67 protein-coding genes and 1 pseudogene (1 of these 68 cut by a window edge) are annotated in these 54,999 nt (G+C 42.0%); 28 read left to right on the top strand and 40 right to left on the bottom strand.

Annotated elements, in window-relative coordinates:
- Positions 1-244, bottom strand: the 5' portion of a protein-coding gene (locus C9991_RS06895; RefSeq protein ID WP_106810622.1) for an IS982 family transposase. The gene continues 662 nt to the left of window position 1, outside the view; 244 of the gene's 906 nt are visible here — the first part of the coding sequence; its start codon is at positions 242-244; its stop codon lies beyond the left edge, outside the window.
- Between the two features lie 113 nt (positions 245-357).
- Positions 358-1,347 carry a hypothetical protein gene (locus C9991_RS06890; protein ID WP_106811865.1) on the bottom strand — a complete coding sequence of 330 codons (990 nt, stop codon included), beginning with the start codon at positions 1,345-1,347 and terminating at the stop codon, positions 358-360.
- A 170-nt stretch (positions 1,348-1,517) separates the two neighbouring features.
- Between C9991_RS06890 and C9991_RS06885 the strand changes: the two genes are divergently transcribed.
- Entirely contained in the window at positions 1,518-3,731 is a 2,214-nt protein-coding gene (locus C9991_RS06885; RefSeq protein ID WP_106811864.1) for a GH92 family glycosyl hydrolase, read from the top strand.
- Positions 3,732-4,028: 297 nt separating this feature from the next.
- On the opposite strand, the gene C9991_RS06880 is transcribed toward C9991_RS06885, so the two are convergent.
- From C9991_RS06880 to C9991_RS06860, 5 genes are all read right to left on the bottom strand, one after another.
- Positions 4,029-5,534, bottom strand: coding sequence for a glycoside hydrolase family 10-like protein (locus C9991_RS06880; protein WP_106811863.1), 1,506 nt, complete (start codon positions 5,532-5,534; stop codon positions 4,029-4,031).
- Positions 5,535-5,564: 30 nt separating this feature from the next.
- Positions 5,565-7,616, bottom strand: a complete 2,052-nt coding sequence (locus tag C9991_RS06875) for a tetratricopeptide repeat protein (protein ID WP_106811862.1) — start codon at positions 7,614-7,616, stop codon at positions 5,565-5,567.
- 66 nt (positions 7,617-7,682) lie between these two features.
- Positions 7,683-8,246 carry a peptide deformylase gene (gene def / locus C9991_RS06870; protein ID WP_106811861.1) on the bottom strand — a complete coding sequence of 188 codons (564 nt, stop codon included), beginning with the start codon at positions 8,244-8,246 and terminating at the stop codon, positions 7,683-7,685.
- Positions 8,247-8,262: 16 nt separating this feature from the next.
- Complete coding sequence (gene ruvX / locus C9991_RS06865) at positions 8,263-8,679, bottom strand: Holliday junction resolvase RuvX (protein ID WP_106811860.1); 417 nt, start codon at positions 8,677-8,679, stop codon at positions 8,263-8,265.
- Positions 8,680-8,709: 30 nt separating this feature from the next.
- Positions 8,710-9,198 carry an SPOR domain-containing protein gene (locus C9991_RS06860; RefSeq protein ID WP_106811859.1) on the bottom strand — a complete coding sequence of 163 codons (489 nt, stop codon included), beginning with the start codon at positions 9,196-9,198 and terminating at the stop codon, positions 8,710-8,712.
- Positions 9,199-9,504: 306 nt separating this feature from the next.
- Between C9991_RS06860 and C9991_RS06855 the strand changes: the two genes are divergently transcribed.
- Genes C9991_RS06855 through C9991_RS06845 form a run of 3 tightly spaced genes read left to right on the top strand, consistent with a single transcriptional unit; the run spans position 9,505 to position 10,440 of the window.
- Positions 9,505-9,723, top strand: a complete 219-nt coding sequence (locus C9991_RS06855; RefSeq protein WP_106811858.1) for a YtxH domain-containing protein — start codon at positions 9,505-9,507, stop codon at positions 9,721-9,723.
- A 20-nt stretch (positions 9,724-9,743) separates the two neighbouring features.
- Positions 9,744-10,094, top strand: coding sequence for a phage holin family protein (locus C9991_RS06850; protein ID WP_106811857.1), 351 nt, complete (start codon positions 9,744-9,746; stop codon positions 10,092-10,094).
- A gap of 55 nt (positions 10,095-10,149) precedes the next feature.
- Positions 10,150-10,440: a hypothetical protein gene (locus C9991_RS06845; protein ID WP_106811856.1), complete on the top strand. Its 291-nt coding sequence runs from the start codon at positions 10,150-10,152 to the stop codon at positions 10,438-10,440.
- A gap of 40 nt (positions 10,441-10,480) precedes the next feature.
- On the opposite strand, the gene C9991_RS06840 is transcribed toward C9991_RS06845, so the two are convergent.
- The 3 genes from C9991_RS06840 to C9991_RS06830 form a co-directional block, all read right to left on the bottom strand.
- A complete protein-coding gene (locus C9991_RS06840; RefSeq protein ID WP_106811855.1) occupies positions 10,481-11,293 on the bottom strand; it encodes an MBL fold metallo-hydrolase in 813 nt (270 codons plus the stop codon).
- 144 nt (positions 11,294-11,437) lie between these two features.
- The gene (murB, locus tag C9991_RS06835; RefSeq protein WP_106811854.1) at positions 11,438-12,466 is read right to left on the bottom strand and encodes a UDP-N-acetylmuramate dehydrogenase; all 1,029 of its coding nucleotides are present in this window, start codon (positions 12,464-12,466) and stop codon (positions 11,438-11,440) included.
- 17 nt (positions 12,467-12,483) lie between these two features.
- A complete protein-coding gene (locus tag C9991_RS06830) occupies positions 12,484-13,332 on the bottom strand; it encodes a DUF4348 domain-containing protein (RefSeq protein WP_106811853.1) in 849 nt (282 codons plus the stop codon).
- Positions 13,333-13,474: 142 nt separating this feature from the next.
- On the opposite strand from C9991_RS06830, the gene pheS reads away from it, so the two are divergent.
- The 4 genes from pheS (at position 13,475) to cls (ending at position 17,840) form a co-directional block, all read left to right on the top strand.
- Positions 13,475-14,512, top strand: coding sequence for a phenylalanine--tRNA ligase subunit alpha (gene pheS / locus C9991_RS06825; RefSeq protein ID WP_106811852.1), 1,038 nt, complete (start codon positions 13,475-13,477; stop codon positions 14,510-14,512).
- 301 nt (positions 14,513-14,813) lie between these two features.
- The gene (kdsA, locus tag C9991_RS06820; RefSeq protein ID WP_106812767.1) at positions 14,814-15,566 is read left to right on the top strand and encodes a 3-deoxy-8-phosphooctulonate synthase; all 753 of its coding nucleotides are present in this window, start codon (positions 14,814-14,816) and stop codon (positions 15,564-15,566) included.
- Positions 15,563-16,558 carry a KpsF/GutQ family sugar-phosphate isomerase gene (locus tag C9991_RS06815; RefSeq protein ID WP_106811851.1) on the top strand — a complete coding sequence of 332 codons (996 nt, stop codon included), beginning with the start codon at positions 15,563-15,565 and terminating at the stop codon, positions 16,556-16,558. Before kdsA ends, C9991_RS06815 begins: the two co-directional genes overlap by 4 nt.
- Positions 16,559-16,568: 10 nt before the next feature.
- Positions 16,569-17,840 carry a cardiolipin synthase gene (cls, locus tag C9991_RS06810; protein ID WP_106811850.1) on the top strand — a complete coding sequence of 424 codons (1,272 nt, stop codon included), beginning with the start codon at positions 16,569-16,571 and terminating at the stop codon, positions 17,838-17,840.
- A 112-nt stretch (positions 17,841-17,952) separates the two neighbouring features.
- Here cls and C9991_RS06805 read toward each other — a convergent pair whose 3' ends face one another.
- From C9991_RS06805 to C9991_RS06790, 4 genes and pseudogenes are all read right to left on the bottom strand, one after another.
- Positions 17,953-19,527, bottom strand: a complete 1,575-nt coding sequence (locus tag C9991_RS06805) for an NAD(P)/FAD-dependent oxidoreductase (protein WP_106811849.1) — start codon at positions 19,525-19,527, stop codon at positions 17,953-17,955.
- A 150-nt stretch (positions 19,528-19,677) separates the two neighbouring features.
- Positions 19,678-19,845 (bottom strand): annotated as a pseudogene (locus C9991_RS06800) (GGGtGRT protein); the annotation flags it as partial.
- A 231-nt stretch (positions 19,846-20,076) separates the two neighbouring features.
- The gene (locus tag C9991_RS06795) at positions 20,077-21,096 is read right to left on the bottom strand and encodes a virulence RhuM family protein (RefSeq protein WP_106811848.1); all 1,020 of its coding nucleotides are present in this window, start codon (positions 21,094-21,096) and stop codon (positions 20,077-20,079) included.
- A 42-nt stretch (positions 21,097-21,138) separates the two neighbouring features.
- Positions 21,139-21,336, bottom strand: coding sequence for a helix-turn-helix transcriptional regulator (locus C9991_RS06790; protein WP_106811847.1), 198 nt, complete (start codon positions 21,334-21,336; stop codon positions 21,139-21,141).
- A 491-nt stretch (positions 21,337-21,827) separates the two neighbouring features.
- On the opposite strand from C9991_RS06790, the gene C9991_RS06785 reads away from it, so the two are divergent.
- From C9991_RS06785 to C9991_RS06755, 7 genes are read left to right on the top strand one after another with little or no spacing between them, the layout of a single operon-like run.
- Entirely contained in the window at positions 21,828-22,046 is a 219-nt protein-coding gene (locus C9991_RS06785) for a DUF6140 family protein (protein WP_106811846.1), read from the top strand.
- Positions 22,047-22,057: 11 nt separating this feature from the next.
- Positions 22,058-22,453 carry a hypothetical protein gene (locus C9991_RS06780; RefSeq protein WP_106811845.1) on the top strand — a complete coding sequence of 132 codons (396 nt, stop codon included), beginning with the start codon at positions 22,058-22,060 and terminating at the stop codon, positions 22,451-22,453.
- 6 nt (positions 22,454-22,459) lie between these two features.
- A complete protein-coding gene (locus C9991_RS06775) occupies positions 22,460-22,801 on the top strand; it encodes a hypothetical protein (RefSeq protein ID WP_106811844.1) in 342 nt (113 codons plus the stop codon).
- Between the two features lie 18 nt (positions 22,802-22,819).
- On the top strand, positions 22,820-23,218 hold the full coding sequence (locus C9991_RS06770; protein WP_106811843.1) for a hypothetical protein: 399 nt from the start codon (positions 22,820-22,822) through the stop codon (positions 23,216-23,218).
- Between the two features lie 31 nt (positions 23,219-23,249).
- Positions 23,250-23,678, top strand: a complete 429-nt coding sequence (locus C9991_RS06765; protein ID WP_106811842.1) for a hypothetical protein — start codon at positions 23,250-23,252, stop codon at positions 23,676-23,678.
- Between the two features lie 18 nt (positions 23,679-23,696).
- Positions 23,697-24,995, top strand: a complete 1,299-nt coding sequence (locus C9991_RS06760; RefSeq protein WP_106811841.1) for an ATP-binding protein — start codon at positions 23,697-23,699, stop codon at positions 24,993-24,995.
- Positions 24,996-25,000: 5 nt separating this feature from the next.
- Positions 25,001-26,299, top strand: a complete 1,299-nt coding sequence (locus tag C9991_RS06755) for a hypothetical protein (protein WP_106811840.1) — start codon at positions 25,001-25,003, stop codon at positions 26,297-26,299.
- A gap of 169 nt (positions 26,300-26,468) precedes the next feature.
- Here the strand turns inward: C9991_RS06755 and C9991_RS06750 are convergent, their stop codons facing one another.
- The 18 genes from C9991_RS06750 to C9991_RS16670 all read right to left on the bottom strand — a co-directional run bounded on the left by C9991_RS06750 (position 26,469) and on the right by C9991_RS16670 (position 34,727).
- Positions 26,469-26,972, bottom strand: a complete 504-nt coding sequence (locus C9991_RS06750; protein WP_232823271.1) for a hypothetical protein — start codon at positions 26,970-26,972, stop codon at positions 26,469-26,471.
- 64 nt (positions 26,973-27,036) lie between these two features.
- Positions 27,037-27,273 carry a hypothetical protein gene (locus C9991_RS06745; protein WP_106811838.1) on the bottom strand — a complete coding sequence of 79 codons (237 nt, stop codon included), beginning with the start codon at positions 27,271-27,273 and terminating at the stop codon, positions 27,037-27,039.
- Positions 27,274-27,433: 160 nt separating this feature from the next.
- The gene (locus C9991_RS06740) at positions 27,434-27,622 is read right to left on the bottom strand and encodes a hypothetical protein (protein ID WP_106811837.1); all 189 of its coding nucleotides are present in this window, start codon (positions 27,620-27,622) and stop codon (positions 27,434-27,436) included.
- Between the two features lie 12 nt (positions 27,623-27,634).
- A complete protein-coding gene (locus C9991_RS06735; RefSeq protein WP_106811836.1) occupies positions 27,635-27,901 on the bottom strand; it encodes a hypothetical protein in 267 nt (88 codons plus the stop codon).
- Positions 27,898-28,092: a hypothetical protein gene (locus C9991_RS06730; protein ID WP_157949390.1), complete on the bottom strand. Its 195-nt coding sequence runs from the start codon at positions 28,090-28,092 to the stop codon at positions 27,898-27,900. Before C9991_RS06730 ends, C9991_RS06735 begins: the two co-directional genes overlap by 4 nt.
- A 92-nt stretch (positions 28,093-28,184) precedes the next feature.
- Positions 28,185-28,862, bottom strand: coding sequence for a recombinase family protein (locus C9991_RS06725; RefSeq protein WP_106811834.1), 678 nt, complete (start codon positions 28,860-28,862; stop codon positions 28,185-28,187).
- A gap of 143 nt (positions 28,863-29,005) precedes the next feature.
- Positions 29,006-29,347, bottom strand: a complete 342-nt coding sequence (locus tag C9991_RS06720; protein ID WP_106811833.1) for a hypothetical protein — start codon at positions 29,345-29,347, stop codon at positions 29,006-29,008.
- A gap of 1 nt (position 29,348) precedes the next feature.
- Positions 29,349-29,750 carry a hypothetical protein gene (locus C9991_RS06715; RefSeq protein WP_232823270.1) on the bottom strand — a complete coding sequence of 134 codons (402 nt, stop codon included), beginning with the start codon at positions 29,748-29,750 and terminating at the stop codon, positions 29,349-29,351.
- A 97-nt stretch (positions 29,751-29,847) separates the two neighbouring features.
- Positions 29,848-30,048, bottom strand: coding sequence for a hypothetical protein (locus C9991_RS06710; RefSeq protein WP_106811831.1), 201 nt, complete (start codon positions 30,046-30,048; stop codon positions 29,848-29,850).
- A complete protein-coding gene (locus C9991_RS06705) occupies positions 30,041-30,238 on the bottom strand; it encodes a hypothetical protein (protein WP_106811830.1) in 198 nt (65 codons plus the stop codon). The genes C9991_RS06710 and C9991_RS06705 overlap by 8 nt, the downstream gene beginning before the upstream one ends.
- Complete coding sequence (locus tag C9991_RS06700) at positions 30,216-30,725, bottom strand: hypothetical protein (RefSeq protein WP_106811829.1); 510 nt, start codon at positions 30,723-30,725, stop codon at positions 30,216-30,218. The genes C9991_RS06705 and C9991_RS06700 overlap by 23 nt, the downstream gene beginning before the upstream one ends.
- A 6-nt stretch (positions 30,726-30,731) precedes the next feature.
- Positions 30,732-30,965 carry a hypothetical protein gene (locus C9991_RS06695; protein ID WP_106811828.1) on the bottom strand — a complete coding sequence of 78 codons (234 nt, stop codon included), beginning with the start codon at positions 30,963-30,965 and terminating at the stop codon, positions 30,732-30,734.
- A 3-nt stretch (positions 30,966-30,968) separates the two neighbouring features.
- A complete protein-coding gene (locus C9991_RS06690) occupies positions 30,969-31,199 on the bottom strand; it encodes a hypothetical protein (protein ID WP_232823269.1) in 231 nt (76 codons plus the stop codon).
- Between the two features lie 150 nt (positions 31,200-31,349).
- Positions 31,350-32,279 (bottom strand): hypothetical protein, encoded by a 930-nt coding sequence (locus tag C9991_RS06685; protein ID WP_106811826.1) that lies wholly within the window; start codon positions 32,277-32,279, stop codon positions 31,350-31,352.
- Positions 32,280-32,281: 2 nt separating this feature from the next.
- Positions 32,282-33,064: a Sak single strand annealing protein gene (locus C9991_RS06680; protein WP_106811825.1), complete on the bottom strand. Its 783-nt coding sequence runs from the start codon at positions 33,062-33,064 to the stop codon at positions 32,282-32,284.
- Between the two features lie 136 nt (positions 33,065-33,200).
- Positions 33,201-34,256: a DUF3871 family protein gene (locus tag C9991_RS06675; RefSeq protein ID WP_106811824.1), complete on the bottom strand. Its 1,056-nt coding sequence runs from the start codon at positions 34,254-34,256 to the stop codon at positions 33,201-33,203.
- A 22-nt stretch (positions 34,257-34,278) separates the two neighbouring features.
- Positions 34,279-34,413: a hypothetical protein gene (locus C9991_RS17155; RefSeq protein WP_255414787.1), complete on the bottom strand. Its 135-nt coding sequence runs from the start codon at positions 34,411-34,413 to the stop codon at positions 34,279-34,281.
- Between the two features lie 140 nt (positions 34,414-34,553).
- Positions 34,554-34,727 (bottom strand): hypothetical protein, encoded by a 174-nt coding sequence (locus tag C9991_RS16670; RefSeq protein ID WP_157949389.1) that lies wholly within the window; start codon positions 34,725-34,727, stop codon positions 34,554-34,556.
- A 533-nt stretch (positions 34,728-35,260) separates the two neighbouring features.
- Between C9991_RS16670 and C9991_RS06670 the strand changes: the two genes are divergently transcribed.
- The 5 genes from C9991_RS06670 (at position 35,261) to C9991_RS06650 (ending at position 40,280) form a co-directional block, all read left to right on the top strand.
- Positions 35,261-35,473: a hypothetical protein gene (locus tag C9991_RS06670; RefSeq protein ID WP_198643764.1), complete on the top strand. Its 213-nt coding sequence runs from the start codon at positions 35,261-35,263 to the stop codon at positions 35,471-35,473.
- Positions 35,470-35,913 (top strand): hypothetical protein, encoded by a 444-nt coding sequence (locus C9991_RS06665; RefSeq protein WP_106811822.1) that lies wholly within the window; start codon positions 35,470-35,472, stop codon positions 35,911-35,913. Before C9991_RS06670 ends, C9991_RS06665 begins: the two co-directional genes overlap by 4 nt.
- Before the next feature lie 332 nt (positions 35,914-36,245).
- On the top strand, positions 36,246-37,142 hold the full coding sequence (locus C9991_RS06660; protein ID WP_106811821.1) for a hypothetical protein: 897 nt from the start codon (positions 36,246-36,248) through the stop codon (positions 37,140-37,142).
- 223 nt (positions 37,143-37,365) lie between these two features.
- Positions 37,366-39,273, top strand: a complete 1,908-nt coding sequence (locus tag C9991_RS06655; RefSeq protein ID WP_106811820.1) for a DEAD/DEAH box helicase family protein — start codon at positions 37,366-37,368, stop codon at positions 39,271-39,273.
- The gene (locus tag C9991_RS06650; protein ID WP_106811819.1) at positions 39,270-40,280 is read left to right on the top strand and encodes a BT4734/BF3469 family protein; all 1,011 of its coding nucleotides are present in this window, start codon (positions 39,270-39,272) and stop codon (positions 40,278-40,280) included. Before C9991_RS06655 ends, C9991_RS06650 begins: the two co-directional genes overlap by 4 nt.
- Before the next feature lie 157 nt (positions 40,281-40,437).
- On the opposite strand, the gene C9991_RS06645 is transcribed toward C9991_RS06650, so the two are convergent.
- The 3 genes from C9991_RS06645 to C9991_RS06635 all read right to left on the bottom strand — a co-directional run bounded on the left by C9991_RS06645 (position 40,438) and on the right by C9991_RS06635 (position 44,433).
- Positions 40,438-41,886 carry an IS1182 family transposase gene (locus tag C9991_RS06645; protein WP_106810833.1) on the bottom strand — a complete coding sequence of 483 codons (1,449 nt, stop codon included), beginning with the start codon at positions 41,884-41,886 and terminating at the stop codon, positions 40,438-40,440.
- 184 nt (positions 41,887-42,070) lie between these two features.
- The gene (gene ltrA / locus C9991_RS06640; protein ID WP_106810824.1) at positions 42,071-43,477 is read right to left on the bottom strand and encodes a group II intron reverse transcriptase/maturase; all 1,407 of its coding nucleotides are present in this window, start codon (positions 43,475-43,477) and stop codon (positions 42,071-42,073) included.
- Between the two features lie 473 nt (positions 43,478-43,950).
- Positions 43,951-44,433 (bottom strand): hypothetical protein, encoded by a 483-nt coding sequence (locus C9991_RS06635; RefSeq protein WP_106811818.1) that lies wholly within the window; start codon positions 44,431-44,433, stop codon positions 43,951-43,953.
- Between the two features lie 786 nt (positions 44,434-45,219).
- Here C9991_RS06635 and C9991_RS06625 point away from each other — a divergent pair.
- From C9991_RS06625 to C9991_RS06615, 3 genes are read left to right on the top strand one after another with little or no spacing between them, the layout of a single operon-like run.
- Entirely contained in the window at positions 45,220-46,449 is a 1,230-nt protein-coding gene (locus tag C9991_RS06625; RefSeq protein WP_106811817.1) for a site-specific integrase, read from the top strand.
- 31 nt (positions 46,450-46,480) lie between these two features.
- On the top strand, positions 46,481-47,704 hold the full coding sequence (locus C9991_RS06620) for a site-specific integrase (protein ID WP_106811816.1): 1,224 nt from the start codon (positions 46,481-46,483) through the stop codon (positions 47,702-47,704).
- Entirely contained in the window at positions 47,701-48,063 is a 363-nt protein-coding gene (locus C9991_RS06615) for a virulence RhuM family protein (RefSeq protein ID WP_106811815.1), read from the top strand. The genes C9991_RS06620 and C9991_RS06615 overlap by 4 nt, the downstream gene beginning before the upstream one ends.
- A gap of 237 nt (positions 48,064-48,300) precedes the next feature.
- On the opposite strand, the gene C9991_RS06610 is transcribed toward C9991_RS06615, so the two are convergent.
- Positions 48,301-48,609, bottom strand: coding sequence for a helix-turn-helix domain-containing protein (locus C9991_RS06610; protein ID WP_008145366.1), 309 nt, complete (start codon positions 48,607-48,609; stop codon positions 48,301-48,303).
- Between the two features lie 82 nt (positions 48,610-48,691).
- Positions 48,692-49,003 carry a helix-turn-helix domain-containing protein gene (locus C9991_RS06605; protein ID WP_008656559.1) on the bottom strand — a complete coding sequence of 104 codons (312 nt, stop codon included), beginning with the start codon at positions 49,001-49,003 and terminating at the stop codon, positions 48,692-48,694.
- Between the two features lie 397 nt (positions 49,004-49,400).
- Here C9991_RS06605 and C9991_RS06595 point away from each other — a divergent pair, with 397 nt between their 5' ends.
- The 4 genes from C9991_RS06595 (at position 49,401) to C9991_RS06575 (ending at position 52,348) form a co-directional block, all read left to right on the top strand.
- Positions 49,401-49,883, top strand: coding sequence for a DUF3408 domain-containing protein (locus C9991_RS06595; RefSeq protein WP_106811813.1), 483 nt, complete (start codon positions 49,401-49,403; stop codon positions 49,881-49,883).
- A 322-nt stretch (positions 49,884-50,205) separates the two neighbouring features.
- Entirely contained in the window at positions 50,206-50,619 is a 414-nt protein-coding gene (locus C9991_RS06585) for a plasmid mobilization protein (RefSeq protein ID WP_106811812.1), read from the top strand.
- Complete coding sequence (locus C9991_RS06580) at positions 50,616-51,566, top strand: relaxase/mobilization nuclease domain-containing protein (RefSeq protein WP_106811811.1); 951 nt, start codon at positions 50,616-50,618, stop codon at positions 51,564-51,566. The genes C9991_RS06585 and C9991_RS06580 overlap by 4 nt, the downstream gene beginning before the upstream one ends.
- Before the next feature lie 32 nt (positions 51,567-51,598).
- The gene (locus C9991_RS06575) at positions 51,599-52,348 is read left to right on the top strand and encodes a hypothetical protein (RefSeq protein WP_106812766.1); all 750 of its coding nucleotides are present in this window, start codon (positions 51,599-51,601) and stop codon (positions 52,346-52,348) included.
- 297 nt (positions 52,349-52,645) lie between these two features.
- On the opposite strand, the gene C9991_RS06570 is transcribed toward C9991_RS06575, so the two are convergent.
- Both C9991_RS06570 and C9991_RS06565 read right to left on the bottom strand, forming a co-directional pair.
- Positions 52,646-53,089 carry a hypothetical protein gene (locus C9991_RS06570; RefSeq protein WP_106811810.1) on the bottom strand — a complete coding sequence of 148 codons (444 nt, stop codon included), beginning with the start codon at positions 53,087-53,089 and terminating at the stop codon, positions 52,646-52,648.
- A 34-nt stretch (positions 53,090-53,123) separates the two neighbouring features.
- Positions 53,124-53,261, bottom strand: coding sequence for a hypothetical protein (locus tag C9991_RS06565; RefSeq protein WP_106811809.1), 138 nt, complete (start codon positions 53,259-53,261; stop codon positions 53,124-53,126).
- A 327-nt stretch (positions 53,262-53,588) separates the two neighbouring features.
- On the opposite strand from C9991_RS06565, the gene C9991_RS06560 reads away from it, so the two are divergent.
- Positions 53,589-53,894, top strand: a complete 306-nt coding sequence (locus tag C9991_RS06560; RefSeq protein WP_106811808.1) for a copper resistance protein NlpE N-terminal domain-containing protein — start codon at positions 53,589-53,591, stop codon at positions 53,892-53,894.
- Between the two features lie 87 nt (positions 53,895-53,981).
- On the opposite strand, the gene C9991_RS16980 is transcribed toward C9991_RS06560, so the two are convergent.
- Complete coding sequence (locus tag C9991_RS16980) at positions 53,982-54,191, bottom strand: hypothetical protein (protein WP_106811807.1); 210 nt, start codon at positions 54,189-54,191, stop codon at positions 53,982-53,984.
- Positions 54,192-54,999: the final 808 nt, after the last annotated feature.

Below are 54,999 nucleotides of genomic sequence, written 5' to 3'. Positions count from 1 at the left end.
TTGGAAATAAATGTCGAAGATGAACACATACATATTCCTTATAGAAATGTTTCAGGCAACGAAAGCCTGAACTGTGGAAAAGTATAACGATAACCATAATTTCAGCCTTTGACATGGTCGATTCACGATGATATTTGCGTTTTAAATTGCTTTTTATGGTGTATTTTTCCATTTGGGCATCAAAAACTTTGCAGAAGTCATCCGCAATACAGAAAATTTCAGTAACTTTGTCCTCGGTGATCATAGCGATTATTGTTTGTAAAATTTTGATTTTTAGCACATTAAAGTTACAACAATTTTCGCTAATCACCAAATTTTTAGACACTTATATTTCGTCGAACTCACGTTAACTTATTATTATCCTATAAATTTTGCAATGATATCAATGTCTATTCCTGTCATATTAGAGATTTGCTCAACAGAAAGACCATTTACAAATAAGGCCTTAGCCATATTACGTAACTGTTCACTTTGCTGAGACAACTGTTCACTTTGCTGAGACAACTGTTCACTTTGCTGAGATAAACGTTCGTCCATTTGAGCCATCTTGCAATCTCTCTCTTTCAGCATTTTATCCCTCTGCATAATAGCTGTATCACGGTCTTCAATAGCTTTATAGTATTCGTCCTCCACATTCATATCTTGTCTCATTTCCGAGTTTGCTGCAGCAGCCGTCAATTTATGTAGCACATATAGCATATCGTTATCGTCTGCAAACTTGTCCTCGTCAATCTTAAGTACCTGCTGAGTGTCACCATCAACCAAAGTCTGATCGAACACACTAAGCACCTTCTCAAGTCTATTGTTCACATTACCATGTAGTAGTGGTATCTGTACAATGATACTATTGTGTGTAAGACTCTCCACAAAAGGCTCCATATTGCCATCCTCAACAACGTTTCCGTTATAGTCGAACACGTCGTGGTTGACATATACAATAGGCTCCTTTATGTTGCCAACCCTATGCCCGAGCAAATAAACAGCCACCATTGGGTAGGCAAAACCTTTATCTTCGGCTTCGCGTATATTGTTTTTATTGCTGTACTGAGCTCCCAAATACTGGCGAAAACGCAGCGTCTCGGTATTAAGCCACGTTTTCTGCAATTCTATCAGCACAATACGGTCCTTTATCTCATTGCCTTCGCGCTCACGTACTGTAGCAGCAAAGTCAATGCGAAACATAGACAGCGTGTCTCGTGTTGTATTGCTGTATTCATGCGGACGTACCGTCACATGAACCACTTCTTTCTTCAACAATGCCGACAGCATAGTCTTGGCTATGCGCTCATCCTCCATAATATACTTAAACACGGAGTCGTAAATAGGATTGGCAACATGTATTATCATAATATTCTGTGTTTTAACGTTAAACCCAATGTCAGCAATTTAGACATATACAAAGGTAAATAAAATATATTATTTGATGAAGCTTTAGCAGTAAAATAAATTTTGTTGACTTGTTCAACCTGATAAATTTAGCTAAATTTGCAAACAGTAATAATATAAACTAAAGTAATATGAACAAACCTAAATCCTTAATCTACAGATATGCCTTTACGGCTATATTTCTATTAGGTATTGTTGCACAACAAGCCTTTGCTAGACAAACAGAATACACTAAATATGTAGACCCTTTTGTTGGCAATGCCGACAATGGTCACACTTTTCCTGGAGCTTGCCGACCGTTTGGCATGATACAGACGAGTCCTGTAACTGGCGGTATCGGGTGGCGCTATTGTTCAGAATATGTTTATAGCGACTCTATAATATGGGGATTCACACAAGACCATCTCAACGGTACTGGCTGCATGGATCTTGGCGATATTCTCGTAATGCCATCTACCGGCAAACGCACACGCTCTTGGGATGGATACCGATCACATTTCTACAAGACACAAGAGTTTGCTACACCAGGCTATTACTCTGTCTACCTTACCGATACCAAAGTCAAGGCAGAACTAACAGCCTCGGCACATGTGGCTTTTCACCGTTATACATACGACAGCACCGACTCTACTTCTGTACTTATTGACCTTCAGCACGGTCCTGCATGGAACGACAAACAATATCACTCACAAGTAAATCGTTGCGAGACCCACTGGGAGGATGCATACACACTTGTAGGACATGTACAGAACACCGTATGGGTAAAACAAGACTACTTCTTCATTATTAAGTTCAACCGCCCCGTAGCAAGCCACATAACACTTAACAAAGCTGCTGATACAGAAAAAGGCGACCGTATAGTTGCCACATTCGATGGTATAGAGCAAGGCGAACAGTTGCTTATGAAGATTGCTATGTCTACTACAAGTGTTGATGGAGCTAAAAAGAATCTATATACAGAAGTTCCTTACTGGGACTTTGCTGCCGTAAAGCAATCTGCCAATAACGAGTGGAACAAGTATCTAAAACGTATCGACATCGAAGGTACCGACGACCAGAAGAAGAACTTTTACACATCATTCTACCATGCGCTTATACAGCCTAACCAAATAGCCGATGTTGACGGAATGTACCGCAATGCAGCCGACAAGATAGTAAAGGCGGAAAACGGACAGTTCTACTCCACTTTCTCTTGCTGGGACACATACCGTGCAGCTCATCCGTTCTACACAATTGTTATGCCCGACCGTGTAGACGCTATGGTTAGCTCACTTGTAGAGCAAGCCGAGGTACAAGGTTTTCTGCCTATATGGGGATTGTGGGGCAAGGAAAACTATTGTATGGTAGGCAATCATGCTGTATCAATAGTGGCAGAAGCCTATCATAAGGGATTCCGTGGATTCGATGCCGAGCGTGCTTTCAAGGCTATAAAAAACACACAGACAATATCACATAAGCTAAAAAGCAACTGGGAAACATATACAAAGTATGGCTATCTGCCTACCGACATCATCAAATCAGAATCGGTATCATCATCGCTCGAGTCAATGTACGACGACTATTGTGCAGCCGACATGGCACGTCTTATGGGCAAGAAAGAAGACCAACAATACTTTGAGCGCCGCTCGCAATTCTACAAGAATCTGTTTGACAAGTCTACTGGTTTTATGCGCCCACGCCTATCTAACGGCACATGGAAGACTCCATTCAACCCGAGCGACCTTGCACATGCCGAGAGTATAGGAGGTGACTATACCGAAGGTAATGCATGGCAGTATACATGGCAAGTACAACACGACATACCAGGACTGATAAAACTCTTTGGCGGCAACAAGCCGTTCTTGAAGAAGCTTGACCAGTTCTTCTCGCTGCAACTTAAGAGCAAACTGGCCGATGTAACTGGTCTGATAGGACAATATGCCCATGGCAACGAACCGTCTCACCACGTAGCTTATCTATATACATTGGCAGGTCGTCCATGGCGCACACAAGAGCTGATACGCCAGATATTCAACACTCAGTATCGTCCTACAGTAGACGGTCTATGCGGCAACGACGACTGTGGACAGATGTCGGCATGGTATATGCTGTCGGCTATGGGCTTCTATCCAGTAAATCCTGTGAGCGGTCAGTATGTGTTTGGCGCTCCACAAATGAAGAAGATAACCATACACCTTCTGAATGGAAAGACATTTACAATTATTGCCGACGGACTATCAGAGACAAATAAATATGTTGAAAGCATAACTCTAAACGGCAAGAAACTAAAGACCAACCATATCGACCACACAGCTATAATGAATGGAGGCACATTGATCTTTAAGATGACGAATAGATATAATTAAATATCGGCAAGCAAGCATACGTACATTTGTTAGCAAGCATACGTACATTTGATAGCAAGCATACGTACATTTGATAGCAAGCATAGATCGAACGCATAGGTTATCTAAAGCTTATAAAGGTAATTAAAACGCTGCAATAATATAGGCTTGAGAATGCGAGTGTGTATCTTGAGAGACGATGCACATTAGTAAAATATCGGATGAGCCGATTTAAGGAATACAATAATGGCTGAATTCCCCAAGAGGAAATCCAGCCATTATTGTTATATGCTAATCTTTAGAGCAGCTTAAACGCGCTTACAACTTTACCTTCAGCTTTGCCCCCTTACTTTCATTGCTAAGGCGGTCGAGCGAAGTTACAACGTATGTATACTTCTTAAGTCCACCCTCATAAGGCAAGCGATACATTGTCTCGTGTGTTATTTTCACAATCTTTGACGGGTCGTTAAGGTTTATCTTCTCACCCTTCTCAAAGCGATAGACCACAAATTTGGTAGCCTCGTCGCCCCACTTCTTAGCCTTAGGCTTGGTCCAGAAGAGCACTGGTCCATCGGCAGTCCATATATCAGCCAATTTACGAGGCTTCTTCGGAGCCTTCGAGTCGATGAAAGGCATGCGTGGTTGAAGAGCCGGGTAGCGCCAATAACGCTGACGCAGCATAGTACCATAATTGCCCACATTGTCAACTGCAGCCTTGGCATACCACAGCACGGTACCCTTTACGTATGGCAGTTGCTGGTGCAGGGCAAACTTGGCAGGCATTTGGTTGCTGTTAGGATTATCTGGGTCGGCAAACTTAACTGTGCGCTCCACATCCTCGCCAATGAAAAGCGGACGCTTGGAAGCGTATCTGTTCCACCATTCAATAAGCGTTTTATAGTCGGCTGACTTATGCCCTATCTGCCAATAAAGCTGCGGCACACAATAGTCTATCCATCCATTGTTCACCCATAACAGTACGTCGGCATAAAGGTCATCATAGTTTTGCGTGCCATTGGTTGCACTTCCAAACTCCACTCCTACACGTTTGTTGCGATAGATGCCAAAGGGTGAAATACCAAACTTAACCCAAGGCTTTATACGGTGTATGCTCTCGCCACATTCTTTAATAAAGATGTTGACGTTGTCACGACGCCAGTCGCCACGGTCGCGTATGCCGTTGCTGTTGTATTGAAACTCGCGGTCATCAGGAATAGGAACTCCTGCCACCGGATATGGATAGAAATAGTCGTCCATATGTATGCCGTCGACATCATAACGCGACACAATATCGTTAACCACATTTATTATATACTTGCGGTTTTCGGGCTGTCCTGGATTAAGAATAAACAGTCCGTCGTAAGGAAATACCGAGCCCGGACGCTTCATAGCAATATGGTTAGGATCGAGAGTAGATGTGAACTTGGTCTTTGCACGATAAGGATTAAGCCATGCATGCAACTCCATTCCACGTTTATGACACTCGTCAATCATCCACTGTAAGGGGTCCCAATAAGGTGATGGAGCCTTGCCTTGCTGACCAGTAAGGAAACGACTCCATGGTTCAATGTCACTCTTGTAAAGAGCGTCACACTCGGCACGCACCTGAAAGAATATAGCATTGACACCATCCTTCTGCAGTTCGTCAAGCTGATAGACTAAGGTTTGCTGCATCTTATGTGTCGACATACCTATGAATTGTCCATTGACACACTGAATCCAAGCACCACGAAACTCTCGTTTCTGTGGCACATAGGGTTTGGTAGCAGCAAATACGCTGGTGCACAACATAAAGAGCACCAAGGCAAAGAGTTTTCTTATCATTTTGTTTTATTGTTATTAGTTTCGTTTTTACTATTTATCCGCAGACACTCGTTTTATCACACTATAAGCATTGTATAGTCCAAGTTCTCCGGCTTTGCTGAGGTCGGCTATGCCCTCGGCTTTCAGTCCATTTTGCACACGGGCAAGTCCTCTATTGTAATACGCCTCTGCAAGATTTGCGTCAATATTAATGGCACGCGTAAAGTCGTCAATTGCATGCATATAGTCTTTGCGCGTAAGATTGGCACAACCTCTATTGTAATAGAGATATTGATTATCCTCATCAAGCTGTATAGCGCGGTCGAGATCGGCTATCACACGCATTGCATTAAGTGCCGGGTCTTGCTTGGCAGTAGCCGATGAAACCGAATGGTCAAACTCGTTCATCATTGACTGGCAGTAAGCACGTTGCCACAAGGCAAGCACAGAGGTTGAGTCGATGCCAATACATGCTGTAAGGTCAGTTATAGCAGCATCATAGTTTTGTGCGCCACTCTCTGCCACAGCACGCTGTTTAAGTATAATGGCCAATTGACGCTCGTCGCGTGTGTGGCTTATAACAGCCGTAAGCGAATCTACGCGAGAGAGCATAACTCTTGATTCGTGCTCGTCTAGCTGGCGCATAGCACAGCTTACATACATTCGCAAATTGCGTGTATGAGCATTGTTGAATGTCTCTACCTTTGGGGCAAATGCATGATAGGTGTGCACATCGCTTGCATACTGCATATAAGACAGATGATACATAGGCATAGCATCCATTCCGGTAGCTCTGTTCTGTACACGTCCACGATAGTCGCTCTTGTACTCGTGTTCTGCTGTCTGCTCATCGGCCACAACAATCTGGTTGTACTTGTCGGGGTCTATCTCACTACGTTTACGCATCTGCTTGCGCTTGGCAGCCGACCATCTTGGCTGTATGCCTAGATGCTTGTTGTTCTGAGCCTTAAATATACGAAACTCGTCGAGCTCGGCCTTTGCTGTCATGCCCAATCTACGATAGCATGATGCACGTCGCGCCAAACCATTCCAAAAGTTTGGAAATTGATTTATCATTCGGGTATAGTCGCGTATGGCCGCACGCAGATCGCCTGTCTTGTCAAGCAATATGGCACGGTTGTATATGGCAAGCACGTTTTCGGGCTCCATCTTTATAACGTAGTTGAAGTCTTCAATAGCACGGTTATCGTCGCCAAGCTGCATACGCAGCAATCCTCGGTTATAGTGGGCAAGAAAATTGTCGGGGTCAAGGTCAAGTGCCGTGTCATAGTCGGACATCGTACCTCGCAGGTTGTTGAGGTTTAATCGGGCAAGTGCACGATTGACATAACACCCCACATTCTTTGGCTTAAGGTGTATAACCTTGCTTAGATAAGTGTCGGCATCCTTCCAATGCGAGCGCGACAGCGATATCATTGCCCTTGTGTTCCACGCATCCGCATCATAAGGATCAACCTCAAGTCCACGGTTAAGCCATTGGTCGGCTTTAGTAGTATCCTTCTGGGCAAGATATATCTGAGCCTTAAGCGTGTATGCGCCAGCAAATTTCTTCCAACGAGTTACAACAGTATCGAGTTCGAGTTGTGCCTTTGCATAATCCTTCAGCTCCACACGGCAAAGTGCACGGTTGTACCATGCTGCCTGGTTCTGCGGATTAAGACGTATGGAGTTATCGTAATCGGCAATGGCAAGAGCATACTTGTTCTGGCGTATATTGCACAAGCCTCTTAGCTCGTACATATTATATATATATGGATTAAGCTCGACAGCCTTTGTCACATCGGCTTCAGCTCCTGAGAAATCGTCGAGATAAAACTTGGCAAGGCCACGGAAAAACCAAGGCTCATACAGATAAGGCTTTGCTGTGAGCACCTGATTAAAATATTGTATAGAAAGCACATAATCCTCATAATACAACGCACTACGCCCCGAAATCATCAATCGGTCGGTATTGAATTGCGCCTTAACGCGTTGAAATGGGCATAAAAGGAGTATGAAAACTAAAAGAACAAGAGCGCCTTCTCTCTTGCCCTTATAAAACGAAAGATTGAATATGTGACGATTGACCAAATTATTTTTCATATATATAGACTATTTGCAGGAGGCTGTGGCCGTATATATAGCCATAACCTCCTGCCTAAACCGTCCTTATTTCTTCAAAACCTTCGTGCGATAAGAGCAGCGGAAGCGTCCAAGCAGAAGGTTCTTAAGTTTGCCACGGATGAGCTGTCGACGCATAGGCGATATGCGGTCGATAAACATCTTGCCACCAAGATGGTCGAACTCATGCTGCATTACACGTGCAAGATAGCCCTCAACCCACTCGTCGTGCTCGTTGAAGTCCTCGTCCATATATTTTACGTGTATGCGTGTTGGGCGTGTAACGCTCTCGTGAATGCCTGGCAACGACAAACATCCCTCCTCCATTGTCTCCTTCTTCGAGTCTTCATCATACTCAAGGATATAAGGATTGATAAAGGCATGGCGGAAGTCCTTGTACTCGGGCAAGTCCTCGCTCAATACATCAAGATCGATAACCACGAGGCGAATGTCAAGACCTATCTGCGGAGCAGCAAGTCCAATGCCGTCGCTCTCGGTGAGCGTCTCGTACATATTGGCTATGAGCGTCTTAAGCTCAGGATAGTCAGGCGTGATGTCTTGCGCCTCTTTGCGAAGCACCGGCTGACCGTATGTATAAATAGGTAAAATCATTTTGATGTTTTTGTTTCTATATTCCCTTCATCCGAAGGTAATCCTGAAGAATAATAGTGGCACTTATCTCGTCGACAAGCGCCTTGTTTTGGCGCGCCTTCTTGCCTATACCACTATCAAGAATAGCTTTATGGGCAAGCACAGATGTGAAGCGTTCGTCGTAAAACTCGAGCGGAATACCTGGCATTTGCTTACGCCACTGTGCCGCAAACTGACGCACACGTTGCAGGTTCTCGCTTGGCTCACCATTTAGTTGGCGAGGCTCACCAATTACTATGCGTTCCACAGACTCGCGTGACACATAGTCTTTAAGAAATTTCATAAGGTCGCACGTTGCTACTGTCGCCAATCCGCCAGGTACAATCTGCAGCGGATCGGTGACAGCTATGCCCGTGCGCTTCTTTCCATAGTCGATCGAAAGTATACGGGCCACAATAATATATTAGTTGTTCTACGTTTCAGATTACTTCTTGTAGAGCAACCAAGCACCTGGATACTGACCCATAAGTTGGTCGCGTGACTGTGCAGCCTCAGCCTTAGTTGCAAATGTTGCAGCAACTACACGGTAGAGATTGCGCTCCGAATTGTATACAATCTGTGCGTTCTTTCCTGCAGCCTTGAGCTGACCCTGCAACCCCTGAGCATTGGCCTTAACTGAGAAAGAGCCAACAACAACGCTAAAGTTGTTCAAACCAGAACCGTCAACCAAGGTAAAATCCTCTGAACGTACAGCTACGTTGTCTGAGTTGTCAACAACAGTTGTTTCTGTGGCAGGCTTCTCAACGATAGGCGCTACAACTGGAGTTTCCTCCTGTACAGGCTGCTCAGCAGGCTGTTCGTGTTTAGCCTGAGCCTTATCATACATCTTCTTGTATGCGCTTTCCTGTGACTTGCAGCTTGTAAAAGCCAATGCTACGCAGACACCTGCGCACAAAACCATACTTTTCTTCATATCAATATTGTGTTATTAGAGATTTATATTACGTACATTTTGGTGCGAAATTACAAAATATATTATAATAAAGAGGTTCTTTGGCGCATAAAGTTTGTTAAATATGATTTCTCTGTATATTTTAAGAAAAAATTGCAAGAAAAAGGCTGAAAGATGGAATATTTTTATTATATTTGCTCTCACCAAAGACAAACACCAACGGTATTTAAGCACAACAAATGGAATGTAATATCCTACATATGCGAAAATCCAAGGTTAAGGTCGGCGGCTAAATCTATATTCTATAACTTATAAATTTTAAACGACATGAAAACATTAGGTTACATTGGAGCATTTTTGGGCGGAGCTATCGCCGGCACAGCATTAGGTATCTTGTTGGCTCCAGAAAAGGGAAGCGAAACACGTACAAAGATTGGCGATGCTGTTGATGATTTCTGCAAGAAGCACAACATTCGCGTAAGCCGTAAGGAAGTAGACGACCTCGTTGACGACATCAAGGAGGCTACCGACAACGCTAACGACTAATAACACACAGACATTTGCTAATGTTCTCAACAGATAAAAACATAGAGACAATAGCACAACTCGTAGAAGTTGTAAGGCATTACATCGGGCTTCAGTCCAAATACATGAAGCTCGATGTAATCGATAAAATTGTGCGTCTGCTCACTGCACTTATAATGGTTGCGGTGTTGTCGTTGCTACTTGTGCTTGCACTCATCTACCTGTCGTTCGCAGCTGCTTACGCCATACAACCACTTGTAGGAACCGCTGCTGCTTTTGCATGCATTGCTGGAGCCTATCTTCTGGTGTTCTTTATGTGCATTATGTTCAGAAAAAAGTGGATTGAGCGTCCACTTGTGCGATTCCTGGCAAGCTTGCTTATGCACGATTAAAGACAGTCGGTATTCATCATGTTATCAGTAATTATCTTATAAAGATTTAGGCGAAATGGCACAGAATATTACAGAAAACAACAAGCGAGAGTTTAGATCGCTTGAAGACATACTCGACTACAAAGAGGAACTACGCACACGCATACACCAAGACGAGGAGAAAATTGCTTCTGCTTGGAACGAGCTGTTCCACAAAGAGGAACCTGCTCCACAAAACAAAGCACAGAAGATTGCACGTATGTTAAGTCTCGGCACTGGAGTGTTCGACGGTGTGTTGTTGGGCTGGAAGCTTTACCGCAAATATCAGGAGGGTGCATTCCTCTTCGGTAACAAGAAACGTAGATAAGAAAACCTATTGGAGTTCTGTTCCAATAGGTTTTCTTTTTTTATACAGTAGGAGGTTGGGGGCAACATATAACCTCGCCATCGTAAGCCAATGTAACGCCTTCTGGCATACGCCGTTGGGCTTCATCATACAATCCAATGTGATGACATACATGAGTTATGTATGTACGCTTGGCACCAATGCGACGGGCAAACTCTATGGCTTCGTAGACCAATTGGTGCGAGTGATGCTCCTTCTCAAATCGTAGGGCATTTACTACAAGTGTCTCCACTCCTTCGAGATAAGGCAGCTCGCCATCGCCAATTGTCTTCATATCTGTGATATAGGCAAACGAACCTATACGGAAACCGAGTATCGGCATCTTGCCGTGCATAACCTGTATTGGCACAATTGTAAGGTTGCCTATATGCAAGGGAACATGCGGCTCTGCATCGTGCAGCTCAAGCTTTGGTACACCGGGATAGAGATGTTCTCCAAAGCAATATGGCATTATCTGGCGCACATGCTCGCACGTCTTCTTGTCGCCATATAGACGTATAGGACCGAAGACAGAAAATGGGCGCAAGTCGTCTATGCCTCCAACATGGTCGTAATGTATATGGGTCAACAGTATGGCGTCTAACGGTTTGAAGGACAACGGCATTAGCTGTTGGCGTATATCAGGACCGCAATCTATCAGCACTCGGGTTGTGTCCGATTCGATTAATGCCACACAACGCATGCGCTTGTCGCGAGGATCGTTGCTGCTACATACCTTGCAATGACATCCAAGCGAAGGTACTCCACCGGATGTTCCGGTTCCTAAAAGAGTGACTTTAAGGGAAGAACGAAGAGTGAAGAGTGAAGAATCCATTTGTGGAATTACGAGTTAAGAGTTAAGAGTTAAGAATTACGAGTTAAGAATTACGAGTTACGAATTATTAATTCCAAATTCTTCAATTCTCAATCGCAAGCGAAGCCGAGAACAATTCCTAATTCGTAACTCTTAATTCCTTATTCAAATAACATTTACTTCCGGATGTATCTCAATTCCGAATTTCTTCTTAACGTCCTTTATTATCTGCTCGTACAAGGCAACAACCTCATTGCCCGTTGCTCCGCCACGATTTACAAGAACCAAGGCTTGGCGATCGTGCACACCAGCACGTCCAAGCGACTTGCCTTTCCATCCACACTGCTCTATCATCCATCCTGCAGGAATCTTGATATGGTCAGCATCAACAACATAATGCGGCATCGCCTCGTATTGTGCAGCAAGACGTTCATATACGTCACGACCCACGATAGGATTCATAAAGAAACTACCTGCATTGCCCATTACCTTAGGGTCGGGCAACTTTGCCTGGCGAATCTCTATTATTGTCTGACGCAGAAGCTCAGGCGAAGGCATTCCCTCAACACCCTTTGCAGCAAGAGCCTGACGTATATTGCCATAGTCGAGGTCGGGCGAATAATGACGTGAGAAACGATAGGTGACATGGGTGATAAGATACTTATTCTTCCACTCATGCTTGAAACGACTCTGCCTGTATGAGTAAGCACACTCGTCAACACCAAACTCCACTACCTTTCCGGTAGCTATCTCCACAGCCTCAACCTTATATATCAAGTCCTTTGCCTCGGCACCATAAGCACCAATATTCTGTATGGCGCTTGCACCAACCTCGCCAGGTATAAGCGACAGATTCTCTGCTCCATGCCATCCATTGCTTACACTCTCGGCCACAACATCGTCCCAGGTAACACCCGAGCCATAACTCACATACACTTCATCTGCATTAGCCCCATCCACACTTACTTCCTTGCAGCCAAGGATGGCAGAATGAGCCACAATACCATCATAATCCTTTGTGAGCAAAAGATTGCTGCCCTCGCCCACTATTATATAAGGCAAGCCCTCGTCTCTTAATAAAAGAGCCACTTGCTGCGCCTCCTCTACAGAAGCGTACTCCAAAAAACGACTGCATCGTGCGTCTATGCCAAACGTGTTGTGGGCAAGAAGACTACAGTTGAGAATGTCCTTCATATTCGTGTTAGTAATGTCTACATTATTATTTTCATCAGTTTCCAATGTCCGCCCTTGCGACGGAAGGTGAGCTCGGTCTCAAGTCCGTTTGCAATACCACGTATCACAAATATCTTCTGACTGCTCTCCGAATACTTCTGTCCATACAATATGTTGTATATTACCGAGTTAGGCAACTCAGGCGCAAACGACGGCCATTGCTCTGGAGCAAGTATGCCACTCATTGTAGAGAAGTCGTCGTCGGGATTTGGACCAGTAAACTCAAGCGGATCGTTGATGCTTTTAATCTGGAAAGTAGAATCGGCAACAAACTTGCTATAGAACTGCAAGAAAGAGGCATTCTTGCTCTTAGCCAACGATTTGTTCACAATACGAGTCATCATCCACTGTCCCATTATGCGGTTGAACACATACTGACGCACATGATGACGCTTAAGATTGATGCGCTCCACAACCACATGACCAATTGCCGTATCCTTAACAACATTCATTTGCTTCATGTTGTCGAATATCAGCGTGTAGAAATCCTGGCGCATGAAGAAGTTGTCCATTCTCCAACGCTTCTTCTGTATCAACACCGAGTCGCCACCAGTATAAACAGGCAACGGAAAGTGGATACGCTTCATCTGAAGCTTACGGTTGGCGGCAAAGTTAAAAAAGAAATCGTCGAACAACTCGTCGGCTGCCTTAGGCATAGGTGTCTCGGCGATTATCTGTTCCATCGTGTCTACCACCTCTTGCCCAACGGCGGACACCACGCTGTCCGAATCGGTTGGTGTAGGCTTCTTGTCAGTACAGCCTACTGAAGAAAAACTTACCGCGCATACCACAATGGCAAGCACAATAAAAAAAATTCCTTTTCTCATACTACGTTGTAGGACTTTATTACATCCCTCAAATTTTAAAACGCAAAAGTACAACTTTATTTCGATAAACTTCTTTATTATGCCAAAAAATATTACCTTTGCATTGTTTTTTAAAAATACAGAAATAAATATTATACATTATATGATTTTAGAAAAGATAGACCAGCTTCTTAATGAAGTGAACAATCTCAAGGCCAACAATGCCGAAGAGATTGAGCAGCTCAGACTGAAGTATCTCAGCAAAAAGGGCGAAATAACAGCTCTTATGGCTGACTTCCGTAATGTGGCAGCCGATCAGAAAAAGGCTGTCGGAATGAAAATCAACGAGTTGAAGCAACTCGCACTACAGAAAATCAACGAACTAAAGGAACAGAACGAGGTTGCTGAGGAGTCGGCAGACGACTTCGACCTCACACGTTCTGCTTATCCAATACAGCTCGGCACACGTCATCCGCTTAATATCGTTAAGAACCAGATTATCGACATCTTCCAGCGTATGGGCTTCACCCTTGCTGAAGGACCAGAGATTGACGACGACCTTCACGTGTTCACTAAGCTAAACTTTGCTGCCGATCACCCAGCACGCGACATGCAGGACACCTTCTTCATAAGCCAGCACCCAAATGATGTAACCAAGAACATACTTCTGCGTTCGCATACATCTAACGACCAAAGCCGCATTATGGAGCATCAGAAACCGCCTATCCGCGTGATATGTCCGGGTAGAGTGTTCCGCAACGAGGCTATCTCGGCACGTGCCCACTGTTTCTTCCACCAACTTGAGGGATTGTATGTAGACAAGAATGTTTCATTTACCGACCTTAAGCAGGTGCTCCTGACATTCGCTCGCGAGTTGTTTGGTCCTGACACAAAGATTCGTCTACGCCCAAGCTACTTCCCATTTACCGAACCAAGCGCCGAGATGGACATCTCTTGCCACATCTGCGGTGGCAAGGGTTGCGGTTTCTGCAAGCACACAGGATGGGTTGAGATTCTTGGCTGTGGTATGGTAGACCCCAACGTGCTTGAGGCATGCGGCATCAACAGCAAGGTTTACACAGGCTACGCCTTTGGTCTTGGTATCGAGCGTATCACCAACCTTAAGTATCGTGTTGCCGACCTACGTATGTTCTCAGAGAACGACACACGCTTCCTGGACGAGTTTGTGGCTGCCGAGTAAAGCACACACATAGACAGGCATCATTTGCACGAATATAATTAAGGTTCATCCGAAAAATGGGTGATTGATGTGTAAATTGCAGTTTATCGCCGTATACTCATATAATCCTCATCGATAAATTCCAGCTTGTATCACTCAAAATATCGGATGATCCATAATTAACGCCAATTATACGGAGAGATTCGTTTAATTGGCGTTATTTTTTTTTGTTAGTAGATTTGACACCAATAAAGTGTTGATGTACAAAAAAATTGTATTACCTTTGTAATTGTCTATATATAACAATGTAAACAACAATCGTATGCAACCAATATTCATAGCTGGCCCCTGTGTCATCGAGTCGCAGGAACTGCTCAATACAGTTGCCGAAGAACTTGTACGCATCAACAGCAAACTCGGCACAGATATTATCTTTAAAGCCTCATTCGATAAGGCCAACCGTACATCTATACACTCGTTCCGTGGTCCGGGACTTGAGAAAGGCTTGCAGATGCTTGCCGACATCAAGTCTAAATATGGTCTGCGTGTACTTACAGACATACACGAGAGCTATCAGGCAGCTCTCGCAGGCGAGGTATGCGACGTACTTCAAATACCAGCCTTCCTTTGCCGACAGACCGACCTACTTGTGGCTGCTGCAAAGACTGGAAAAATCATCAACATCAAGAAGGCACAGTTCCTTAGTGGCTTGGACATGAAGTATCCTGTGGAGAAGGCTCTCGAAGCTGGTGCCAAGGAAGTGTGGCTTACTGAACGCGGCAATATGTTTGGCTACAACAACCTTGTGGTCGACTTCCGCAATATTCCCGACATGCTCACCATAACACCGCGTGTGGTTATGGACTGTACACATAGTGTTCAGCGTCCGGGAGCAGGTGGAGGCAAGACATCAGGCGACCGCCGTTTTGTGCCTAACATGGCTCTTGCCGCCAAAGCTTTTGGTGCAAATGGCTACTTCTTCGAGGTGCATCCCGACCCCGACCACGCCTTGAGCGACGGACCTAACATGCTGTATCTTGACAAACTTGAAGAACTTATAACAAAACTATTATGAACGAAACATCAACCGATAAGAACGAGATTGCAACCGAACGTCTTAAGCACGTCAACGAATATGCAATTCAATGCATCAACGACGAGGCTAAAGCCTTGACCGACCTCATACCTCAACTCGACCACAACTTCGAGAAGTCGGTTGAACTGATTTACCATTGCCACGGCAAGGTTATTGTAACAGGTGTGGGCAAGAGCGGACACATAGGCGCAAAGATAGCAGCCACGCTGTCGTCTACAGGCACACCGTCGTTCTTCATCAATCCACTCGACGTGTTTCATGGCGACCTTGGCGTAATGACCAAGGACGATGTGGTGCTTGCCATAAGCAACTCTGGTCAGACCGACGAGCTTCTGCGCTTCATACCAATGGTGCTGCATATGGAGATTCCTATCATTGGCATGAGTGGCAATCCCGACTCGCTGCTTGCCAAATACTCTACAGCCCACATCAACATTCGTGTTGAGAAGGAGGCTTGCCCGCTAAACCTTGCACCTACAAGCAGCACAACTGCAACACTTGCTATGGGCGACGCATTGGCTATTGCCCTTATGAAGGTACGCGACTTCAAGCCTCGCGACTTTGCACAATTCCATCCTGGCGGATCTCTTGGCAAGCGTCTGCTTACCACCGCAGCCGACGTGATGAAGAGCGACGACATGCCTGTAATATCTAAGAACATGCCTTTGGGCGACGCTATTCTTGAGGTTAGCAAAGGCAAGATGGGTATGGGTGTGGCTATTGAGAACGACAAGGTTATTGGCCTGATTACTGACGGCGACCTGCGTCGTGCTATGGAGAAGTGGCGCGAAAACTTCTTCGACCGCCCAGTAAGCGACATCATGACATGCTCGCCTAAGATGGTTGCACCTACAGCCAAGATTAGCGAGATACAAAAGATTATGAGCAAATACAAGATTCACTCTGTACTTGTGGTAGACGAGCAGCTGCACCTGCTTGGCATTGTAGACCACTACCGCTGTATGGTGTAGAAAAACAGATATGAGATTAAAAACTTTATTAATCTGCCTTATAGCCTGTCTCGGCATCGTGGGCGAAGCGTCTGCCCAAACAAGCGATTCGCTTATCGTCAGTCGACTTCGTAAGGAGGGCATAAGCTTCTCGCACGACAACAGCGTAACGCTGCTGATGAGCGGACAAGAGAAGTTTGACGATATGTTCAGCGCCATACGACAGGCACGCAGCAGCATACACTTGGAGTACTTCAACTTCAGAAACGACTCTATTGCATCACTACTCTTCGACATCCTGGCCGAAAAGGCTAAAGAGGGTGTCGAGGTTAGGGCGCTGTTCGACGGTTTCGGAAACGACTCCAACAACCGTCCCTTGCGCAAGCGCCATCTTAATGACATACGCTCACGGGGAATAGAAATATACGAGTTCGACCCAGTGCGATTTCCTTGGGTCAACCATGTGTGGCACCGCGACCACCGCAAAATCGTCATCATTGACGGACAGATTGCCTATACAGGCGGAATGAACGTGGCCGACTACTACATCAAGGGTACAAAGCAGGTGGGCGAATGGCGCGACATGCATTGCCGTATAGAAGGCTCCGAGGTAAACACTCTTCAGGATATCTTTTTGCGAATATGGAACAAGACGGCCAAACAGAACATTCATGGAGACAAGTATTATCGCAACAAACATGGCTTGCACCATTTCGAAGGCCTGAAGCCGGACACATGCAATACTGCCGGACACAAGATGGTGGGCATAATAAACCGCGAGCCACACACCACAAACAAGATTATACGCACGTTCTACAACAACGCCATCAACAACGCTAAAGACAGCATTAAGATTGTTAATCCCTACTTCACGCTAAACCATAAACTGAAGAAGGCCCTTAAACAGGCTATTAAGCGTGGCGTTAAGGTAGAGATTATGGTGTCGGCACATAGCGACATTCCACTAACGCCCGACTGTGTCTTCTACAATGTGCACAAGCTAATGAAGCGAGGCGCGCACATTTATATTTACGAGCCTGGCTTTCATCACACCAAGATTATAATGGTTGACGGGCGCTTCTGCACTGTGGGCAGTGCCAACCTCAATTCGCGCAGTCTTAGCTTCGACTACGAGGAGAACGCCATCATCATAGACCCGTGCACCACAGCCCAATTGTCCAAGATGTTTGAGCGCGACAAGAACCGCAGCTTCAAACTTACGCAGCAAAGGTGGCTAAAGTTCCGCACACCATGGCAGCGCTTTGTAGGATGGTTTGCTCATCTGCTTGCTCCGGTAATATAAAAGTCGCAATTCATCGCTCATGCCAATGCATGGTTATTATACCACTCCCGAAAAAAACACGTCCATTACACGTATTAGGATTCAATCACGTGTAATGGACGTTTTCTATATATTATAGCGCGCCTACATATTCTGCACACATCTCAGCACATCGCTCGCCATCAACGCCAGCCGATACAATGCCACCAGCATATCCAGCTCCCTCGCCACACGGAAAGAGTCCGTGTATGCGCACATGCTGCAACGTCTCACGGTCGCGCACAATACGTACCGGAGCTGATGTACGAGTCTCCGTGGCTATCATCAAAGCCTCGTTTGTCAGAAATCCGTGGCTCATCTTGCCAAACTTCTTAAATCCCTCCTGCAAGCGTCGGCTTATCTGTTTAGGCATCCAGAAGTGTAATGGCGACGAAATTAGTCCTGGAGCATAGCTGCTCTTAGGCAAGTCGTACGAAAGACGACCGTTCACAAAGTCAGCCATACGTTGTGCTGGGGCTGTCTGCTTCATATTGGCCTGCTGCCAGCAATCACGCTCAAGCTTCTCTTGAAAGTGCATCACGCGCAGCGGATCGTTCTCGTCGCCTCCCACATCCTCCGGACGTGTTTCTACAACCATACCCGAGTTTGACCATTGTGTGCCTCTATTGCTTGGACTCATACCGTTTACCACAAGTTGCTCCTTATCCGTTGCTGCCGGAATGACAAAACCTCCTGGACACATGCAGAACGAGTAGACACCACGCCCGTCAACCTGTGTTACAAAGCTATATTCGGCAGCTGGCAGATACTTGCCCCTGCCTTGCTTCGAGTGATACTGTATCTGGTCTATAAGCTGCGAGGGATGCTCAAGGCGCACACCTACGGCTATTCCCTTTGCCTCAATTTCCACCTTTGCCTCGGCAAGGTATCTGTACACGTCGCGAGCCGAATGGCCAGTAGCAAGAATAACCGGGCCATGATAAGTCTCCTCTGCTCCTGTCTTCAGGTTCACAGCCTCGGCTCCCACAACCGTGTCGGCATTTATCAGCAGACGTGTCATCTTAGTTTGGAAGTGAACCTCGCCGCCACATCTTATTATTGTCTCACGCATGTTCTCGATTACCTTAGGCAGCTTATCGGTACCAATATGCGGATGGGCATCGGCAAGTATTGAGGTTGAAGCGCCATGCTGGCAGAACACATTAAGTATCTTCTCTATGTTGCCGCGTTTCTTCGAGCGTGTGTACAATTTGCCGTCCGAGTAGGCACCTGCTCCACCCTCTCCAAAGCAATAATTGCTCTCGGGGTCCACGCGTTGTGTCTTGCCAATATTGGCAAGGTCGATCTTACGTTCGCGCACATTCTTGCCACGCTCAAGCACAATAGGGCGCAGCCCCAACTCGATAAGTCGCAACGAGGCAAACAATCCACCTGGTCCCTCGCCCACAACAATAACGGCCGGCTTCGAGCTTACGTCGCTATACTCAGTCTTTACATACTCGTCGTCCTGTGGCATTTCGTTGATGTACACCCTTACCGTAAGGTTTACGAATATTGTGCGTTGGCGGGCATCTATGCTGCGCTTCAACACGCGCACAGCATTTATTGTACGCGCGTCAATACCCTTCTCATCGGCCACATACTGACGTATATTCTGTTCGTGCGAGGCCACAACGGGCAGCACACGAATTTGGTATTCTTGTATCATCTAATGAATTGTATTTGATTGTAAAGCGCAAAATTAAGCAAATTAAGGCAAACAACACTTATATTTGGTAGAAAAAATCCAACAAAAAAATCCTCCATAACCACGAATGATTATGGAGGAAATGTATTTAATAACTGATTATATTATCAATTACTTCTTGTTGAGGGCAAGGTCGATAGCAACGGCGATAGCTACAGAAGCACCTACCATTGGGTTGTTACCCATACCGAGGAAGCCCATCATCTCTACGTGAGCAGGAACTGAAGAAGAACCTGCGAACTGAGCGTCAGAGTGCATACGGCCGAGAGTATCAGTCATACGGTCGGCAAAACGTTTCTATCTCGCTTTATCCTTTGTCCATAATCCATTGTAAACCAATAGCATATTTCAGCATTTCAGTCTTTGGAGTTAATATTTAAAAGAACTATTTTCGGACTGTTGGCATCATCTTGTACCAATAACACCTAAATCCAAGTGCAAAATTACAATATTTATCTGAACTACGAGTAGTAAGTTCCCTATATATAATAAGGTGAAATATTATTGTTCTTACTTTCCCTCTTTCTTGTCTCCTCCCATCAACCTTTTCTGTTCACGCTCAAAGTTCTCCAAGAAGTGAATCTCTACAGGTGAGAGGTTGTTCTTGGTACGCTCCTTGAATTTGTCGTATTCATGGTCGGCTTTCTCTTTGGCGAGCTTGGCGGAGATTTTACCTGCATGAGTGAGGATGTCTTTACGGGAAATACGGAGGAAGTCGTCAAGAATATTTATCCAGTCCTTCATATACATAGGGCGGTGTTCCTCGGCTTGCATTTCGGCGAAGTCAAGATACAGGCTCACGATGCGGTTCAAGGACTTTATTTCTTCGTGGGTGAGGTAGTTCTTGGCTATTTCCGCTTCCGGTTTTGACGGCATAGCTCCAGCCCACGTTGTAAGTCCCATAAAGTCTTTCTCGGCATCGGCTCTCTCGTATATTATTTCCGCCGCCGTATGACCGTGAACAGAATAGTGCATCTTGTTCTGTACTGTTTTGAAGAACTTTTGTGTCATTTCCACTCGTGGGTCGTAGTCGATACTAAGGGCATAAATCTCCAACACCTTACGATAGAACACCTTCTCACTGGAGCGGATGTCACGTATTCTTGCAAGCAGCTCGTCAAAGTAATTGCCACCTCCAGCTCTCTTCAAAAGGTCATCGTTCATGGCGAAGCCTTTTACTATATACTCCTTCAGTACCTTAGTTGCCCATATACGGAACTGAACACCACGGTATGAATGTACACGGTAACCTACACTGATAATCATGTCGAGGTTGTAGTATGCTATTACTCTTTCAACCTTGCGAGTCCCTTCATTTTGAACTGTTGCAAAATTTGCAATAGTTGCCTCTTCTTGTAATTCTCCATCCTCCAACACATTCTTTATATGTCGTGAGATTGTGGATTTATTACGCTGAAACAACTCTGCCATCTGGTCAAGCGAGAGCCAGACAGTATCGTTTTGCAACTTCACCTCTATCTGTGAATCACCGTCAGGAGTTTGATATAATAAAAATTGCCCTTTGTCCATATATACATTACTTTAATGTCTTGGTTTGGAGAAGAACTTGGTTTAACTTCTTAACAGATCTTTCATTTCGACACCAAGTAGTTTTGCTATGACATTAAGTGAACTAAGGTTAGGCTGAGCTTTATTACTAGCCCATCTTGACACAGTACACTCTGATACACCCAGTTCTTGTGCTAACCATTTCCCCGTCTTCTTCTTTTCGACAAGGACTAACTTAATGCGATTTAAATCTTGCTCCATATAAAATTTATTATCGTTTGATGCAAATTTATACAAATTCTCCGAAATTCCACCAATCCACACGTTAAATTAAGAAAAACAGCCCGATTTTGCCACTTTCTCAGCAAAAGATTCTTGATTCTCACTTAAATTCTGTACTTTTGTCACGCTGATTGGAGGCTCTGTGTAAAAGCAGGGAATAGCCAGTTAGTCAAGAAGGCGTATCAAGCTATTCATACCGCTCTAAAATGTCTGGAAAACAAAGAAGAAAGGTACTAATGAATAGAAACGATATGCCCTTCCTTGGTGTATATGATAATGTTCGGTACAGCCTTAATTGTACCCCTACATATCAGCACTGGGGATGGGGCTTTGTTTCTGAACATTTCGTACCACAGGTTTTTTTCCAGACTACCTAGAGCGAGGGATGGCAGATTCGAACTCCATCCCTTTCTTGTATCTATATACTAACCGCCGTGGTTGTGGAGCGTATCGGCAAAGATTTTTGAATTATGGCAAGATTTAGAATCACAACCAAAAGAGTAAAGAATTCAAATGGCATTCGTATAGAGCCTGGAATGTCTGTGGAAGTTGTAACCCAAAGCATGAGCAACCCTGTAACCACAAACGGAGGTCAGGTTGTAGTAGATGCCTTTTATCGCATATATGGCATTGACATCAAACGTGCTGGTGCTTTATCCATGACAGAACTCCATGTTGAACAGTTATAATAATTTCACTGATGAACAAATACATATCAGAAGTTGTAGACTATCTCATAGAAGAATATGCAGAGTCTGTTATCGAGGAAACAACTAAGTATGCAACGGAAAAAGTAGGCAAATTTATCGACTCATTCAAGACTGCATTAAAAATGACAATCCACAATGAAGAGTGCGTTGTACTGGATATGAAACTTCTGACTGAAATCAGTCGAAGATACCGTGTAAATTCCAGTAATGGTGTCGCTGCAATGAAAGTAATCAAGGACAATTCTAACATTGTATATCTCGCCTATGTAAAAGACCGTGATTTACTTCCTGTTGAGGATAATCATTACGTTGTGATTAAGGCGACAGCATTAACTCCTGAAGTTATCAATCTTTTTGAGGAAAACAAGTTGGTTATTTTAAAATAATTGAATATGGAGCAGATTATAGAACTGATAAAACAAGCATGTGCATATATCAAGAAGCTCATTGTAACAGTCATTGAAGGATGTCTGAATTTTGCTCGAAATGTTGTAGGCTGGTTCAAAAGTCTCAATTTACAACAAGGACGAGATGTGCCATTTATAGCAAATGCCAATCAACAAGTATTCAAAGAAATGCTACAAAAGGCTCCTGTCAAAGATGTTGGTATTTTCAAAGGTGTTTATAATGAAGAAACTGACGAGATTACCCACAATGAATACATTGAGGCTGACGCTTTAGATCAAAGAACGCAACAGGTTCTTGGAAAAGAAGAGCTTGTTGTATTAGCATAAATACAAATAATAATTATTATGACTGGATGTACTTATATTATTGGCGCAGGAATAGCTGCTGCTATCGGATATTGTATTTGGAGAATGTATCTGAACAAAAGAAATTTTCTCGCTTCAGTGCAGGAGGATGTCGTTGAGGGAACACTACGAATGGACGACATCATCAATTACTTCAAGTCACAACAAATCATTAAAGGACAAGATATACCATTCCTCGCAGATGGAGATTGTGAAGAGTTCCGTAGAATGCTTCATGCACCATATCCTAAAAAGAAGGAAGGTTATCAGACATTCTTTATAGGTGTTTATAACGAGAAAAAGGATGAAATAAAGTTCGCCAGACTGATTCATGCTCGTGAAGTTGAGCAGAAAGTAAAAGAAGTTTTGGGTTCTGAGCATCTTGTCGTTTTGGGATAATCCACAAGTTAAACTACAATAGATTTACCAAATGATAAAACTGTTTTTCGGACTTACTGCTCTCTTCTTCTTTTTTTTTATTTGCTGTTGTGCTGTTCAAAGTTACGATAGTATAGCTTTGTGGTTTGTACTATCGTTGCTGTCTCTGATTATCGCTGTCATTATGACTATATACAGAGCAACCAAGGCTACTGTTAAATTTGCAGGTGAAGTGGTGGATTTTGCGTATGACCTTGTTGTTGCTGTTGTTGCAGGTGTAATTGACCTGTTTACAATTAAAGACCAAGTTCGACAGAAAGTTCCAAGCGCATTGAAAATAAAAATTATGGAAAAGAAAAAAAGTGCAGTGCGTGTAGGAATTTTTGGAGAGCAAGATAAGCCTATCTGTCCTATGGATATTGAAGGAGACGGTGTCCAAGATAATCTCTATGTCGGACAGACAATTTATCTTAACAACTAACAACAAAGATATACAATAATGATAAATATAAGAATGGAGGGGTTGACTGACAATCAACTTCTCTTATTAGGGCAATTTGAGAATAGCTTTGCATCTTATATTCGCAAATGCTTAAATGAGTGTACCAACAAACGATTACAGGTGTCTGTTGGTATGGCTTTAAAGCGAAAGGAGAATACTGAACTTCCATACAGTTTGACTAGCAATGCTGCTTTTTCTATCTCTAATAGTTTTGACATAATGGTCAAAGCTAAGGAGTATACAGAGGTGGCTGGAATTGAAGCTATAGTTCCTACTGGACATCTACGTATAGACTTGAACTTTAAAGAGAAAGAGGAGAATGTTCATAAAGAGGATGAAGTCATCAAAACGAAAGAAAAAGACGAAACACCATCTTTCTTTCCGCAAACTCCTAAATATTCTTTAAATCAAGTTATTCTTGATGAGACAACAAAACTGGATATAGAAGATGCGTTGAAAATAATACGCTACAAAGAACTTATTTACGACAAATGGGGATTTAAAGATATAGACCCAGTTCCACGTAGTGTTATCAATCTTTATGGGGAGCCTGGCACTGGAAAAACCATGACAGCTCACGCCATAGCAAAAAGTTTGAATATGCCTATCTTGCTGCTCAACTACTCGGAAATTGAATCTAAGTATGTAGGAGAAGCACCCAAAAATCTTCAAAAGGCTTTCTCTGTTGCAAAGGAAACCAATTCTGTCCTGTTTTTTGACGAAGCAGACTCTTTCCTTGGACGGCGTATAGAGGATGTCCGTCATGGTTCAGACCAAGCATTGAACTCACTACGCAGCCAAATGCTTATCCTTTTAGAGGAATTTTCAGGTGTGGTTATCTTTGCAACCAACCTTGTTTCCAACTTTGACACAGCTTTCAATTCTCGCATTCTTAAACATATATACTTTGGACTTCCTAACGAGGAAGCTCGTGCTGCAATTCTTTGGCATACTATTCCTGCTTCCTTACCACATGATGATACCATCAATAAAGAGTCCATTTCAGAAGAGGGTAAAATCATAGATGGATTTTCTGGAAGAGATATAAAAAATGCAATTCTTGATATGCTATTAAGAAAAGCTGGAGAAAGTTCTGAAGATGCCTGTTTCTGCATAGCAGATTTGCACAATGCCCTTTTGACAAAAGTAGAACAGAAAAGACAACTTAAAGAAGAGGAGCAACGTGCATTGAAAAATAGAATAGCTCGTAAATTAAAAGAAAAGGTGGCAGAACAAGCAGCTTTAAAAGAACAGAATATGGCAAGTGAGAATTCTGATAGTAAGACAAAAGATTAGGAAGCATGAAACAGCAAACAGATAGTATCAAGTATTTTAAGGTTTTTGACAAACGCAAGCACCTTTTCGGGGTAAAAATCGAAGGGCAAAGGAGTTGGTACATAAAGCCTCAGTTTAAAGGAATAGGTATAAAAGACGAGGGTACAGCAGATGAAAAGATGTGGTTTAAGCAGCAGGGAAAATACGGCTACTATCATATTGGCGAAAGACGCATCCTTATCCCAGCCATATATGGTTGTCCGCTTTTCTTTAACGCAAACGGTCAGTCGATTTCATGGAAAGATTATAAGACAGGCGTAATCAATCAGGAGAATCAGATTCTCATTCCTTTTATCTACGATGATTTAAAAATCCGCTATAGATGTGTACCCATTCCCGAAGAGGAGGATGGGTATAAGAAGATTTTCATTGGCTATGTCTGCTTCACCAACGATGGTGCAGCTCAGGCATACGATGAGAATTGTCAGCCCACGAATCTTAAAGATTGGGAATTGGAGCTTCTGAACAAAGAAACAGAGTATGACAATTCAGAGGTGGAGAACATGAGCCTCACAGAACTGGAAGAACGTATCAAGAAGGAGTTTGTCACACTCATTGAACTTGGCTACCAAAACTACACTGATAAAGTTTGGAGCCAAGGGCATTGCGCCAAAGTGGATGCCCAAGAGAAGAAGGTCAGGAGTCTGCTTGCAGACCGCCAACGGATGATGAACCGAAATTTTGTACATAACGAGGAGAATGCCCAACGTATAAGGCGGACGAACGACCTGCTGATGCGTGCCATACGCAAAGCTATCAAACTTGGCAAAAAGACAAGCAAGTCGCTACAGTGGATGGAGAAGGTGAGCCATACTACACACTATGAGATTGGAATATATGTTTATCCCAAATGGAAGAACAGCAAAAGCGAACTGGGATATGAGCGAAAATACAAGTCGTCTGCCAAAGAGAATCAACGTTTGAAGGCAGAATTGCACAATTATGAGGGTACACACATTTGGAATATTATTGCAGCCTTGGCGAGCGGTTCTAATTATTACGAGCCACACTCCTGTTGTGACTACTGGGTAAGCAAGTATTCTCCAGACGATTGGGATGAGCGCAAGATAACAATGGATGATGGAGTTTCATGGGACGAAGGTATGCACTATCCTGTTTATCAAGATGTGTATTTTACCTATCCATGGTACTGCCTACACAATCATCATTTTCTCTATTCATTTGAAGACCTCTGCAATATTAATGACTTCCGTGTGAATGTCGAAGTACAGTTTGTGGCAAGAGAGCAAGACCGTGTTTCGTAATGCCTCATTATAGATTGTTGGTATAAGCCATTGGGTAATCGGGATGTCAACAGAACTGTGTCAGTCTCTATAAAATAGAAAACACAGTGCCTGACACAGTTTAAATTACGCTACCGTTATATATGACAAAAAAGGAAGAAAGCCCATAAAAGCCTTCTTCCTAATTTGATTAGTCATTGCAGACATTGAACTCGTGGAAGGAATAAAACATATCCTCATTCTCTTCCTCATGCTTCTCAACATAAGCATCCAAAGCGTCTTGTATTGCATTAACGCTTGGCTCTACATCATTCCCGACAATCTTAGATACAAAATTGGCTGCTTCATCGAGAGTTTCAAAATATTCCCAATCCTCGTTTGAATCAAGGAAGTAACGCTCAGGGAAATAGTCGCCTGAAGCATCGTTTGTGTAGTAAACTTCACAGCCAGGTTCCTGTTCCATAAAGTAAACCTTAATGCTGGGATAGGTCTTTTCGATAATCTGTCTAACCCCTTCCTGTTCGCACCATGCCGTTTCCTGATTTATTGTCAGTACATTTCCGTCAAGAGAGAAGTCTGTTATCTCCCCACGGCATCTGAGTTCTTTCCAGTTGCCGCCAAGTTTATATACAAGGTTTCCGAGCCACATCTTGCCGAAACCATTAGACAGTATAGAGGTCTTACGTTTCTCCATATACTTCAAGACTTTATGCAGAGATTTTACTTCCTTCAAATCTCCTACGCACTTATAAGAGGTATCACACCAATTCGGCATCCCCAACCTCCTTTCCGTCTTTGTAGTGATAGATAGACAAAGTTTCTGTTGTCATCCACTGTGAATTACTTAGTCTGAAACCATACTTATCTTCGAGGGTTGAGAGGAAATCTGAAAAATCCTCATACTCCTCAGATGCTTTCAGTTCGTCATCGGTAAGCTCTATGATATTCAAGCTTCCGATAGTGAAGTCTAAGATTAAAACATACTTTGGTTCCATGATTATTCTATTCTTGTTGATTTGTAAAACATTAACTTGGTCACAAATGGGTTTGCTCTCATAATCAAGTTTCTTGCTGCTCCTTGATTTTTTGCTTCTACCCATAATGTGATAGGCTTGGCTGATTCTTTAGTCCAAGCCATAAAGTACCATAAGATTCTCATATCGTAATCTTGTTTGAAGTTGCATCCTCTGACTCAAAGACTTCTCTACTGTCAAAATCCAGTTCAAAGTCATTGTTGTCAAGTTCGATTTGGTCAGCCTTTTCGATAGCCTCTTCTTTCGAGTTGGCAAAAACTACTACATCGGCTGTAGCGTAATAGTTGTAATGTACAGTAAACTTTTTCATTGTTCTCGATTTTTAAGCCCAGTCATTCACAAGCCATACCTCAATGTCATAGTTTACAGTATAGCCCTGTGTTTGAAAGGGGATTTGTAATTCTTGTTTTATTTGTTCTCTTGCCTCTTCTGCCGTAAGTCCATTAAATTCATCCAAAGGAATATTATGATGTTCCGCTATGGCTTCAACGGCTTCTTCTTTTGATGTGTAGATCCCCTTGCAATCTCGATTCGAAAGAGAGTGCCAGGAGTCGGTCTCATACACTGGATAAAGATATTGTTCTGTCATACCGCCTCCTTGATAAAATAGGTTAGGTGGTTGAAGTTGGAGCTATAGGGGCTTGTGGTAATCATCTTAAACCCCACTCCATATTTGCCTTGGTACTTCTCCACGTTCCAATGCTTTCTCGTAGATTTACCGACCCCCACAGAAGTATGATGTGGAAGAAAGTTGTGTTGTATGAGTTGTTTGATTCTCATACGTTGTTCTTCACTATAGATTCTAGCGTATGCTACATTTGAAGAATGAAGAGTTCTAATGATAGCACCCTCCTGATTGTGTATATTCTCTTTCATTTTAAGTTGTATCTTTTGATAAGTTTATATATTGTTGATTTAGAGAAAGAGCAACCTTTGGAAGTGACAAATCCCTCTTGATTGAGTGTGTCTGCCATTTCTTGTAAGGTATATTCTTCTTTCACGAGAGTACGGAGCATAGCAATAGCCCTCTTGTTATTAGGGTTGCTATCCGCTTTAGCTTTGCAGGTCTTGATGCTGTTCTGGATTGCTTGCTCATGCTTATCCAGTAAATGCTCTGGATTGCCAAGTTTGAATCCTCTTGCTTTCTTTGCCTGTAATGATGCTTTGGTTCTTGCTGCAATAAGTTCTGCTTCATACTGACTAATAGCAGAGATTATATGCAGTACCATTTTATTAGCCTGGGGGAAATCGCAAAAGATTATTTCCACATCAGACTCCAATAGATTTGAAAGGAAAGATACGCTTCGAGCGAGACGATCTAGTTTAGCAACAATCAGAGTTGCATTTTCCTTTCTGCATTGTGATAACGCTTCTTTCAGTTTTGGTCTGTCAGATTTGCGTCCACTTTCTACCTCGACATACTCAGAAATCGGAGTTGTGTCACGGAGGTAGTTGTGTATAATTTCTCTTTGTGCTTCAAGTCCAAGTCCACTATATCCTTGCTTTTGTGTAGAGACTCGGAGATAAGCTACATACTTTGTTTTTGTCATTGTTTACTGGTTTTAACATAAGTTCCACAGCTTAGATGTCCGTCTTGTCGATGGAACCAATGTGAGTTAGACATAAAAAATGAGGAATACCAGAGATTGTTAGTTTCCTGATATTCCCCATCTTCGTAGGATTGATAGTTTCCCTATACTGCGATTTTATGTGTAAGCCCAAATATAGAGCAAATGTAATCGTAGTAAGAAACGCCATATTGTACGTTTACATCTATGAGTGAAGCGATATTCTCTAAAGAAACGAAACGATAGATAACTTCGGATTCCAGAGCGTTGTCGGGAGTTATTGTTATATCGTATCTGTTATCTTCTGTCAGCTGTATCTTAATCCATCCACAGACTTTTCCTTGAACATAAAATGAAGTTCCGTTTTCGATGACTTTGATGTCGTTGAAGTGGAGACCCCATGAGAAAGGCTTCATGCTACATTGAAGAGCATCATGCCAGATTTGCTTTGCTATTCTATCGTTCATATTATGCTCCAATTAAGAAGTTCATTACTTTGGCATTATAGTTCTCAACCTTGTCGTTCTCCACGTTTAGGTCGATCGTCTCTGCCAGGTTATCTAAATACACATCGTCTATCTGTTTGAGCAAATTCCCTTCTTCATCATATAAGAGAACTTGGAATATATCAGCTCCTTCGATATAGACAATTCTCACGTTTCCTGTATGTAAGAAGCCCTGAACATGGAATTCGAGAGCATCTTCACTACATACTACTGTTTCTAAGTCCACTCCCCAACTCATAGGAAGGAGAGGTTCTTTGGCAATGATACTCCAAATGTACCTTGCCATGTCGGTTGATAGTTTCTTATTACCCATCTTGCCTTTTATTGTTATCAATCCATTTTTTTGCCTCTTCAAGTGAATCAAAGGTATTGTCCTCTATTTCACATCTTCATTCAGAATAAAGGCTTGAACATCATCGGGAGAGTTCAGAATAATCAAATTCTCCTTATAAGTTATCTCCTTAGCCATGTTGTAGGATTGATTTAATTGTTTGTACTTGTTGTTTGGTTGGAGCTGAGAATACGATATAAGCATCATCGTCCTCTATCCCAGTCCATACAACTTTATCTATCGTACCGCCATTATCTATAATTTGACTCATGGCGTATTGAACATCACCCTCATGCTCAACATCTATAAGATAAAATACTCCTTTAGCCATAGTATTCCTTCATATAGCAATCTTCACAGAGAGATCCATAATCATTAACATCACTTCTTGTCATCGGTCTGCCGCAATACTCACAATGTCTTACAGTCTCTTCGTGAACATAGCGGACAACATCGAGCATCGAAGCTCCACGGTAAGACACAGATACCTTACCTTTCTTAGTTGCTTTCTTGTTTGCCATTTCCTTTTAGTTTTGATTCGTACTTGCATTCAACATAGGCAGTAAGAATAGCCTTGATAACTCTGGCTCTGTCTGCTCTGTTGTAGTTGGCTGGTTTCTTGAGAGAATAACCATTTCTGAATGACTCTTCGATATATGCCAGACACTGCTCTTCATATCTGTTGTCGAGAAAGTCTCTGAGTTTATAAGTAACATAGGTATCTGTATCGTCACCCTGGATGTAAACCGAAAGATAGACTTCATCCTTCTTCCAGTTATAAATGTTTGTCACTTTGCTATTCCAGTTGTTGCCAGCATCAGAAAGGAATAATGTTTTATACTTGCATCTTGTTTTGTTACTATCTCCACGACCTGCCTCCTTGATAATTCTGAGGATGGTATTGTTTGTGATAGCCAAAAGTTCGTTTTCGTTAAGAGCGTTGATAATCTCCAATTTCTTCTTTGGAGCGTATCTTTTGAACAACTCGATATTGATATTTGCTGCCATTGTTGTTTACTTTTTAATAAAATACTCAATAGCGGAATGAACTAAGATATAGTAGTCCTGATTCACTCCACACTTATTCTCATAGGGATTATAGTAGTCAAGTGCTAATGCCTCGTATAGCTGAGGAATATGCTTCTTGATTTTATTTACCAACCACTTGTAATTGATAGGCTTAACCCCCTTCATCTTCTTCTGCCATTCCGAAAGAGTAATATCGGAACAGCAACATTCGTAAGTCATAGGCTAAATGAATGGTAAGTATATCTCATCCAAAATGCCAGACTCAACCATCTTCTTTGCGGCTTCATGTGCGCCACGATTTCTGTCATCGTAACCGTAATCATCGCTAGCTATAACTCGGATAGTTGCCACAAACGATTTCATCAACGACTGCTGTAATGTTCTGTGTTGCATACTAACAGCAAGTCCAAACTTCTTAGGATTCCATGACATTGAGTTGATGGAATCTGTCAAAGCTTCAGCCGCTTTATATTCTCGGCTCTCTTTCAATATTACAGTCTCCTGATAATTCATATTTTTTGAGTTTTAATGTTGTGAAACAAAAAAGCCAGGGAGAAAATCTATTGTATTTGATAATCTCCCCAGCTCTGTAAATACTGGTTGTTATATGGCAATGCTTAGAGACCCTGCCACATCTGAGGTCTTCATGTAGGCAGACAAATCTATATTAGGATTATCAGCCTTAAATGCTTTCAAGTCAAAACTGCTGCGAGTTGTCGGGAGTTTACGAGTAATTCTCATTGTCTCTGTTGCCCAACTCCTCACATCCTTCTCTTCCATGTCAGAGAGGAGCTTGCCTTTGATAATATTCAACTGCTCTTCTGCTGATTTCTTGGCTTCGATAAGTTCACGGATTGTCTCTTCTTGTGATGCCCACTCATAGGGGATAGCATAAGGATTCTTGAATTGCTCACCTCGAAGGTCTGTGTCGAGAAGATCTTTTGCAATCTCAGGGGGAATACGACTGAGGATGATGATTTCTGATATGTGGTCGAAACTTCCATCTTTCTTCTGTTTGTTACGAAGATGAATGATGAAGAGTTTATCTACCTTTGCCTTCTTATTCTGAAGTTCAAAGAGATAAGCATAAATTGAAAGTTGCCAGCGAGCCTTTTGAAGTTTATCTGCTGTCATCTGTCCGTAAGTCTTTATATCGCCCAAGGAAAAGGTATCATCTGAAACTCTATATACCTTGTCAATATTGGATGCCCATGATTTGCCATCTGTCACATTGTATTCGGATGCCTCATGCGTCAATCCATAGTCCTTGCAGATTTTGATATAATCGACTGTCTCTTGTGTACCATCGTTTATCCAGTTTTTATCGAAGTCCTCTATCGAAGAATGGACTCCTGTACCATATTCCGCTGCTGCATTAAGAGTAGTCTCACTGATACCGTTAAATTCATCAGGGAATAGCTGTCTTTGAAACATCCCTGTGATTCCACTTAGCTGTTTATCGCCAAGCCAATACTCGTGCGCCTCTTCATTGAAAAAGACACCAGAGTTCTTTAGTTCTATTCGTTTTGCCATAGTTACGCTGCTTGTTGAAGTTGGAGTTTACGTTGTGTGAAGATAGCTTTGACCTCCTCGTTGCCGTTTACCTCATTCTGGTGCTGATAGTAAAGGCTTGCAAGTTGGTCTTGGCTAATGCAAGAATTCACGGCTGCTCTAATCCCTGCATACTTGTCGAGGGATTTCTGCTGTGCCGTGGTAGTTGTCTTAGTGGCAGTTCTTCTTGTTGCCGCTTTCTTTGTAGTGTTGGCAGTTGATGTTGTACTGTCATTCTGTCCGTCTGCTGTATTGTCTGTTGGAATATCCTCACCAGCATAGACATAAAGTCCAAGTCCAAACATGGCAAGATTCTTCACTAAACATCTCATAAGCGTTTTGTTGATATCAAACATTGTAGCTGCTGTAACCGTCTTTTCGGTGTAAGCCTTCTTATAACTGTCCCATACCTGATATGTATAAGGAGTTAGTTTCATTGCCTTGTTTTTTGCATCCATGACAGGCAACCACATTGAATGAGTAAGGTTATCAACTGTAACCTCAGTGAATACCATGATGCCAACATTTGGGTCTGTGAAGTAAGGTAATTTAGTTTCGGGATTCTTAATTACTTGGTAGGTAGCACTTGGGTATGCAGCCTTAAATTCTGCCCAGGCGTTAGCCCAGGATAAATAACTGAGTTTGTCATTCTCTCGCTTCTCTAATTTATCGTTAAGGTCGAGAGAAGATAAAGCGTTGAACATTATAGCTCTACGCTCGTCTGCTGTTATATTAGCAGGAATTTCTGGTTTCTTAAATTTACACATTGCGGTATTTTTTAAGTTGTTGTGAATACTAATGATAAACAAAAAGAGAGATACACAAATATCTTCTTTCGTTGATAAATGTATATCTCTCAAACATCCAGGTCTATTAGTTTCCAGACTTTTAGAGAGAAGGATGTTAGTTGATGAACCAAGAATAGCCCTCAGTGTCTTTACCTGTTAGGGCTTTTTGGATTCCTAAAGCAAAATCAGTACAGTTCTGGTTTCGATCTAACCACTTATCTATATAAGCGGATTTTACAGATTCGTTAGCGAGCTGTAGTAGATTCCATGTAGTAATATCTTCTCCCTCTTTCTTACCGAAATTGGGATTAGACACATAGTTTTTTACCATAGCATTTACGGCTTGATCACCGATAGTCAGCGATGGCAGTTGTTTCTGTTCGGACGGTGAAAGAAACTGGTATAGTCTCATTCTACCGATAATCTTACAGAATAACTCTTCGGAGATAGATGTTGATTGCAAATTTTCCAAGAGCTTTAATGTTTCGTCCTTGTGAGGGTTAAAACCATTGAAAAGTTCAAATGACTTCTGCATAATGTCTGCTTCTGTCAAACAGTCTATGGTTCCTGAGTTTCCGTCACAGGTTAGCATTAAGTTTGAACATACTCTTACTTGCCAACCGACAAATACTTTGAATTTTAATGCGGTTGGACGGTTATAGAGTTTGTCCTCATTATAGCCCCTCACTCCACCAATACAAAGGTGAACCAATTGACCATTGATAGTTTTTGTAAGGTTCTTGACATGGCAGCAAAAAGCCAATCTCTGATAAAATACGGTCTTGTCTGCATCTGTCAATTCACTTGCTTTCTTGTGTTGAGCTGATGGTATTCTTCCGATAATAGGATGTGATACTCTACACTCAACAGGTGTAAGTTCTCCAAATACTTTCTCGGCAACGCTTTTTACAGCACCAATAAAATTCTGGTGTGAAAGAGTAAGTGTTCCGTCAAAGAAAGTAGGAATTACGTTCTTAGTTTGCAACTCTTCAAGCGTGATTGCCTGAGTATTGCTTTCAATGAAGTTAGGATGGTTGTCACCCCAATCTTCTTCTTCAATAACTTCAGCCTCGATTATATCATCTGATTTTTCGAGACCCAAGGTTATGTCTGATGTGATAGTCCCTGCTGTAGGAACAATCACGGCTGTAGTTGCTTCTTTCTTCTTCATGTTGTTATTGTTTTTGAAGTTGTTAGCAAACTGTAAAGTAACTTAGTCGTGGGAAGAAAGGAAAGCGTATAATCTTTGCCTTCATGTTTCTCACGAGCTTAACAGAGCCATTCTTATTAATTGCTCTGATGATAAGTTCTGATTTCGTTTTGTTCATATTTATTACATTTTGAACAGTTAGAACTATGGGAGCCACCAGACTTAATTTTACTGGTTGCTCCCGATAATTTTTTCCACCCTTTGAAGAAAAATGTTATAGCTTCTAAAAGGGTAATGATTGTGTCGAGTCTTTCGTTTTTAGTCACATACAGTCTCGACATTTGTTGTGTCGGTAGGCGTTGTTGTTGACTTTACCGACTTCTTGTTTTTGTACTTGCTCCAGACACTCTTCGTTAAATCTGTAGCTTCGATTAAAGTGACAGCTACGCATAGTACACGATAGCTAATCACAAGAGTTTTTTTGATGTTCATTTTTTTTTCTGATATTTTACGTTGTTAAAAAAGTTATATTCTATATCTAAGGCTTTGAAAGCCAGATATTTCCGTTAAAATTGAAAGAAAAAAAAGAGGCTCAAAACACCTTGGTTTTGACCTCATCGTAATACTTCAAGCAATAGCCCGACCTGTAGAATAGTAGCTCCTTGAGTACCGTAATCCAAGCCTAAGCTAAAGTTCATGTTGTTCCAGATTCATCACCTGGCAATCCCTTCTTTATGCTTAAAGTTTATCAAGAATATTATCTTGATATTTTAATATTATTTAATAAGTATTAATAACTTGTCAAAAGTAAGGGTATTAAGTCTTTGCAGACGTAATTATTAGAATGGCGAAAAACGCTATAAAACTCACCTCCACTACTTTAAACTTCTTACTTATGTATTAAATATCTATGTGAAATGTTTAAGAATCTATTTCAAATAGTCACTGGGGAGCGAAGTATAGTAACTTCCAGTGAACAGGTTAAGACTACTGCCGAGGAACATAAAGTAGTCAAGTCAAAGTTCATGCACGATATACAGGCATTGAAAGATGCAGGCTACTCGTTGGTTGCAGGAGAAGCTATCGTGTTGGACTTGAAATCTGCATTGGAGCTTATGCCTCGTGACCGAAAGAGGGTGGATGCGTACAAGAGCCTGGCAGACTATCTTAATAAAGAGTTCGATTGTACTCTTTATGTAACTTCACAAAAAACTAAAATAAAGGAGGACAAGCAATGAAACTTACGATTATGAATTACGACATTGATACGGATGTTGAGAAGGACTATCAAGAATTGTCTGACAAATTATCATTCTTGGCGATTGCTTTATATCCCAAGATAGACATTAAGGGTGTTGCGTATGACTATAATCCATGCACCAATACAGCCACCATCCTATTCAAGAGAAATTCAGTAAGCTATCTGGATTGTGGTTGGATAAAGAACGAAGACTGCCAACTTATAACAGGACTGACGGAGGAGTGCTTCTTTCCGAAGGTATTTGGCGGATTGGATGATGGCTATTGGGGATTGATAGCATACAATGGAAGTTGGTATGCTGCTGATGACAACATTAAAAGGCACTTCCTTAAACGCCTGTCTGAGGGAGCTAAAGACATAAAGATAAACTTTGGCAAACATTATCTGGAGATTAAGATTATTGGAGCAAACTCATAATGCCTTTTACCTAAAAACAAAATAATGGCATATATGGGGTTTGAATGAGTTATAGGGGTGTACTATTTTTTTGAATATAGGTAAAAGTAGCACAAAACAGGCTGAATGTCAGTAAGTTTTGCGATTTACCTTTTTCGATAGGTAAATCACTTAAACACAAGAAAAAGTGTTACGTAAAAGCACAAGAGATTAAGCATTATAGCTTGGTCTCTTTCTTCTTTGTCAAGAGTAAAAAGTCAAAAAACGCCATTTCTAACCGTCAAAATCTTTATTGTTGGAAGTTGATAGCCCTCTATACTTCCGATTTAACAATACGAGGGATTTTAAATAATATGGAAAAAGTAAAAAATACTATTATTACTTTATCGGATAAGATAACAATAATCAATCCGAAAGACAACAAAGCAACAGAGACGGATATGTCAACTGTACTCTTTAACATTATGAATAGTGACGAATATAGGAGCTATAAAGAGAAAGGTGAAAAGATTTCTGGTGTTGATAAATGGAATTATATCCATAGTGGTATACCAAAGGTCAACTACTCAGGTGTCATCAAAAACAACTGCTTCCTGTCGTACTCAAATATGGTAGCAGTTACAGTTCCTAACTTTTGTAATGGCTATCTTGCCGATGGCAATGAGACGAGAGACGAGTTCGCAAAGAAGATTCCATTTGTGTATGCTGCTTATGCTGATATTTATAACGAATGTGCATTACTTATTTGCAAGCACGACAATACAGATCCAAGCCAGCATAAGACACGTTGCACACATATTGAAAAAGAAATAGCAAATATGGCAGAGTCATATCGCTCATGGGATATATGCGCATATAGTGAAAGTACCTATTGCTCTGCCACTATATCGTTTGACGACAAGTTGATTATAAATGACAAATGTGGCACTTTTCATTTCAGGCCAGAAATCAAGAATCTCAAAACAACAACAAAATTAACCAACGATTCTTATAACGCAATGAAACCTGATTTTTCAGCGTTTACAACACTTGACGATTTGAAAGAAGATGTCATGCAGCATTTCAATCTGAGGCGAAGTAACTCAATTATTGCGGCAGCAAGATTCTTTGCGTACAGAGCCAAAGAAAACGGAATAGAAGGACATGAGGCTTACAAGTCTTTTGTTGATTGCTTTAACTGGCATCGGTGTAATGAACAAGGTGCAAACATCTATTATGAGTTTTATGAAGTATTTGATTTGGGCTTGTAAAATAGCCCAAATCTTTACCAAATGCAATACTAAGCGTTGTGTTTAACCCTCCTACGGAGGATTGCAAGGAAAGACAGATAGACCTTTTTTTATCTTTACGTGTCTCTTTTTTCTGTTATATAGCTTCTAAGGGATTTATAGTAAAAATAGGACAGTCTAAAATTCTTATCCTTGTTGTTTGTCACGAAGTGGCATTAAACTTAAACATTACACATATATAAATATGAACAAGAAAATTATTCATGTACCCAATAATGTAAATTACATTTCAGATTGGGTAGGATTTGAAAACGAGATTCCACAAGGACAGGTTATCATCAACAAGAAATATCCTGGCTGTGGACTTACCTACTGGGCACTTCACAATAACATTCCAACCGTTTTGTGTGTTCCAAGAAAATATTTGGCAGAGAACAAGGTTGAACAAATGGAGAAAGAACATGAATCATACTTTTATTTCAGACCGAGTTGTAAGACCGATAGAGAAAAGCAGAAAGAAGAAAATGAGAAAACTTTTATGAACTTGCGTAACTACATAACTTGGCAAAATCCATTTACTCTATACAAAACCGTACCAAAGGTTATAGTAACGTATGATTCTCTACCTACGATATATCCTATTCTTAAAGACTCTGGCATAGACTTTCTGTATGTTGTAGATGAACATCAAGCCTGTTTCCAAGACTACACATTAAAACCAGATGTCATAGAAAGGGTGTCATCGCTTCTTTATAAACTGCAAAATGTATGGTATATATCGGCAACTCCTATATTGGAAGAATATCTTGACAGAATGGAGTTCTTACAAAATCTGCCTTATATAGAGTTAGAGTGGTCGGAAAATAAGATAATGAAAGTACAGACACAATACCTCCCGATGACTTCAACTGTTGACGAGATAGGCAAGATTATAATCCGTTACAGGAATGATGGTTTCTTTGATACCATCATTGAGAATGGTATTTGCTATGAAAGCACGGAAGCTATATTCTTTGTGAACAACGTTAGGGATATAGCAAAGGTCATAACCGAAAATAAACTGCAAGCATCCGATGTGAATATTCTTGTTGCCAATGACAGCAAGAACAAAAAAATAATCAAAGGACTCGGAAATGGTTTCGGTTTTGGTAAGATACCATTGAAAGGCAAACCGCATTGTACTTATACATTTTGCTCTAAGTGTTCATACTTTGGAGTGGACTTCTATTCAACATCTGCCAGTACCTATGTGTTTGCAGACTCAAATGTCAAGTCTATGTGTACGGATTTATCCTTGGACTTGGTTCAGATTGTAGGACGGCAGCGTTTAGCAGAAAACCATTTCAGAAAAAGATGCACGATTTATGTAAAGACAACTGTCGGCACTACAACCAGTCGAGAAGAGTTCTATGCTGACCAAGAAATGAAATGGCGACAATCTGAAGCCATCTGCAACGAATGGAACAAACTGTCACAAGGCGCACTGGCAGCAACGGAAGTGAAGCGTGATATATGTCCGTATGGCGTAATCTTTGAAGACCCTTTGACAAGAGAACGAATTGCCAAGAATTGTGTAAATGCTTTGATAGCGGAACAACACGCATGGGAAATGAGAGACAGAATATATGTAAAGCATGAGAGTGTGCAAAGTGTCATTGTCAGGAATGGCTTTGAAATGGCAGACAATCCAAATTTGCCTCCAATACTATTGTCGTTTATTGACGAGTTTTACAGACTTGAAGATGACAATACAAGGATGATGTACTTTGCGCAATTCTTTGACGCATATCCAGATTTGCTTGCTTACTCTAATGGCATACACAGCATTTCAAGTAAATACTACAACTATTATTATGTTTATGGCTCGGATGGTTTAAAAACCTTCAACTATGATATGTCATTATTGGAGCAATACTATGAGCGTTACAAAGAACAGTATTTACTGATGCCAGAGATAACCAAATCTTTTGTAATTGGCGAAAGATACTCTAAGAAATACATTAAAGATACTCTGACAGAAATATACAGGCGTTGTCATATAAACAAGACTGCAAAGGCTATTGATTTGCAGGAATATTTCAATCTTGAAGATGTCAAAATATCGTCAGGACTTAACAAAAGAACAAACGGATTTTTAATAAAAGCAAAATGAATTTTAGCATTTACCCTAACATTTGGACTACAGTATCTAATACACCTGTGTCCTTTGAGCAATTAAGAGAACTTATAGCCTCTAATGAAATGAAGTCGAAGATTGACGCTTTACGCAGTGCATCGGATGAAAAGCAAAGGCAATATATAAAAAGCAATTTACCAAACATTACCGTGAATGGTGTCTTTCCACATCGTTGCGATGATGGCATTGCCGTATATAACCAAGTTACGGCATTGGACTTTGACCATATACCGACAAGCGAAATGGCGCAAGTAAGAGAAATGCTTATTTGCAATCCTCTGACATATTATCTTTTTACTTCACCTTCTGGAAATGGTTATAAGGTATTGGTTAAACATGACAATGTGCATCCGGAGTTTCATTGGAATCTGTATGTCCAACTTCTACAAACATTTGGCAACATTCCGTATACAGACAAAGGGGTGCATGACTTGTCTCGTGCAACATTCCTTTCTTACGATAGTGATAGTTTCTTCTATCCACAATCAAAGAGTTTTCACTTTGAGTATGCACCTAATATAACGCAACAGACAAAAATTAAGAAAGCTATAAGCAAAGGCTTCATAGGTGTTTCTCCAATGACTCAGAATATGGTAATGATGAATGGTCTGTTTCAAGCAACATGGAAAGACAAGGCACTTATGGATTACATCGACAAGTATAGTTGGAGCAAACATCCAGAGGATTACATAATAGGCAAAAGAAACAACTCGTTAATAAAAAAGGCAACCCAACTATGCCTATGCGGAGTGCATTATGACGCAGCGTTATGGAAACTGACATATCTTTACACTCGTGACCCTGCGATTGCCGTTTCAGAATCGGACATCGAAAAACGTGTGCTATACGCTTATCACAACAATGCTGTCAGATTCGGAACAGAACGCCAAAAATGGATTGACTTCAGAAATAAAAGAAAGTACCCGAATAATCGAGTAGGAGGAAAACGAAGCAGGAGGGCACTGAAAAAGTTAGCCCTTTAAGACTTTATTCCACTCTTTTAAATAAAAAAGCAGATTGCATTAAACATTATGTCGGTTTTGCAATCTGCTTTTAATTTGCTTTGATATGGTCTAATATACAGCCTTATAGAGGATGTAGGGCACTTATGTCACAAGTGTATAATTCTTCTAATTATTCTTAGCTTAGTCTCAATATTCTTTTGATATTTACGGCAAATATTGTCATTGCACCTTGCATTTGCATACAATCTAGCCCATACGACAATGCCTTATCATAGCCGTATACCTGTTTTAACTCCGAATTTTTTGCCTCTATCTTGTATCTCTGGCGGGCTATTTCTTTAAATTCTTGTGTCTTCTGAAACTCCAGTTGTCTTTTATGTTCTCCTTTCTTGATAGGTACACTATAGGTCTTGCTTTTAGCTCCATCCTTGTAGCATCCGTTTCTTCGTGAGCAAGTCTTGCATTTATCCACATCAAAGAAATAAGTCATGGATTGATTCCAGTTCCTATTCTTTCCCATTATTACTTTTCTGATTGCCATATGGCCAGCAGGACAAACAAACATGCCTGCATCCTTGTTGTAATCAAAATTGTCTTCACTCTTTCTAAATCCACTACTAATAGACGGATGTAATTTGGACACCAAACGAAATCCCCTCTCTTCATCTTCTGCCAGTTTGAGGTTCTTGCAGCCAGAATATGCGGTATCACCAACAACCGTGTCAACCTCCATTCCGTTCTTTCTGCTTTGCTCAACAAGCTCTTCCAACTGAGGCCCGTCACCCTTCTCGCCAGATGTGACTGTGGCAGCAGTTATGATACGCTCATCACTCATTGCGATGTGAGTCTTGTAACCGAAGAACGACGTGTCTTCTGTCTTATGCCCAACACGTGCGTCTGTATCCTTTGAGGTTGTATAGTGGTCTTCTATGTCCGCAAGCGTCTCCTTTAGCATATTTAGTCGCTGTTTTACTGCGGGCACTTCCGAAAGGCAGGAATCCGAGGTGATATGATTTAGAAGGTCCTTGGTATAATCCAACTCATGAACAAGGTCATCGTCTTCATTCTTAGCCGGAAGTGTTTCCTTTATATTATCATCCATGGCATAAAGCGCCTTGCGGAGTTGCTTCGAACGGAGTTTCAGTATCTCAACTGGTGAATACGGATTTGACCTGGCTTTTGTATGAGTCGAATCTACAATAATAGTCTTTGATGTGATGATTCCTTTCTCTATTGCTATCTCTACAGTTTTTTTGATAAGCAGGTTCATAAGATCCGTGTCTTTCAGGCGTAATCTGCGAAACTTACAAAGACTGCTTGGATTGATAACGCCTTCCTCAGGAGTCATATCAAGAAAATACTTAAACGACATGTCATAACGGGAACGCTCTACAACATCCACGTCAGATATATCGTATATTGTCTTCAATAGAAGATATTTGAACATACGAATGGGCGATTCAGCTGTACGGCCGTTATCAGGACAATATTTATTGACCAGTTCCTGATAGACAAAGCTGAAGTCTATCAGGTTATTAATACGGCGGAGAAGGTTGTCCTGGGGGACGACTATATCATAAAGTGAGCTATATTCACTGAGTGGAAGTTGTTGTTGTGACAGCATAAGTACCTTGGATTTTATTCCTTAAAGGTACAAAAAAATCTGCACATAGCCAAATTATGTGCAGATTATAATTGATAAATATATCGCAAGGGACTTTTTCAGTGCCCTCCGAAGCAGTTTTCTTCCTACTTTCGTTTTCCGACCTCTCACACCACCGTACGTGCGGTTCCGCATACGGCGGTTCCTATTTTGGATACCATTCGAGATACGCCTCCATTAAAGTAGCATACCCTGCGGAGCGTAGTTTATTGTTATCTATCGCCCTTTTTAGAACAGGGCTGTCAGCTATTCGCCAATAGCCCTTGCGAGTGTTACCCCATTCGTATGCTTGGTATTTATTGATACCGCATCTAATGAGGTTTGCCACTTTTGTCTTGACTTTCTTCCAAGCTTTCCATATACACATGCGTATTCTACGTCTTAACCATTCGTCTGTTACAAGCAAGAGACGCTTCATATTGGCAAAGTGATAATAGCCGACCCAACCTCGTATGTATTCTTTCAGCTTCTGCTTTCTCTTGGCATATCCCCATCCATTGCTGCGGTTTGTCAGTTCTTTCAACCTTGACTTCATCTTGGCTTTGGACTTTGGGTGCACCGTGAGTTGGCATTCGCCTTTCATCACATAAAAGGAGTAGCCGAGGTATTTCACTCCGCGCACATACGACACTACGGTCTTTTCCTTGTTGACTTTGAGATATAGAGTATTCTCTATAAATCGGGTTATAGACTCCTTCACTCGCATTGCAGCCCTTTTGGACTTGCAGAATATCATCGAGTCATCGGCATAGCGCACAAAGGGGAGTTCTCTGCGTTCAAGTTCCTTGTCCAATTCGTTGAGCATTATGTTACTCAACAATGGACTTAGCGGACCGCCTTGGGGAGTTCCTTCCTCGCTCGCTTCAAACAAACCTTTGTTCATTACACCACTTCGGAGATATTTGTGTATAAGACTGACCACTCTGCCGTCTTTTATCGTACGGCTGAGGATTTCTATGAGTTTGCTATGGCTCACCGTGTCGAAGAAGCGTTCAAGGTCAAGGTCGACTACATATATGTAGCCTTCGTTGACTATCCTTCGCGCTCCTCGTAGTGCGTCATGGCATCCTCTTCTCGGACGGAAGCCGTAGCTCGTCTTGGAGAATTGGTTCTCATAGATGGGAGTCAATACTTGGTTGATGGCTTGTTGCACCAGACGGTCTACTACTGTAGGTATTCCCAACAGGCGCATCTTGCCATTGTCCTTGGGTATTTCTACCCTTTTTACTGGGTTCGGACGGTAAGAACCGTCCATCAAGGAACGGGTGAGTTCATCCTTATTGGTCAGGAGCCATGGGAACAATTGCTCGCACGACATCTTGTCGATACCACCACAGCCCTTGTTTCTCATAACTGCTTTGTATGCTCGATTGAGATTTGTGGGACTAAGAATTTGCTCGAAAAGGTGTTCCTTGTCGAATGGTACTTCCACGATGTTGTCTTCACACATCCACATGAAGGTCTGCACTCCCCCATACCATTCGGTTTCCGACCTATTTCTTTGGGGGCAGCCATTAACTTGGGATAATGTTTTCTGCATTCTTTCCTTCATAAGGTATGTTTCAATTACTATCGTTTAATTGTTAGGTTCAGCCCTTCGTGCAACGTTATCGATTGTTGCACTACTATGACGTCTGCTGACTTCTCACGGCAAGCTTTACTCCACTTCTTTCGTAAAAACAACTATTTGAAGCGTCCGTGAGACCTCCTCGGATAAGGGCGTTGTCTTTCCATCTTATACCTACTTCATTTACACCGACCGTTCCGAATAGCTATTGGGCTTTGGTTTGAATAGCAACCTCACCCACGGTCACATGCCTTATATGAAGTTTCTGTCCGTTAGGTCAGATGTTTGTCTTGGGCTTCCTTCAGATTTCATCTCGCGATGAACACCCTTGCCTTTGACTATGCAATTCCCGCTATTAGGGCTTGCTCGGGACTTTCACCCGTTAGACAATGCTCATGCCGAGCGTACTACAAAAAAGGCTCAGAGAAACATATCTCCAAGCCTTTAAAAGCTATAAATCATAAATTAATAATTCTCTTTCTTATCTCATCATATATCGGTTTGAGTTCTTTAAGTTTATCACCTTGTATTACATATAAATCTGCCCGACATTTATTTTCAGCAAGAGTTTTGCGATTAATATGATACATTGCTGCAAATCTACAGCAAGAGATATTGATAAGTTTATTTTTATCATTTGCTATGCCAAATTTCTCTCGTTGGAGAATAGCATATACCAACTGGAAATACCTATCACGAACTATTCTTTCCGACTTATGATTTCCTGCATTTTTTATATCTGTTTTAAATTCATAATACATTGTTTCTATTCTTAATGCGAGTTCTTGTGTAAATTTCCTTTCTCTTATGGGATTGGCTACAATTTTATAACCTCTTGGAGACAGGATTTTATTAAGAACTTCTACACTTTTTGGAGTGAGCTTCTTATCCTCGTGAATAATATTCTCCAACTGCACAAACAAATTTTCTTGTTCGCTCACAGAGAGTAGTCATCTACAAAATTGATAGAATCATATTTATATACATCTACTCCTTGTTCACTTTTATACCATAAGCATTTCTTTTTTGTTACACATGTTAACTCTAAATATCCTGTTCCCTTCACTGGCAGTAGGACATACTTGCGTTAAAACGTCTTTCCTTTGTTTAATCAGGCGGATGCTCCTGAAATAAAATAACATAGCTGTTATCACAGCTACAAAATAACAAATAAAATTTCGTTTCAATTCTTATTTTGCTCATATATTTTTCTGATTCTATAAAGTTTAACATATTATGCATCGTTGGTTTCAAATGCAAAACTAACTTAGAATGTGTCAGCTATCTTATCCATCTGTTCACCTATCGCTTTATCAATCAACTTTGCGTAACGACTGGTCATACGAGTATTGGTATGCCCCATCATTTTTGATATGACTTCAAGCGATATGTTGTTGGCGAGCGTAACGGTACTGGCGAAAGTATGGCGACGTCTTTGCACAATTTAAGCAAAAGCAACGGAAAGTGAAGATGAGAGAAATGAACTGCAAGTGGTTGAGAATGAGCAATATTTCATAATTCTGCCAATTGGCTGCAAAGCAAAACCGAGCAGGATATTGAGTTATTTCAGTTACCAAACCGTTAGCGGTCAGTTACCGAAACCAACACTGCTAACGAGGTGAAAAACAAATAGTTTGTCACCAGTGTTTGTTGCACAGTTCTGCACAACTTTCAATGACGGAGAATGCTTACTGATTGATTATTTTTGCAAACTAAAAAGTAAGCAGATGAAAGTTGAAAAATTCAAGGTGCTGCTCTACCTTAAAAAGAGCGGATTGGACAAGAACGGTAAGGCTCCCATCATGGGACGCATCACCCTCAACCGAACAATGGCGCAGTTCGGTTGCAAGTTGTCATGTACGCCAAAGTTATGGAATCCACGTGAGAGCAGACTTGACGGCAAGAGCAAGGAGGCTGTGGAAGTGAACGCCAAGATTGACAAGCTGTTGCTGGCAATAAACTCAGCCTACGAGTCACTTGTGGAGCGCAAGACGGATTTTGACGCAAAGGCGATAAAGGATCTGTTTCAATGCAGTGCAGACACTCAGATGACCTTGTTGAAGCAGCTTGACGCCATCATTGCGGACATTGAGTCAAGAATCGGCATCGACTACAAGAAAGGCACGCTGCCAAACTACCAGTACACTCGCCTGACATTGGGATTGTTCGTCAAGAAGCGTTATGGAACTGACGATGTGGCATTCGGTGAGCTTGACGAGCAGTTTATCCGTGAGTACATGGACTTTTGCTTGGACCAGAGAGGTCTTGCACTTGATACAGTCCGCCACTATCTCGCCATCTTGAAGAAGACCTGCCGAATAGCTTTCAAGGCAGGACACTCCGAGCGTTATCATTTTATGCACTTCAAGCTACCTCAAAAGAAAGAGAATCCACCAAAGGCATTGACACGTGAGGACTTCCTGAAAATTCGTGACCTCGAAATACCAGAGCGAAGAAAATCGTTGGCTTTGACCCGTGACCTTTTTCTTTTCGCTTGCTATACGGGCACGGCTTACGCCGATACTGTTTCTATCACGGAAGAAAACCTCTTTCGTGACGAGGAGGGCAGCCTTTGGCTGAAATACCACAGAAAGAAGAACAAGATGCTTGCACGTGTGAAGTTACTGCCAGAGGCGCTTGCCATGTTGGAGAAATACAAAGACCCGACAAGACCTACTCTTTTACCGCCACAGGAATTTCGAGTGCTGAGAGGTAATATGAAAAGTCTCCGAGTACTATCTGGCATAAGTATGGATTTGGTCTATCATGTTGGACGGCACAGTTTCGCATCGCTCGTTACGCTCGAAGAAGGTGTTCCGATAGAGACTATCAGCAGAATGCTTGGTCACAACAACATTCAGACCACGCAAATCTATGCACGTGTCACCCCGAAAAAGCTATTTGAGGATATGGACAAGTTTATCGAAGCCAACAAGGACTTCAAGTTTGTCCTGTAATATTTTCACAAAATAAGAAAGGAACATAACAATGAGAAGTACATACAAGCAGTTTTATTATATCAACCGTGGCAGAGTAAAGGCAGACGGAACCACATCTATATTTTGCCGTATCACGATTGACGGCAAAGTGTCAGCCATAGCAACAGGTCTTTACTGTGCTCCCGAAGAATGGGACACGAAAAAAGGTGAAGCCAAGAATGCAAGAGTGAACGGACAACTGCAAGCGTTCAGACTAAGAATTGACGAAGCCTACGAGCAGGCAACAAAGGAAAAGGGCATCATTACCGCCGAGATTCTGAAGAATGTTATTGTTGATGCAAATACTATCCCGATGATATTGCTTGCCACTGGCGAGGAGGAGCGTGAACGCCTTAGGCTGCGCTCCATCCGTATTAACTCAACATCTTCTTATCGCCAATCTAAGACATCGCAGCTCAACTTGCGAGAGTTCATCGGGTTACGAGGAATGAATGACATTGCATTTGAAGATTTGACTGAGGAATTTGGCAAATCTTATAAGTTGTTCTTGATTGGCAAAGGGTATAGTGCATCCAATACGAACCATAATCTTTGTTGGTTGCAACGCTTGGTTTATATCGCTGTTGACAGAGGTCTACTGAAATTCAATCCATTGGAAGATGTCGGATATGAAAAGAAAGGCTCACCAAAGCGTAGACATATATCCAGAAATGACTTGCTGCTCATTATGGAGACTCCTATGGAGGATAAGGCTTTGGAGTTGGCACGAAGAATGTTTGTTTTCTCCAGCCTTACAGGTTTGGCTTATGTCGATTTACGTAACCTGTATCCACACCATATCGGTATGACGGCAGACGGTAGAAAATACATCCGTGAGAAAAGAGCAAAGACCAACAACGAAGCGTTCATTCCCTTGCACCCGATAGCTGAACAAATAATGTCGCTATACAATACAGCGGATGATAGCAAACCTGTTTTCCCTCTTTCTTCACGTGATTCCATGTGGTTTGAATTTCATTCACTCGGTGTGGCTTTGGGTATCAATGAGAACCTTACCGCACATGTTGCAAGACATACATTCGGAGTAAACATGGTTACTTCGGGCATATCAATGGAAAGCGTTGCCAAGATGATGGGACATTCCAATCTGCGAAGCACCCAAATCTATGCCGTTATCACCGATAACAAGATTTCCATAGACATGGACAAACTGATGCAACGCAGAAAAACAAAAGAAGCTGACCAAAAGAGAAATAAGGAGGACGAAAAATGAACAGAGGAGTTATAACTATCAGCGAGAGCGGAACGGTATCCATGCCGACCGATACTGTATGGATGACCATGCAGGAGATTGCCGACATGTATAATGTGTTCGGCTGCTATGTGCGCAAGGCTGTCAAGGCTGTATTCAAGGACGGCATTCTGAAAGAGCAGGGTGTACGCCATCATGTCAGGAAGAACGACCGCATCAGCTATGATGTGTATAGCCTTGAACTCGTCATTGCGGTAGCCTTCCGTATTGACAGCATTGAGAGCAGAGCCTTTCGGGAGTTCATCATGCAGTCCGTCATCGGCAGACAGACAAGCCGCACTAAACTGGTCTGTATCTTTACAGAGAATGCAATGGCATAGACCTGCCATAAAGCAACGTTCCTTGGAGGCTTTGCGCCTCCAGCCACTTGGGCGAACCACCGCAGTGTGTTTTAGCATGGTATTAGATTTATACAGGTAACACAAATGATACCCGGCAAACACGAACAACTCGGTATAGCCAATAAAACGAGGCGACAACCTATAACAGCCACACTCGGTGAGTTATACGTTGTCGCCTTGTTCATTTCACCCACTCATCAAGGACATGCATTTCTCCTACAAGCCCTTCATTCGGTACGCCTCACGATAGTTAGCCATGAGAATCTTCTGAATGTCGGACTCGCGGTAGAGTATCTTTCCGCCAAGCTGGATATACGGGATGACACCGTTGTTTCGGTAGTCCTGCAGGGTTCTTCGGCTCAGTTGCAGCCTGGCACAAAGCTCCTTGTCCGTCATGAAGCGCTCACCGCCAAGCATGGGGCGGTAGTTCATCACGGCACGTTCAAAATTGTCAACCATTCGGTTGAGGTGGTTCACGATGTGGTTCATCCACTCGCTGTTTCTTGTCATTACTTCATTGCTCATAGTTGTCTCGTTTTATTGTTGATACTTACGTTACTCGGTTTACTTGCTGCATTGGATAAAGTGGCTGTTGTATATTGACTGCCTAACCTGTGCGCTTGCGAAAGCGCATGTCCTTTTTCTTGTCCTCCACTACTGCTACGATAGCCATCACGTCCTCCGGCTTGTAGTAGGTCTTGTGGCTGATTTGCGTATAAGCCAAAGTTCCGTTGTCCCGAAGCGTCTGCACTGTCCGTGGGCAGATGTTGAGCGTCTGACACACGTCCTGCGTGTCGAGCCACTTGTTCATGGTCTTGTCCTCACTGCGCTCACGGATTCTGTCCATGCGCTTCACGAAGTTCTCCAACTGGGCATCAAGATAGTTGAATGCCTCTTCCTCGAATACGATGAATCCCATACTTTTCTTTTTTCTAAGTTAATACTATGTTATATGTCGCAAAGCTCCACGCATATGCTGTGCTCCACGTTTGTGAGTGCAAAGATAAGGCACGGCAATCTAAAAACAAGCGTTTTCAATTTCTGTGGCAGTATGTTGCCGGGGTTTGCCGACTTCAACGCCAAAAACAACAAGAAAAACTTGCACGACTGCAACGAATGCATGAACAATGATGAGTTGAGAAATACGTTGAAGTTCTCACAACTATCTCGGTATGCAAATAAGCAAGCCACAACTAAATTGCCACGTTACACCCAATCAGTTGCATGGCTGCACTCAGTACACTTACTTTGCACCCGACAATCGGTCAATGGTGCAAACCGTGACCACTATACTAACAAATAAAACAGCATAAGCTATGGCAAGAACAAAAGATGTAGTCTTGGCTCCTGAGCAAAAGGAGCTGATGGAAAAAGAGTATTTGGATTTTGTTAAACCATCTACGTATGGCAACAAAGCCAATCCAAGTAGTTGTAATTCTCTCTATGATGATGTAGAGAACCCAGAGTTGAGAGCAATTGTAGAGAAAGTTGCTGCAACAACTCCCTATAGAGAGGAAACATCAACGAACGAGGCTCAATCGCCACCGAATCCGCAGAAGCGCATCAGTGGCAAGCAGCGCAAGGCGACATTGGAGGAGTATCAGCAGACCTTCCTCCAAGTTCCAAGGATTGACGACCGCAAGCCAGTCTTCGTTAGTTCCGATGTACGAGACCGTCTTGATCGTGTCGTCCGCATCCTCGGAGGAAGGCGCATGAGCGTATCGGGCATCATCGAGAACATCGTGCGCCACCACCTAAGCCTTTATGAAGAGGACTTCGAGGCTTGGCGCAAATTGTGAGAATTAAGGTCTGCGACCTTGGACGTGGATAGCTGAAAGGCTGTAGTTCCAACTANCGTATCGGGCATCATCGAGAACATCGTGCGCCACCACCTAAGCCTTTATGAAGAGGACTTCGAGGCTTGGCGCAAATTGTGAGAATTAAGGTCTGCGACCTTGGACGTGGATAGCTGAAAGGCTGTAGTTCCAACTAACGTGTTCTGAGAGGGAGCGAGGTTATGTTTTGGGAACCCCAAAACGCCTCGCTCCACCATGAGGGCGGAGGAATTTTGCTCCCGACGGTCGCAGAAAGTGAGTGTACCAACTGTAAACAGTGTATCGAATGACAAACGTACAGGAACAAGACAAGAGAAAGGGCGGAAGACCGCCCACGGGCAGGGTTCGCAAGTTGTCGAAGTCTGTCACGGTGAAGTTCTCGAAGCCAAGCTACGAGGCTTTGAGACTGAGGGCGAGAAAAACCAACTGCAAGTTGGCGGAGTACATCCGTGAGTCCGCCTTGAACGGCGTGGTGGTCAGCGGACATAATGCAGAGACGGTAGCCATCGCCAAGAATCTCATTGGCATGGCGAACAACCTCAACCAACTTACCAAGCTGTCGCATCAGAGAGGTTTCCATGAAACCCATGTATATGTGGTGGACTTGTTGAGAAGATTGAAAGAAATCCTTGGCGAGTATCGCCAAGCAAGTCCAAAATCGGAGCCATGCGGAATGAGCAGAAAGGAGGATACCACATGATAGGCAAGCTAAAGAAAGGCTGCTCATTTGCTGGCTGTATCCGCTATGTGACAGGGAAGGACGAGGCTAAAATCCTTGCTTCCGATGGTGTGTTACTCGGCACGAATGCCGAGATGACGCAAAGTTTCGAGCTACAGAGGCAGCTAAATTCAAGGATTAAGAAGCCTGTGGGACACATTGCACTCAGTTTCAAGTCCGAGGACAAGCCACGTTTGACGGATGATTTCATGGCTAAGATAGCCCTTGAATACATGCAAATGATGGGTATCAACGATACCCAATTCATTATCGTAAGGCATCACAACACGGACAATCCACATTGCCATATCGTATATAACCGCATCAATAATGAGGGCACACTCATATCAGAAGCCCACGATTACAGGCGTAATGAGCAAGTGACCAAGGCTCTAAAATCCAAGTATGGGTTGACCTACGGAACTGACAAGAGCAAGACTAGCACTCGCAAATTGCGCAATGCGGAGCGTGCGAAATACGAGATTCACAATGCTGTCAAAGATGCCTTAAAAGTTGCAGATAGCTGGCAGAAGTTCAAGAATGAACTTGCAAAACGAGGTGTTCGCTTGGAGCTTGTCTATAAGGACAAGGAGAGAACCAAGGTACAAGGCATCCGTTTCAGCAAGGATGGATATAGCTTCAAGGGTACGCAGATTAGCCGAGAATACAGCTTTGTCAAGTTGGATGCAAGACTTGGCACAGAGTATAATCGTGTATCGCCAAGAGCCGAATCTATGCAGGGAGGACAACCAAGTTGTCACCAAGTAGAGCCGACTCAACCAACGGCAGAACATACCCAAGACCCTTGGAGTGGTATTTCTTCCATCGGCTTGTTCGCTCCGTCTAATGCCCAAACTTATGAGCCATTCCCAGAGGAAGAATCCGCCAAGAAGAAAAAGAGAAAACGCAGAAAGGGTTTCAGCCTTTGATGCAAGTTACAAACTTAAAAATAGAATCGAACATGAAAGAAGAACTATTGGAAGCCATCTACGGCACAGTTGAGAGATTGGAGCAGAAAGTCGATGAACTTTCTGCCTCCACAAAGAACGCAGGAGCAGAAAACGTTCCTGCAAGTAATGACATAACCAAGTTGGATAAGTCAATCAATGCGATGTTTACCAAGGAAGAGGAAGTCAGAGGTAAAATATCCAAATTAAGAGATGCCATTGTTGTTTTTGCTGACCTTATTAAGGTTGAACTTGGCAAAAATGAGCAGCGAAGCAAGTTCTTGGTTGATGCAGTCAAGCAGATAAGACAAGAGAATGATGTTTTCTCGAAGGTATTGCAGGACAAACTTGAAGTGTTGAACAATTCACCTCAAAAGAAGGTTGTAACCCATCGCTTCGAGCCAACCTCAAAGAAAGTTCTTCTTTTCATTGGTAGCTTGGCTCTGTCTCTTGTCCTCTCCATTTGGGGCAATCTCACCCAATGGCGAGAGCACCAAGATTGGGAGGAGGCAGACTTGAAATATCGAGCATTGAAAATGGCGCTTCCATCCGGCGACCCGAATATTCGCTACATAGAGAAGTTTTTCTCTGTTTGTCGAGATGAGAAAGTTATTGATGATGTAAGAAATCGTGTTGCTGCTTATGAGGATTCTGTTCGTCATCACTATGAAATGGTTGAAATGGCAGCATACAAAGATAGTATAGCCAATAAACTTTTGCAAGAATCAAAAAGCATAAAACGTGCTATCAAAAGCTCCAAATAGTGTTTTGGGAAACAAACTAAACTAAATGAGAGGGAAATACAACTTTAATCTATTCCCCTCTCATTTATTTAGTGCAAACTTACATTTAGGATAATTTGAGTACCCATAAAAAAAAATATCTTCCTTTGCGTAAAACTAAAAATAGTATAAATCTTCATTATTGGGAAAACTATACTGAACAAAATGCAAATAAATTGCATTAAACTATAACAGTGATAGCATGACACAGTTTAGCTTACACTCTCGTTAACACACACTAATTCTTGTAGAACCATAATAAAAAACTCCCCATAGAGTTTATTTTTGAATAGAATTTACGTAAATGACAAGATTTTTTGCCTGATTAACAAATATAGAATCTCCTTTTGCTTCATAAGAAAATAATGTATTATTATCCAAAAGTTTATCCTTACTAATCACAACAATTCTAACCAAAGGAATCCCTAAATAGTTTGCGAGTTTTTTATCAGATTCTACTTCACTTTTAGTATAGGATATTATACCATCACTCCTATACACATCTACATTTTGCAGTTTCTTTTTAACATAATAAACACTCTTTTTTATAGTATATTTCTCCCCCTTATATTCTATCGTTCCACAAGAATTATTATATTGTAATCCTGAGGAAACTTCTTTACAATATATTATATTGAAAGAATTATACTCTTGCTCCATAGAGCAAGAGTATAAAATATAGGTAAAAGCGTAAAGCGTAATTAAACAAATGTGATTTCTCATTTTATGGTTACATTTACAGTTTGAGGTCTTTCATTCACATTTCACCCATGTCGTAAGTAGAGGTCGTTACATTGCCCTCCGTGTCGGTGACACGGACAAGGCGCTGTATGCCGTCATACTCAAACGAGGTGGTAATATCACCGTCAGGACCGCTCTTCTGGATGGTCTTCAAGGTCTTGCCACTGCCATTGGTATGGGTAGCCTGAACATAGAAAAGATTTCAAAGATACAAGGGAAATATCCTCTGATAAGCCCTGACGAATTTTAAGGCGGTTTATAGCCTTGTTTTGTTGATACTTTCATACGTCTTTATTTTATGTTTTATCTAAAGAACGATTGACATTTGATTTTATTGCATAGAATTGCTGCATTACTTCAAAATACTGATCTTTCAATGGTTTATACGTATTACGCTATATTTAAATAATCATAGAAAACTTGGCGACATGCATATATTTCAATAAAAAACGAATGATATGCTTTATAAAATAGAGCCAGCTTGGATTCTATTACTGGAACATATTACGGTGTATTACCGCCTTATGTTGACACAACACTCACATTAAATGCTGATGGTACCTATTTGTTGATACAGTCATACAATGAAAAGCAGAACGAGCAGGAAAGGTTAAAAGGTTCTTTCCAAGTGCTTGACTACAACATCCTGATGCTTGTGCATCCTTCAAGTGGTGAACATACCTTCTATAAGGTGAGGGATGGCAACCATATTATTCTGATAGATTCGTTTGGCAATGACCCCCAAATAGAGGAAAGAAAGAATTACATTCTGAGGAAGGAAAGATAAAATGCAAATAAACTGTGTTAAACTATAATATTATAGCCTAACACAGTTTATATTACACTACTTCAAAAATGGGCTATGTTTTTACGTTTACCCAATTAAATCCTTGATATTTTTTGATTGTTTTGTTAATCTAATCAGAACCGACTTAGCTAAATTATCATCTAATGAATTGTATCTATTGATTAAAAAATCCTTCAAAACAGAGAAGCTAATAGTCTCACCACAATCCTCAAATATCAGTTCCTTTTTATTAAAATGGATTATTGAATTTATAAAATTTGATTTTCTTTTTCCCATTATTTTAAATATATGTGGTTTAACGATTTTAGTTGACCACTCTAAGTATTATTGATAATACAAGTTGACTCAGTTATTACTTATTTATAATTCACGTTGACTTATTTAATTTNTTACACGTGCTTGCGCAGCCTCCAAGCTGCCGTCATTGCAGCAGAAGCCCTTGCCGTCCACATAGTCGTTGTTGTCCTCGCCATTGTACGGCACTGCAAAGGTTGCCTCCTTTTTTTCTATTTTATCTGTCATATTTATATTCATTTTTCCAATATCACAAATTGTGACCTTAAACGTATTGTTGTTATATTGCGTACAAAGGTAGTGCTTTTAGCCTTTAAGCCACTATTGCACAACCCCTTTCTTTGAAAAGAACGTAAAATCAATAGTATTATTGCGACGATTGTACTTCGATTAACATAAAGCACTAAAGCAGCCAAAGGAGAACAAGAGCAAGGAAGCCGTGGAGACCAACAAGGACATCGAGCAGTTGTTGCTTTCCATCCAAAAGGTTTTCGATGTGCTTGTGAAAAAGAGAACGGACTTACATATTCCTACCATTCGTGACGATACTCGTTCGCCAGCCTCATTACGCTGGAGGCAGGTGTACCGATAAGCTTGAAGAATATACGGCAGTTTTGGGAAATAGAGCCAGCTTGGGTTCCATAGCTGGAACTTATAACGGAGTGTTACCACCTAATGTTGAAACAACACTCACGTTAAATGCTGATGGTACCTATTTGTTGATACAGGCATACAATGAAAAGTAGAACAAACAGGAAAAGTTAAGAGGAACTTTCCAAGTGCTTGACTA

Source organism: Prevotella merdae (assembly GCF_900290275.1).
GTDB classification, from domain to species: domain Bacteria; phylum Bacteroidota; class Bacteroidia; order Bacteroidales; family Bacteroidaceae; genus Prevotella; species Prevotella merdae.
This window is presented reverse-complemented; position numbering and strand designations above follow the sequence as displayed.

What these genes read in the sequence shown, in the direction of transcription:
- C9991_RS06890 (WP_106811865.1), bottom strand. Translation starts at nt 1,347, where the DNA reads ATGATAATACATGTTGCCAATCCTATTTACGACTCCGTGTTTAAGTAT.
- C9991_RS06885 (WP_106811864.1), top strand. Translation starts at nt 1,518, where the DNA reads ATGAACAAACCTAAATCCTTAATCTACAGATATGCCTTTACGGCTATA.
- C9991_RS06880 (WP_106811863.1), bottom strand. Translation starts at nt 5,534, where the DNA reads ATGATAAGAAAACTCTTTGCCTTGGTGCTCTTTATGTTGTGCACCAGC.
- C9991_RS06875 (WP_106811862.1), bottom strand. Translation starts at nt 7,616, where the DNA reads ATGAAAAATAATTTGGTCAATCGTCACATATTCAATCTTTCGTTTTAT.
- def (WP_106811861.1), bottom strand. Translation starts at nt 8,246, where the DNA reads ATGATTTTACCTATTTATACATACGGTCAGCCGGTGCTTCGCAAAGAG.
- C9991_RS06860 (WP_106811859.1), bottom strand. Translation starts at nt 9,198, where the DNA reads ATGAAGAAAAGTATGGTTTTGTGCGCAGGTGTCTGCGTAGCATTGGCT.
- C9991_RS06855 (WP_106811858.1), top strand. Translation starts at nt 9,505, where the DNA reads ATGAAAACATTAGGTTACATTGGAGCATTTTTGGGCGGAGCTATCGCC.
- C9991_RS06850 (WP_106811857.1), top strand. Translation starts at nt 9,744, where the DNA reads ATGTTCTCAACAGATAAAAACATAGAGACAATAGCACAACTCGTAGAA.
- C9991_RS06845 (WP_106811856.1), top strand. Translation starts at nt 10,150, where the DNA reads ATGGCACAGAATATTACAGAAAACAACAAGCGAGAGTTTAGATCGCTT.
- C9991_RS06840 (WP_106811855.1), bottom strand. Translation starts at nt 11,293, where the DNA reads ATGGATTCTTCACTCTTCACTCTTCGTTCTTCCCTTAAAGTCACTCTT.
- murB (WP_106811854.1), bottom strand. Translation starts at nt 12,466, where the DNA reads ATGAAGGACATTCTCAACTGTAGTCTTCTTGCCCACAACACGTTTGGC.
- C9991_RS06830 (WP_106811853.1), bottom strand. Translation starts at nt 13,332, where the DNA reads ATGAGAAAAGGAATTTTTTTTATTGTGCTTGCCATTGTGGTATGCGCG.
- pheS (WP_106811852.1), top strand. Translation starts at nt 13,475, where the DNA reads ATGATTTTAGAAAAGATAGACCAGCTTCTTAATGAAGTGAACAATCTC.
- kdsA (WP_106812767.1), top strand. Translation starts at nt 14,814, where the DNA reads ATGCAACCAATATTCATAGCTGGCCCCTGTGTCATCGAGTCGCAGGAA.
- C9991_RS06815 (WP_106811851.1), top strand. Translation starts at nt 15,563, where the DNA reads ATGAACGAAACATCAACCGATAAGAACGAGATTGCAACCGAACGTCTT.
- cls (WP_106811850.1), top strand. Translation starts at nt 16,569, where the DNA reads ATGAGATTAAAAACTTTATTAATCTGCCTTATAGCCTGTCTCGGCATC.
- C9991_RS06805 (WP_106811849.1), bottom strand. Translation starts at nt 19,527, where the DNA reads ATGATACAAGAATACCAAATTCGTGTGCTGCCCGTTGTGGCCTCGCAC.
- C9991_RS06795 (WP_106811848.1), bottom strand. Translation starts at nt 21,096, where the DNA reads ATGGACAAAGGGCAATTTTTATTATATCAAACTCCTGACGGTGATTCA.
- C9991_RS06790 (WP_106811847.1), bottom strand. Translation starts at nt 21,336, where the DNA reads ATGGAGCAAGATTTAAATCGCATTAAGTTAGTCCTTGTCGAAAAGAAG.
- C9991_RS06785 (WP_106811846.1), top strand. Translation starts at nt 21,828, where the DNA reads ATGGCAAGATTTAGAATCACAACCAAAAGAGTAAAGAATTCAAATGGC.
- C9991_RS06780 (WP_106811845.1), top strand. Translation starts at nt 22,058, where the DNA reads ATGAACAAATACATATCAGAAGTTGTAGACTATCTCATAGAAGAATAT.
- C9991_RS06775 (WP_106811844.1), top strand. Translation starts at nt 22,460, where the DNA reads ATGGAGCAGATTATAGAACTGATAAAACAAGCATGTGCATATATCAAG.
- C9991_RS06770 (WP_106811843.1), top strand. Translation starts at nt 22,820, where the DNA reads ATGACTGGATGTACTTATATTATTGGCGCAGGAATAGCTGCTGCTATC.
- C9991_RS06765 (WP_106811842.1), top strand. Translation starts at nt 23,250, where the DNA reads ATGATAAAACTGTTTTTCGGACTTACTGCTCTCTTCTTCTTTTTTTTT.
- C9991_RS06760 (WP_106811841.1), top strand. Translation starts at nt 23,697, where the DNA reads ATGATAAATATAAGAATGGAGGGGTTGACTGACAATCAACTTCTCTTA.
- C9991_RS06755 (WP_106811840.1), top strand. Translation starts at nt 25,001, where the DNA reads ATGAAACAGCAAACAGATAGTATCAAGTATTTTAAGGTTTTTGACAAA.
- C9991_RS06750 (WP_232823271.1), bottom strand. Translation starts at nt 26,972, where the DNA reads ATGGAGAAACGTAAGACCTCTATACTGTCTAATGGTTTCGGCAAGATG.
- C9991_RS06745 (WP_106811838.1), bottom strand. Translation starts at nt 27,273, where the DNA reads ATGGAACCAAAGTATGTTTTAATCTTAGACTTCACTATCGGAAGCTTG.
- C9991_RS06740 (WP_106811837.1), bottom strand. Translation starts at nt 27,622, where the DNA reads ATGAAAAAGTTTACTGTACATTACAACTATTACGCTACAGCCGATGTA.
- C9991_RS06735 (WP_106811836.1), bottom strand. Translation starts at nt 27,901, where the DNA reads ATGACAGAACAATATCTTTATCCAGTGTATGAGACCGACTCCTGGCAC.
- C9991_RS06730 (WP_157949390.1), bottom strand. Translation starts at nt 28,092, where the DNA reads ATGAGAATCAAACAACTCATACAACACAACTTTCTTCCACATCATACT.
- C9991_RS06725 (WP_106811834.1), bottom strand. Translation starts at nt 28,862, where the DNA reads ATGACAAAAACAAAGTATGTAGCTTATCTCCGAGTCTCTACACAAAAG.
- C9991_RS06720 (WP_106811833.1), bottom strand. Translation starts at nt 29,347, where the DNA reads ATGAACGATAGAATAGCAAAGCAAATCTGGCATGATGCTCTTCAATGT.
- C9991_RS06710 (WP_106811831.1), bottom strand. Translation starts at nt 30,048, where the DNA reads ATGGCTAAAGGAGTATTTTATCTTATAGATGTTGAGCATGAGGGTGAT.
- C9991_RS06705 (WP_106811830.1), bottom strand. Translation starts at nt 30,238, where the DNA reads ATGGCAAACAAGAAAGCAACTAAGAAAGGTAAGGTATCTGTGTCTTAC.
- C9991_RS06700 (WP_106811829.1), bottom strand. Translation starts at nt 30,725, where the DNA reads ATGGCAGCAAATATCAATATCGAGTTGTTCAAAAGATACGCTCCAAAG.
- C9991_RS06695 (WP_106811828.1), bottom strand. Translation starts at nt 30,965, where the DNA reads ATGACTTACGAATGTTGCTGTTCCGATATTACTCTTTCGGAATGGCAG.
- C9991_RS06685 (WP_106811826.1), bottom strand. Translation starts at nt 32,279, where the DNA reads ATGGCAAAACGAATAGAACTAAAGAACTCTGGTGTCTTTTTCAATGAA.
- C9991_RS06680 (WP_106811825.1), bottom strand. Translation starts at nt 33,064, where the DNA reads ATGTGTAAATTTAAGAAACCAGAAATTCCTGCTAATATAACAGCAGAC.
- C9991_RS06675 (WP_106811824.1), bottom strand. Translation starts at nt 34,256, where the DNA reads ATGAAGAAGAAAGAAGCAACTACAGCCGTGATTGTTCCTACAGCAGGG.
- C9991_RS17155 (WP_255414787.1), bottom strand. Translation starts at nt 34,413, where the DNA reads ATGAACAAAACGAAATCAGAACTTATCATCAGAGCAATTAATAAGAAT.
- C9991_RS16670 (WP_157949389.1), bottom strand. Translation starts at nt 34,727, where the DNA reads ATGAACATCAAAAAAACTCTTGTGATTAGCTATCGTGTACTATGCGTA.
- C9991_RS06670 (WP_198643764.1), top strand. Translation starts at nt 35,261, where the DNA reads ATGCACGATATACAGGCATTGAAAGATGCAGGCTACTCGTTGGTTGCA.
- C9991_RS06665 (WP_106811822.1), top strand. Translation starts at nt 35,470, where the DNA reads ATGAAACTTACGATTATGAATTACGACATTGATACGGATGTTGAGAAG.
- C9991_RS06660 (WP_106811821.1), top strand. Translation starts at nt 36,246, where the DNA reads ATGGAAAAAGTAAAAAATACTATTATTACTTTATCGGATAAGATAACA.
- C9991_RS06655 (WP_106811820.1), top strand. Translation starts at nt 37,366, where the DNA reads ATGAACAAGAAAATTATTCATGTACCCAATAATGTAAATTACATTTCA.
- C9991_RS06650 (WP_106811819.1), top strand. Translation starts at nt 39,270, where the DNA reads ATGAATTTTAGCATTTACCCTAACATTTGGACTACAGTATCTAATACA.
- C9991_RS06645 (WP_106810833.1), bottom strand. Translation starts at nt 41,886, where the DNA reads ATGCTGTCACAACAACAACTTCCACTCAGTGAATATAGCTCACTTTAT.
- ltrA (WP_106810824.1), bottom strand. Translation starts at nt 43,477, where the DNA reads ATGAAGGAAAGAATGCAGAAAACATTATCCCAAGTTAATGGCTGCCCC.
- C9991_RS06625 (WP_106811817.1), top strand. Translation starts at nt 45,220, where the DNA reads ATGAAAGTTGAAAAATTCAAGGTGCTGCTCTACCTTAAAAAGAGCGGA.
- C9991_RS06620 (WP_106811816.1), top strand. Translation starts at nt 46,481, where the DNA reads ATGAGAAGTACATACAAGCAGTTTTATTATATCAACCGTGGCAGAGTA.
- C9991_RS06615 (WP_106811815.1), top strand. Translation starts at nt 47,701, where the DNA reads ATGAACAGAGGAGTTATAACTATCAGCGAGAGCGGAACGGTATCCATG.
- C9991_RS06610 (WP_008145366.1), bottom strand. Translation starts at nt 48,609, where the DNA reads ATGAGCAATGAAGTAATGACAAGAAACAGCGAGTGGATGAACCACATC.
- C9991_RS06605 (WP_008656559.1), bottom strand. Translation starts at nt 49,003, where the DNA reads ATGGGATTCATCGTATTCGAGGAAGAGGCATTCAACTATCTTGATGCC.
- C9991_RS06595 (WP_106811813.1), top strand. Translation starts at nt 49,401, where the DNA reads ATGGCAAGAACAAAAGATGTAGTCTTGGCTCCTGAGCAAAAGGAGCTG.
- C9991_RS06585 (WP_106811812.1), top strand. Translation starts at nt 50,206, where the DNA reads ATGACAAACGTACAGGAACAAGACAAGAGAAAGGGCGGAAGACCGCCC.
- C9991_RS06580 (WP_106811811.1), top strand. Translation starts at nt 50,616, where the DNA reads ATGATAGGCAAGCTAAAGAAAGGCTGCTCATTTGCTGGCTGTATCCGC.
- C9991_RS06575 (WP_106812766.1), top strand. Translation starts at nt 51,599, where the DNA reads ATGAAAGAAGAACTATTGGAAGCCATCTACGGCACAGTTGAGAGATTG.
- C9991_RS06570 (WP_106811810.1), bottom strand. Translation starts at nt 53,089, where the DNA reads ATGAGAAATCACATTTGTTTAATTACGCTTTACGCTTTTACCTATATT.
- C9991_RS16980 (WP_106811807.1), bottom strand. Translation starts at nt 54,191, where the DNA reads ATGGGAAAAAGAAAATCAAATTTTATAAATTCAATAATCCATTTTAAT.